At 67.3% G+C, this 55495-nt stretch carries 56 protein-coding genes and 1 pseudogene (1 of these 57 cut by a window edge); 33 read left to right on the forward strand and 24 right to left on the reverse strand.

From position 1 onward, the window contains the following. Together C563_RS21465 and C563_RS0115735 are read right to left on the reverse strand one after the other, a co-directional pair. Positions 1-243: pseudogene (locus C563_RS21465) on the reverse strand (HNH endonuclease signature motif containing protein); the annotation flags it as partial. Between the two features lie 164 nt (positions 244-407). Then, on the reverse strand, positions 408-1769 hold the full coding sequence (locus C563_RS0115735) for a DUF445 domain-containing protein (protein WP_026264944.1): 1362 nt from the start codon (positions 1767-1769) through the stop codon (positions 408-410). A 49-nt stretch (positions 1770-1818) separates the two neighbouring features. On the opposite strand from C563_RS0115735, the gene C563_RS0115740 reads away from it, so the two are divergent. The 7 genes from C563_RS0115740 to C563_RS0115770 all read left to right on the forward strand — a co-directional run bounded on the left by C563_RS0115740 (position 1819) and on the right by C563_RS0115770 (position 6553). After that, the gene (locus tag C563_RS0115740; protein WP_026264945.1) at positions 1819-2718 is read left to right on the forward strand and encodes a glycerophosphodiester phosphodiesterase; all 900 of its coding nucleotides are present in this window, start codon (positions 1819-1821) and stop codon (positions 2716-2718) included. A gap of 7 nt (positions 2719-2725) precedes the next feature. Next, complete coding sequence (locus C563_RS0115745; RefSeq protein WP_018763032.1) at positions 2726-4057, forward strand: CoA transferase; 1332 nt, start codon at positions 2726-2728, stop codon at positions 4055-4057. 89 nt (positions 4058-4146) lie between these two features. Further along, positions 4147-4686, forward strand: coding sequence for a DoxX family protein (locus tag C563_RS21470; protein ID WP_442852943.1), 540 nt, complete (start codon positions 4147-4149; stop codon positions 4684-4686). Next, complete coding sequence (locus tag C563_RS0115755; RefSeq protein WP_081624198.1) at positions 4683-5471, forward strand: AzlC family ABC transporter permease; 789 nt, start codon at positions 4683-4685, stop codon at positions 5469-5471. Before C563_RS21470 ends, C563_RS0115755 begins: the two co-directional genes overlap by 4 nt. Further along, complete coding sequence (locus tag C563_RS0115760) at positions 5468-5779, forward strand: AzlD domain-containing protein (RefSeq protein ID WP_018763036.1); 312 nt, start codon at positions 5468-5470, stop codon at positions 5777-5779. Before C563_RS0115755 ends, C563_RS0115760 begins: the two co-directional genes overlap by 4 nt. A gap of 106 nt (positions 5780-5885) precedes the next feature. Next, on the forward strand, positions 5886-6143 hold the full coding sequence (locus C563_RS0115765) for a hypothetical protein (RefSeq protein ID WP_018763037.1): 258 nt from the start codon (positions 5886-5888) through the stop codon (positions 6141-6143). 83 nt (positions 6144-6226) lie between these two features. Further along, positions 6227-6553, forward strand: coding sequence for a hypothetical protein (locus C563_RS0115770; RefSeq protein WP_018763038.1), 327 nt, complete (start codon positions 6227-6229; stop codon positions 6551-6553). Between the two features lie 96 nt (positions 6554-6649). On the opposite strand, the gene C563_RS0115775 is transcribed toward C563_RS0115770, so the two are convergent. Beyond that, positions 6650-6874, reverse strand: a complete 225-nt coding sequence (locus C563_RS0115775) for a hypothetical protein (RefSeq protein ID WP_018763039.1) — start codon at positions 6872-6874, stop codon at positions 6650-6652. Between the two features lie 205 nt (positions 6875-7079). Further along, the gene (locus C563_RS0115780) at positions 7080-7697 is read right to left on the reverse strand and encodes a TetR/AcrR family transcriptional regulator (protein WP_026264947.1); all 618 of its coding nucleotides are present in this window, start codon (positions 7695-7697) and stop codon (positions 7080-7082) included. Between the two features lie 122 nt (positions 7698-7819). On the opposite strand from C563_RS0115780, the gene C563_RS0115785 reads away from it, so the two are divergent. The 5 genes from C563_RS0115785 to C563_RS0115805 are packed head-to-tail and all read left to right on the forward strand — an operon-like array spanning position 7820 to position 12187. Further along, positions 7820-8143 (forward strand): thiamine-binding protein, encoded by a 324-nt coding sequence (locus C563_RS0115785; protein ID WP_018763041.1) that lies wholly within the window; start codon positions 7820-7822, stop codon positions 8141-8143. A gap of 59 nt (positions 8144-8202) precedes the next feature. Next, positions 8203-8895, forward strand: coding sequence for an O-methyltransferase (locus C563_RS0115790; protein WP_018763042.1), 693 nt, complete (start codon positions 8203-8205; stop codon positions 8893-8895). Between the two features lie 54 nt (positions 8896-8949). Further along, positions 8950-10032: an acyl-CoA dehydrogenase family protein gene (locus C563_RS0115795; RefSeq protein WP_018763043.1), complete on the forward strand. Its 1083-nt coding sequence runs from the start codon at positions 8950-8952 to the stop codon at positions 10030-10032. Next, on the forward strand, positions 10026-11408 hold the full coding sequence (locus C563_RS0115800) for a bifunctional PIG-L family deacetylase/class I SAM-dependent methyltransferase (RefSeq protein WP_018763044.1): 1383 nt from the start codon (positions 10026-10028) through the stop codon (positions 11406-11408). Before C563_RS0115795 ends, C563_RS0115800 begins: the two co-directional genes overlap by 7 nt. A 44-nt stretch (positions 11409-11452) precedes the next feature. Next, positions 11453-12187 (forward strand): glycosyltransferase, encoded by a 735-nt coding sequence (locus tag C563_RS0115805; protein WP_043424329.1) that lies wholly within the window; start codon positions 11453-11455, stop codon positions 12185-12187. 19 nt (positions 12188-12206) lie between these two features. Here C563_RS0115805 and C563_RS0115810 read toward each other — a convergent pair whose 3' ends face one another. The 5 genes from C563_RS0115810 to C563_RS0115830 all read right to left on the reverse strand — a co-directional run bounded on the left by C563_RS0115810 (position 12207) and on the right by C563_RS0115830 (position 16159). Then, positions 12207-12464, reverse strand: coding sequence for a hypothetical protein (locus tag C563_RS0115810; protein ID WP_018763046.1), 258 nt, complete (start codon positions 12462-12464; stop codon positions 12207-12209). A 317-nt stretch (positions 12465-12781) separates the two neighbouring features. Further along, entirely contained in the window at positions 12782-13960 is a 1179-nt protein-coding gene (locus C563_RS0115815; RefSeq protein WP_018763047.1) for a YihY/virulence factor BrkB family protein, read from the reverse strand. Positions 13961-14070: 110 nt separating this feature from the next. Then, positions 14071-14712 carry a DUF3618 domain-containing protein gene (locus C563_RS0115820; RefSeq protein WP_018763048.1) on the reverse strand — a complete coding sequence of 214 codons (642 nt, stop codon included), beginning with the start codon at positions 14710-14712 and terminating at the stop codon, positions 14071-14073. Further along, entirely contained in the window at positions 14709-15140 is a 432-nt protein-coding gene (locus tag C563_RS0115825; RefSeq protein ID WP_026264948.1) for a phage holin family protein, read from the reverse strand. Before C563_RS0115825 ends, C563_RS0115820 begins: the two co-directional genes overlap by 4 nt. Continuing rightward, positions 15140-16159 carry a hypothetical protein gene (locus C563_RS0115830; RefSeq protein ID WP_018763050.1) on the reverse strand — a complete coding sequence of 340 codons (1020 nt, stop codon included), beginning with the start codon at positions 16157-16159 and terminating at the stop codon, positions 15140-15142. The genes C563_RS0115825 and C563_RS0115830 overlap by 1 nt, the downstream gene beginning before the upstream one ends. A gap of 192 nt (positions 16160-16351) precedes the next feature. Here C563_RS0115830 and ccmD point away from each other — a divergent pair, with 192 nt between their 5' ends. From ccmD to C563_RS0115845, 3 genes are all read left to right on the forward strand, one after another. Beyond that, a complete protein-coding gene (ccmD, locus tag C563_RS21945) occupies positions 16352-17191 on the forward strand; it encodes a heme exporter protein CcmD (protein ID WP_155845202.1) in 840 nt (279 codons plus the stop codon). Positions 17192-17346: 155 nt separating this feature from the next. Further along, complete coding sequence (locus C563_RS0115840) at positions 17347-18291, forward strand: sigma-70 family RNA polymerase sigma factor (protein WP_018763052.1); 945 nt, start codon at positions 17347-17349, stop codon at positions 18289-18291. 108 nt (positions 18292-18399) lie between these two features. Continuing rightward, positions 18400-19305 carry a spermidine synthase gene (locus C563_RS0115845; RefSeq protein WP_018763053.1) on the forward strand — a complete coding sequence of 302 codons (906 nt, stop codon included), beginning with the start codon at positions 18400-18402 and terminating at the stop codon, positions 19303-19305. Position 19306: 1 nt separating this feature from the next. Here the strand turns inward: C563_RS0115845 and C563_RS0115850 are convergent, their stop codons facing one another. After that, positions 19307-20203 (reverse strand): LysR family transcriptional regulator, encoded by an 897-nt coding sequence (locus C563_RS0115850; protein ID WP_018763054.1) that lies wholly within the window; start codon positions 20201-20203, stop codon positions 19307-19309. 127 nt (positions 20204-20330) lie between these two features. Here C563_RS0115850 and C563_RS0115855 point away from each other — a divergent pair, with 127 nt between their 5' ends. Both C563_RS0115855 and C563_RS0115860 read left to right on the forward strand, forming a co-directional pair. Beyond that, positions 20331-21710, forward strand: a complete 1380-nt coding sequence (locus C563_RS0115855; protein WP_018763055.1) for an MFS transporter — start codon at positions 20331-20333, stop codon at positions 21708-21710. Positions 21711-21756: 46 nt separating this feature from the next. Beyond that, positions 21757-22506 carry a 3-hydroxybutyrate dehydrogenase gene (locus tag C563_RS0115860; RefSeq protein WP_018763056.1) on the forward strand — a complete coding sequence of 250 codons (750 nt, stop codon included), beginning with the start codon at positions 21757-21759 and terminating at the stop codon, positions 22504-22506. A 9-nt stretch (positions 22507-22515) separates the two neighbouring features. On the opposite strand, the gene C563_RS0115865 is transcribed toward C563_RS0115860, so the two are convergent. Both C563_RS0115865 and C563_RS0115870 read right to left on the reverse strand, forming a co-directional pair. Further along, positions 22516-22779, reverse strand: coding sequence for a hypothetical protein (locus tag C563_RS0115865; RefSeq protein WP_018763057.1), 264 nt, complete (start codon positions 22777-22779; stop codon positions 22516-22518). A 214-nt stretch (positions 22780-22993) separates the two neighbouring features. Then, complete coding sequence (locus C563_RS0115870; RefSeq protein ID WP_018763058.1) at positions 22994-23371, reverse strand: winged helix-turn-helix transcriptional regulator; 378 nt, start codon at positions 23369-23371, stop codon at positions 22994-22996. Between the two features lie 120 nt (positions 23372-23491). Between C563_RS0115870 and C563_RS0115875 the strand changes: the two genes are divergently transcribed. Then, complete coding sequence (locus C563_RS0115875) at positions 23492-24355, forward strand: SDR family oxidoreductase (protein ID WP_018763059.1); 864 nt, start codon at positions 23492-23494, stop codon at positions 24353-24355. 81 nt (positions 24356-24436) lie between these two features. Here the strand turns inward: C563_RS0115875 and C563_RS0115880 are convergent, their stop codons facing one another. Continuing rightward, positions 24437-25927, reverse strand: coding sequence for an amino acid permease (locus C563_RS0115880; protein ID WP_018763060.1), 1491 nt, complete (start codon positions 25925-25927; stop codon positions 24437-24439). A gap of 171 nt (positions 25928-26098) precedes the next feature. On the opposite strand from C563_RS0115880, the gene C563_RS0115885 reads away from it, so the two are divergent. After that, entirely contained in the window at positions 26099-27580 is a 1482-nt protein-coding gene (locus C563_RS0115885) for an HNH endonuclease signature motif containing protein (protein ID WP_018763061.1), read from the forward strand. A 141-nt stretch (positions 27581-27721) separates the two neighbouring features. Here C563_RS0115885 and C563_RS0115890 read toward each other — a convergent pair whose 3' ends face one another. After that, a complete protein-coding gene (locus C563_RS0115890; RefSeq protein WP_018763062.1) occupies positions 27722-28312 on the reverse strand; it encodes a DinB family protein in 591 nt (196 codons plus the stop codon). Positions 28313-28485: 173 nt separating this feature from the next. Here C563_RS0115890 and C563_RS0115895 point away from each other — a divergent pair, with 173 nt between their 5' ends. The 4 genes from C563_RS0115895 to C563_RS0115910 all read left to right on the forward strand — a co-directional run bounded on the left by C563_RS0115895 (position 28486) and on the right by C563_RS0115910 (position 33325). After that, positions 28486-29355 (forward strand): IclR family transcriptional regulator, encoded by an 870-nt coding sequence (locus C563_RS0115895; protein ID WP_026264951.1) that lies wholly within the window; start codon positions 28486-28488, stop codon positions 29353-29355. Between the two features lie 240 nt (positions 29356-29595). Continuing rightward, on the forward strand, positions 29596-31314 hold the full coding sequence (gene hutU / locus C563_RS0115900) for a urocanate hydratase (protein ID WP_018763064.1): 1719 nt from the start codon (positions 29596-29598) through the stop codon (positions 31312-31314). 9 nt (positions 31315-31323) lie between these two features. Beyond that, a complete protein-coding gene (hutH, locus tag C563_RS0115905; protein ID WP_018763065.1) occupies positions 31324-32916 on the forward strand; it encodes a histidine ammonia-lyase in 1593 nt (530 codons plus the stop codon). A gap of 163 nt (positions 32917-33079) precedes the next feature. Further along, positions 33080-33325, forward strand: coding sequence for a hypothetical protein (locus tag C563_RS0115910; protein ID WP_018763066.1), 246 nt, complete (start codon positions 33080-33082; stop codon positions 33323-33325). 112 nt (positions 33326-33437) lie between these two features. Here the strand turns inward: C563_RS0115910 and C563_RS21480 are convergent, their stop codons facing one another. Next, positions 33438-33698, reverse strand: a complete 261-nt coding sequence (locus C563_RS21480; protein ID WP_018763067.1) for a hypothetical protein — start codon at positions 33696-33698, stop codon at positions 33438-33440. 209 nt (positions 33699-33907) lie between these two features. Between C563_RS21480 and C563_RS0115925 the strand changes: the two genes are divergently transcribed. After that, entirely contained in the window at positions 33908-34789 is an 882-nt protein-coding gene (locus C563_RS0115925; protein WP_018763068.1) for a fumarylacetoacetate hydrolase family protein, read from the forward strand. Between the two features lie 2 nt (positions 34790-34791). On the opposite strand, the gene C563_RS0115930 is transcribed toward C563_RS0115925, so the two are convergent. The 4 genes from C563_RS0115930 to C563_RS0115945 are packed head-to-tail and all read right to left on the reverse strand — an operon-like array spanning position 34792 to position 38276. Next, on the reverse strand, positions 34792-35187 hold the full coding sequence (locus C563_RS0115930) for a universal stress protein (protein ID WP_018763069.1): 396 nt from the start codon (positions 35185-35187) through the stop codon (positions 34792-34794). 39 nt (positions 35188-35226) lie between these two features. Beyond that, positions 35227-36765: a tripartite tricarboxylate transporter permease gene (locus C563_RS0115935; protein WP_018763070.1), complete on the reverse strand. Its 1539-nt coding sequence runs from the start codon at positions 36763-36765 to the stop codon at positions 35227-35229. Beyond that, positions 36766-37269, reverse strand: a complete 504-nt coding sequence (locus tag C563_RS0115940; RefSeq protein ID WP_018763071.1) for a tripartite tricarboxylate transporter TctB family protein — start codon at positions 37267-37269, stop codon at positions 36766-36768. Then, positions 37266-38276, reverse strand: a complete 1011-nt coding sequence (locus C563_RS0115945) for a Bug family tripartite tricarboxylate transporter substrate binding protein (RefSeq protein ID WP_018763072.1) — start codon at positions 38274-38276, stop codon at positions 37266-37268. Before C563_RS0115945 ends, C563_RS0115940 begins: the two co-directional genes overlap by 4 nt. A 241-nt stretch (positions 38277-38517) precedes the next feature. Between C563_RS0115945 and C563_RS0115955 the strand changes: the two genes are divergently transcribed. Together C563_RS0115955 and C563_RS0115960 are read left to right on the forward strand one after the other, a co-directional pair. Next, positions 38518-40098, forward strand: coding sequence for a sensor histidine kinase (locus C563_RS0115955; protein WP_018763074.1), 1581 nt, complete (start codon positions 38518-38520; stop codon positions 40096-40098). Continuing rightward, a complete protein-coding gene (locus tag C563_RS0115960; protein ID WP_018763075.1) occupies positions 40095-40760 on the forward strand; it encodes a response regulator in 666 nt (221 codons plus the stop codon). Before C563_RS0115955 ends, C563_RS0115960 begins: the two co-directional genes overlap by 4 nt. Before the next feature lie 28 nt (positions 40761-40788). On the opposite strand, the gene hutG is transcribed toward C563_RS0115960, so the two are convergent. After that, positions 40789-41778, reverse strand: coding sequence for a formimidoylglutamase (hutG, locus tag C563_RS0115965; RefSeq protein WP_018763076.1), 990 nt, complete (start codon positions 41776-41778; stop codon positions 40789-40791). 175 nt (positions 41779-41953) lie between these two features. On the opposite strand from hutG, the gene C563_RS0115970 reads away from it, so the two are divergent. Then, on the forward strand, positions 41954-43258 hold the full coding sequence (locus C563_RS0115970) for a cation:proton antiporter (protein ID WP_018763077.1): 1305 nt from the start codon (positions 41954-41956) through the stop codon (positions 43256-43258). A 65-nt stretch (positions 43259-43323) separates the two neighbouring features. Here C563_RS0115970 and C563_RS0115975 read toward each other — a convergent pair whose 3' ends face one another. Continuing rightward, a complete protein-coding gene (locus C563_RS0115975; RefSeq protein WP_018763078.1) occupies positions 43324-44763 on the reverse strand; it encodes an NCS2 family permease in 1440 nt (479 codons plus the stop codon). Between the two features lie 107 nt (positions 44764-44870). Between C563_RS0115975 and C563_RS0115980 the strand changes: the two genes are divergently transcribed. Continuing rightward, the gene (locus C563_RS0115980) at positions 44871-45566 is read left to right on the forward strand and encodes a copper resistance CopC family protein (protein WP_018763079.1); all 696 of its coding nucleotides are present in this window, start codon (positions 44871-44873) and stop codon (positions 45564-45566) included. A 52-nt stretch (positions 45567-45618) separates the two neighbouring features. On the opposite strand, the gene C563_RS0115985 is transcribed toward C563_RS0115980, so the two are convergent. Continuing rightward, positions 45619-46257, reverse strand: coding sequence for an NAD(P)-binding protein (locus C563_RS0115985; RefSeq protein ID WP_018763080.1), 639 nt, complete (start codon positions 46255-46257; stop codon positions 45619-45621). 427 nt (positions 46258-46684) lie between these two features. Between C563_RS0115985 and C563_RS0115990 the strand changes: the two genes are divergently transcribed. The 5 genes from C563_RS0115990 to C563_RS0116010 all read left to right on the forward strand — a co-directional run bounded on the left by C563_RS0115990 (position 46685) and on the right by C563_RS0116010 (position 53746). Further along, on the forward strand, positions 46685-47725 hold the full coding sequence (locus C563_RS0115990; protein WP_026264955.1) for a universal stress protein: 1041 nt from the start codon (positions 46685-46687) through the stop codon (positions 47723-47725). 33 nt (positions 47726-47758) lie between these two features. Continuing rightward, a complete protein-coding gene (locus C563_RS0115995) occupies positions 47759-50614 on the forward strand; it encodes a PEP/pyruvate-binding domain-containing protein (protein WP_018763082.1) in 2856 nt (951 codons plus the stop codon). Between the two features lie 105 nt (positions 50615-50719). Next, positions 50720-51835, forward strand: coding sequence for a hypothetical protein (locus tag C563_RS0116000; protein ID WP_018763083.1), 1116 nt, complete (start codon positions 50720-50722; stop codon positions 51833-51835). After that, positions 51832-52842 carry an ABC transporter ATP-binding protein gene (locus tag C563_RS0116005; protein WP_018763084.1) on the forward strand — a complete coding sequence of 337 codons (1011 nt, stop codon included), beginning with the start codon at positions 51832-51834 and terminating at the stop codon, positions 52840-52842. Before C563_RS0116000 ends, C563_RS0116005 begins: the two co-directional genes overlap by 4 nt. Next, positions 52832-53746, forward strand: a complete 915-nt coding sequence (locus tag C563_RS0116010; protein ID WP_026264960.1) for an ABC transporter permease — start codon at positions 52832-52834, stop codon at positions 53744-53746. Before C563_RS0116005 ends, C563_RS0116010 begins: the two co-directional genes overlap by 11 nt. 25 nt (positions 53747-53771) lie before the next feature. Here the strand turns inward: C563_RS0116010 and C563_RS0116015 are convergent, their stop codons facing one another. Further along, positions 53772-55241, reverse strand: coding sequence for a C40 family peptidase (locus tag C563_RS0116015; protein ID WP_026264961.1), 1470 nt, complete (start codon positions 55239-55241; stop codon positions 53772-53774). Between the two features lie 208 nt (positions 55242-55449). Further along, positions 55450-55495, reverse strand: partial view of a metallopeptidase family protein gene (locus C563_RS0116020; protein ID WP_026264962.1) — the final stretch only. The gene runs 413 nt beyond the window's last position; the window shows 46 of its 459 coding nt (coding positions 414-459); its start codon lies beyond the right edge, outside the window — the gene reads right to left on this strand; it ends in the stop codon at positions 55450-55452.

Genomic DNA, 55495 nt, shown 5'->3' on the forward strand with positions numbered 1-55495 from the left:
AGCATGCTGGATGTCAACGGCATCCGCCACGTCTTGGGCTTTCACCGCCGCCAGCTGGGCCTCCAACCGTGCCACCAGCTCCAGCCGCCCCAGACATGACTCATACCGCCGCTGCAACACGTCCACTTCAGCACCAACGTCGGCGCCGGAACAAAGCGCAGCATCCTCCAGAACCAGCCCGCTGAGCGCAGCAACAGAGGCAGAAACACCCATCACCACCGCCAGATCCGCACCGATTCCCATAAACACATCATCCAACGAGGCACTGACATTTATGCCTGCCGACCAGTCCTTCCCCAGCAGCTGCCGGTGCCCCAACGTCTGGCGCAACCAAGGTGCCGTGAGCGTGCGAGCCTCATCCCGCCGTCGTACGCGCCAAACGCACCCGGGACCTGCGGGAGCGAAAGCTACCCGAAGATGAGCTGCGCCACGGTGAATATCGCAAGCCCCGCCAGGGAGCCCACCACCGTGCCGTTGATGCGGATGAACTGCAGGTCCTTGCCCACCTGCAGTTCGATCTTCTGCGAGGTCTCCTCGGCATCCCAACGGGCCACCGTGTCCGTGATGACCCCGGCGATGTCCGAGCGGTAAGTCTTTACCAAGTAGGCCGCGGCGTCCCCGATCCAGGCGTTGACCTTCCCCGCCAGTTCGGGGTCGCCCACCAGCCTGGTCCCGAAATCCCGCACGGCTGCCTTGAACTTGACGGTGAGTTCGCTGTCGGGATCGTCCACGGCACCGAGCAGCGCATTCTTGACGGTGCCCCATGTGCGGGACGCGAGTTCGCGCACCTCGGGATCACCCAGGACCTGGGCCTTGATGTCCTCGGCCCGGGCGATCATGGCCGGGTCGTGTTGAAGGTCCTGCGCGAGGTCGTTCAGGTACTTGTCGATCGACTGCCGCACCTGGTGGTTGGGGTCGGCCTGGACGGCCCGGACGAACTTCAGGATCTCGACGTACACCTTGTCGCCCACCAGCCCGTCCACGAACTGCGGCACCCAGGTGGGGGAGCGGTCGGACACCAGGCGGCTGACGGTCTCGTGGTTGTCGTCCACCCAGTCCGCGGCGCGGTCCACCATCAGGTCCACCAGGGTGTGGTGGTGCCCGTCATGGAAGATCCGCTCGGCGAGCCTGCCCACCGGCGGGCCCCACGGCGGGGTGAGCAGGTGCTTGCGAACCATGCCCTCGATGACGGCCTGGACGTCGTCGTCATTCAAAACCTTAAAGGCGCCGCGGATCACGGCGGCACCTTCCTTGGCCACCCGCTCCGCACCACCCGGCGCGGCCAGCCACTGGCCGGCACGGCCGGCGATGTTGACGCTTGCCAGCTTGTCCTGGACCACCTGTTCGGACAGGAAATTCGTCTCCACGAATTCGCCCAGGGAAGCGCCGATCTGGTCTTTCCGGCGGGGGATGATCGCGGTGTGCGGAATCTTGATGCCCATGGGGTATTTGAACAGGGCAGTGACGGCAAACCAGTCGGCGAGCGCGCCCACCATGCCCCCCTCGGCGGCTGCGCGCACGTACTGCAGCCACGGGTAGTCCTTCTGGAGGGCAAACGCGAAGACAAAGATCACGGCCATGGCAATGAGCAGGCTCAGCGCCAGCAGCTTCATTTTCCGCAGCGCTGCCGCCTTTTCGGCGTCACCGGCGCCAGGATCGCGGGCGACGACGGCGCCTGCCGCCAAGGTGCCCTGCGGCACCTGCCGCGTCGCCTCCGCTGGTGCATCCTGCGCGGCGTGCCCGGTAGTTGCCTCAGAGTTCACCTGCATGTGCCAAGCCTAGCCCCGAAGGCGGAAGCCGGTCCGCTACCGTGTGAGCATGACAACTGACGAGTCTGTGCCGCAACGGCCGTTGGTCTACGCCCACCGGGGCTCCAGCGGCACCTACGCCGAACATACCCGCGCCGCCTACCTGCAGGCCTTGGCTGACGGGGCCGACGGGGTGGAGTGCGATGTCCACCTGACCCGGGACCAGCACGTGGTACTGCTCCACGACGCCAACCTGGACCGTACCTCGGACGGCACGGGGCCGGTGGGGGACCGGACCCTGCACGAACTGCGGCAGCTGGACTTTTCGTCGTGGAAGGGGGCGCGGATTCCCGAGGCCTACGGCGCCCGTTCCGAGCAGTTCCTCACCCTTCCGGAGCTCCTGGACATCCTCCGCGGTGCGGGGCGGCCCGTGGGCCTGGCCATCGAGCTCAAGCATCCAAGCCCTTACCAGCTCAAGCTGGAGGACCGGGTACTGGAAGTGCTCCGCAGCGAAGGCTGGGATCCGGAAAGCTCCACGCTGGATAACGTGGCCGTGACCTTCATGAGTTTCAGCCCCGATTCAGTCCGCCACCTCCTGGAATCCGTCCCGCCCCGCTACATTTGCCAGCTCGTGGACGATCTCACCGTCCACGAGATACGCGGCGGACTGGGCGTGGGCCCGATTACCGGCGGAGCGATCGCCAACCTGATGAAGGCCACCCAACTTGAGGGCGAACAAATCCTGGACGACTGCCTGGTGGGCATGGCGGGCCCAGGCATCGACTATGTCCGCGAACGCCGGGACACCGTCCGCCGCTGGCTGGACTCCGGCCGGCGCTTCAGGGTCTGGACAGTCGACGCGCCGGAGGACGTTGACCTGTGCCAGGAACTGGGCATCCAGGAGATCACCACCAACGTGCCGGCCCGGGTCCTGGGCCAGCTCCGCGTGGCGTCACCGCAGGCGAAGTAGGACGGCCGTGGCGGAGGGCGGCGTCGGCGGATCCTTCCCGCGCAGGTGGTGGGCCGGTTCGCTGGACGTGGAGGGTCTGGCCCTGCAGTCGGTGGGGGCAGCGGCGGAGGCGCTGAACCGGTACACGGGTGACGCGGGCCGGTTCAGCACCACCGCTGCCTTGACGGCGGCAGCCTTCGACTCCTTCGGACACCTGCGGATCGAGGGGCGCCAGCCGCAGGGCTTCGCGCCGCTGTCGGGCTTCCGGCGCACCGCGGACGGCTGGATCCGGCTGCACGCCAACTACCCGCACCATGAGCAGCGGCTGCTGCAGGCGCTGGGGGCGTCCTCCGCCGATGACGCGGATCAGGCACTCCGCGCCATGCCGTCGCTGCAGGCGGAAGCTGCCATCCAAGGCAACGGCGGGATCGCTGCGGCCGTAAGGACCCGCACCGAATGGCTGGCGACGGACATGGGCCGGGCCGCCGGCCAAGGACCCTGGGCCGCTGTGGAGTTTGCCGATGGTGCGGCGGCGGGCCTGGGCCTGGCTGACGTCGCCGCAACAACCCCGGGTCGTCGGCACACTGTTGGCCGGCCCCTGGGTGGCGTCCGCGTCCTGGACCTGACCCGGGTTATCGCAGGGCCCGTCGCCACCCGTTTGCTGGCCGCGCTCGGAGCGGATGTCCTCCGGATCGACCCGCCGGCTTTCCCCGAGATCGCGGACCAGTTCGTGGACACGGCGTTCGGCAAGCGCAGCGCGGAAGCCGATCTTGGCCTCCCGGCAAACCAGCACAGCCTGCGGCAGCTGCTGGCCGGTGCGGATGTAGTGGTCACCGGCTACCGGCACGCCGCCCTGGACCGTTTTGGGCTCAACCCCCGGGAATTGCTGGCCGCACACCCGGGCCTGGTGGTGGTTACCCTCAACAGTTGGGGCACGACCGGGCCCTGGAGCGGCCTGCGCGGCTTCGACAGCATTGTCCAGGCCGCCTGCGGGATTGCCCGCGCATACGGGAGGAACGACGACGACGGGTGGCGCCCGGGTGCCCTCCCGGTCCAGGCACTGGACCACGCCACAGGGTACGGCGTGGCGGCGGCGGTGATCCACCTGCTGGACAGCCGCAGGCAGTCTGGGGTGGGCGCCGCTGCGCACCTGTCACTGACCCGGACGGCGGAGGAACTTTTTGCGTTGCCGGACACCGAGGCAGTCCGCGGGGAGCTGGCAGCACCGGAGTACCGCACCATGGACAGCCCCTACGGCGTGCTCCGCTACGTTGGGCCGCCCCTGCTTTCCGGCGGCCGGCCCCTGGACTATCCGTCTCCGCCCCCGGCCTACGGCAGCGCCACGCTCACCTGGGCCTGACGAAAGACGCAGCGCCGCCTCTCGTCGGCATCGCCGCAGCTGGCACGGCCGGTTGCGAGCGCCCGCTCCTGCTGTGGTTGAGTGGTTCCATGTCTTTTCCCCGGTCCGGCCCCGCTGTCCAGGGCCTGCCCTTGCACGTCCTGCCCTTGCACGTCCTGCCCTTGCACTGCCTTCCACTCCAAGGCTTGTCCGCCGCTGCCATGGGTGCCCTCCTGCTGGCCAGTGCCGGCAAGCATTTCCGCGACCCTGGTTTCTTCCGTGACGTTGTTCCGGAATACCTCTGCCGCGTGGATCCGCAACCCGGTCTGCCTCAGGTGCCCCAGCACCCGCTGGCGCTCCTTTCCCGGGACGAATGGATCGCGGTGAGCGGGCTGCTGGAACTGGCTGCCGCCGTCGGCGTCCTCCTCCCGCCTACCCGGAAGCTGACTGCCACCGCCCTCACCGGAATGTTCACCGCATTCCTGGCAGGGCACGTCGACGCCCTGGTGCGGGCGTACGGTCCGGAGGGTTCGCCCCGCCGCCGGAAGATCCACTCGCTGCGGCTCCCGCTGCAGGCGCCACTGATCCTGTGGGCCTGGAGCCTGCGGAAGCCGGCCTCGCCAGGGTGCCCGCCGGGAGGCCGGCCGTGAAACTGACGGGCTCGCCCGCGGTGAAGGTGGGAATCTCCATCAGCATCGCTACCGGCCTGTATGGAATCTCCTTTGGGGCGTTGTCAGTGACGTCCGGCCTCAACCTGTGGCAGACCATGGCGCTGAGCCTGCTCCTGTTCAGCGGCGGCTCGCAGTTCGCGTTCATCGGTGTCGTTGCCGGAGGAGGCTCGGGTATCGCCGCCATGAGCGCCGCCACCTTGTTGGGCATGCGCAACGGCATCTACGGCATGCAGTTGAACGCGCTGCTGAGGCCCAGCGGCTGGCGCAAGTACGTGGGTGCGCAGCTGACCATCGACGAGTCCACCGCCACCAGCACCGGACAGACGGATCCGGCCGAGCAGCGCCGCGGATTCTGGACCGCCGGGATTGGCATTTATGTGCTGTGGAACATCTTCACGCTCGTAGGCGCCCTGGCCGGGAGCGGCCTGGGCGATCCCAAGAGGTGGGGACTCGATGGCGCCGCCGTGGCAGCGTTCCTCGCACTGCTCTGGCCGCGGCTAAAGGGCCGGGAGCCCGTTGCGATCGCGGTGGCGTGCGCCGTAGCCACCGTGATTGCCGTGCCGTTCGTGCCGCCGGGGGTCCCTATCCTGGTGGCAGCTGTGGTGGCGGCGCTGGCGGGATGGCTAAGCCACGGCCGGCGTGACGAAGGCCTCGAACCGGACATCGAGCCATACGGGCACCCGGCCGGCCGCCACGCTCGCGGGAGTGCACCGCAGGCAGGCGCGGAGCGCGGCGACACCACTGGCCCGGCGGCCGCCCCATGAGCCTGTGGATCTGGCTGCTGATCGCGTGTGCCCTTGCCTACGCGTGGAAACTCGTGGGGTATTTCGTTCCTGCCAAGCTCCTGGCGGACCCTCGTGCCTCGCGTATTGCCGGCACCATGACCATCGGGCTGCTCGCCTCGCTGACCGTGGTCAACGCCGTGGCCTCCGGACAGGCGCTGGCCGCCGACGCACGGCTGGGTGCGCTGGCCGCGGCCGCGGTGGCCCTGGCGTTCCGGGCGCCTTTCCTGGTGGTGGTTATCGCCGGGGCAGGAACCGCGGCGCTGCTGAGGCTGCTGGGCTGGAACTGACCACCAGCATCACAGAGTGATATAGATCACGCCCTGCGTGGTTTGCCGGTTGTATCATGAAATCGGCTTATGCAGCTGGCCACGGCATTCGCGATGAACGGCACCCATGGAAAACAAGCTGCAGGTGGCAAGGGACTTGGCGGGCGGTCCCCGGCAAAAAAATGCTCGACGCCGGGCGGGACTTCCCGCCAAACGTTTCTTCAAGCGCTTTGCAGGCCTGTCGGACGTGCCGCCGGAGGACCTGGAAATCCTGTCGCAGAGGCTGCAGGCGGCACTCGACCTGGACCCGTCGTCGTCCGCCCCTGCCTTGCAAGCCCTGGTGCGCCGGGAGGTCCGCAAGCGGGCTGAGGGCGGCAGGGCCTAACGCCCCCAGCCTTCCGGGTGCCGCGTATGGTGCACTGGAACAGAGGCGGCCCTCACGGGCGCTGCCACAAAGGAGGAACCGAAATGGACGAACAGTCACGGCCCGCCGGGCCGGAAGACGGCCAGGGCACCGAGGACGCCGGGAAAGACAGGCCGGAAGATTACTCCGCCGGGAGTTCGCCAGCGGAGCAGCCTGCGAAGCAGCGGTCCGCCTATCTTGATCCCCGCGGCTCGGAAGGAACCCGGGAACTGCGGGACACTGCCAGGCGGCGCCGGGATGCGGAAGAAAAGCTGCAGCAGCACCTGATGGAAGCGAAAGAACACGTCCCCAACGAGTTCCACGAACACCACCCGCATGCCCACGACACCGAACCGGGCCGGCCCGAGGGCAAAGGCGGTGCTGCAGAATAGGCCCCGGAAGAATCCTGACTGCCGTGCCCGGTATCGAGCAGGGGCGGGTTGTATTTCCGTGCTGTCCGGGATGAGCCCCGGGCGGGGGCTCGCTGGCTAAGCCAGTCTTTGGCTGGCTCCATCGGGCGAAGCGGCCCTGCGGCAGCTTTCCTCGACTGCCATCTCGTACCACGCCTCGGCGCCGAACTCGGGCTCTGGCGTATCAAGGTTCTGGTAGAGGGCGTCCAGCAGCTCCGCGAGTTCCGCAGGCTCCAGGGCCGGGAGGACTTCCTCGGGGCCACGGGGGTCCGTGAGGTAGCGGACAAGGTGTGAACTGTTCATTGCAGTGCTGCCATTGCGCGGCGGAAGGGCGCAAAATTGCTCATGGGTCGCCTCCAGCTGAAATTCCCGCGGCTGGCTGCTTAACCTCTCCAGATTCTATGGCACTGGACAAGGCCCCCACAATGTAACCGCCCCCACAATGTATCCCGCCCGGCAATGGACCTGGCACGGCGCCGCGGCGGATGGCCAGTGGGCCAGCGCCGGTTCAGGCTGTGGGGGCCGGGACAGGCACGTGCGCGGGAAGCGGACGCGCCGGCCGGTCGGCGCGGATGGCATCCTCCACCAGCGCCAGGGGCCGCCGCCACGCATCGGAGCCGGGCTCCATGGTGTCCACCACGCCGATCAGCATGGCAAGCAGCCGGAACATGTCGGTCATGGAAATGTCGGCACGCAGCGTGCCCTGTCCTTGTCCCCGGACCAGCAGCACACTGATGGACTCCATGAGCGAACCGGTGATCCCGGTGAGGAGTTCCCGCCGCCCGGCGACGGCGCACAGCAGGTTGGCGTCGGCGCTGGCGGCTGCCATCAGTGCTTCGAGTACGCGCAGCAACCCCGCTGTGGCGTCGATATCGGCCAGGGCGCCGTCCATGACGGGGTCCACGGTAAGGCGGAGTTGCCGGTTGAGCGCAGCGAGGACCAGTTCTTCCTTGTCCGCGAAGTTCCGGAACAGGGTAGCCGGGCCCACTCCGGCCGTTGTTGCGATGGTTTGGAGCGGCACTTCGGGACCGAATTCCCGGAAACACTGGCGCGCCGCCGTGATGATCTTGTCCACGTTCCGCGCTGCGTCCGCACGGAGGGGCTTTCGGGCGACTGCGAGGCTCATGGCCAACAGGTTAGCAACGGAGGCTCCGGCCGGCATGGTTACCGCAGGGTAGGCGCTTATGTGACGGCCGCTGCCGGTGGTCCAGCCTGCGGCGGCCGGGATCCGCGTGGGACACTGGGGGCATGTTGCTTGCATTTTCCGTGGCTCCCTCAGGTGTTCCCAGCGAGGGCGCCAGGCCCGACGACGCTTCAGTGCACGACGCCGTTGCCGCCGCGGTGAAGATCGTCCGGGAGTCGGGTCTGCCCAACCAGACGGATTCGATGTTCACCACCATCGAGGGTGAATGGGACGAGGTGTTCGACGTCGTCAAGCGTGCCACCGAGGCTGTGGGACGTTACGGCAGCCGGGTGTCGCTGGTGATCAAGGCTGATATCCGGCCGGGTTACTCGGGCGAAATCACCGCGAAAGTGGACCGCCTGGAAGGCGCACTGGCCCAGGAATCCTGAGCCCGCGGGAGGACCGGACGCATCTGGACCCCCACGGCGCCCCGTGCCAAACTGTGCCCATGTTCGAGCACAAGCCCCGTCCGGAGTGGATAGCCACCGAAGAGTTCCTGTCCCGAACCGTGGTGCATCCGGATGCGGCCCTCCAGCAGGCCATCCGGGCGGCGGCGGATGCCGGGATGCCCGCCATCGAGGTGGCACCCAACGCCGGGAAGCTGCTGAAGCTGCTGGTCCAGATGTCCGGGGCCCGCCGCATCCTGGAAATAGGAACGCTGGCCGGCTACAGCACCATCTGGCTGGGCCGGGGCCTTCCGCCCAGTGGCACGCTGGTCACGTGCGAATACCTGCCCCAGCACGCCGAGGTGGCGTGGGCGAACATTGACGCCGCCGGCCTGGGGGAGAAAGTGGAGATCCGGCTGGGGCCGGCGCTCGACACCCTTGCCGCCCTTGAGGAAGAGGACCGGGAACCGTTCGACTTCATCTTCATTGACGCCGACAAGCAGAACAACAGCCACTACCTTGAGTGGGCCGTCAGGCTGTGCAGGCCGGGTGCCACCGTGGTGGTGGACAACACCATCTGGGAGGGTGCGGTCCTGGACCCGGGCATGGATCCGGTCAATGCGCCCGGAATCATTGACGCACTCACGCTCTTGGGCAACCACCCGCGCCTGGACGCCACCGTAATACAGACCGTGGGCTCCAAAGGCTGGGACGGATTCGCCGTTGCCCGCATCCTCCCGCCAAATAGTAAGTAAGCTGTGTAGATGCGTCCCGGGGGCCGGGCGCCCCCAGCGTCGATGGAGGAACGTTTGCAAGCGGTAACCACTTCTGTCTTCTTTGATTCCACCGACGCCGGCATCTCCCCATGGAGCTCATTCCTGCGCGCAGTTCCGGACGCTGCAGGCGACGTCACTGCCCTGTTGGCCCTGGCCGTGGAAGCGGGCGAAACCTGGCCGCGTCCCGGAGAAGGCCGGACGCAGCTGTTATGGGAGCTCCTGGCCTCTGTCGCCGCCATTGACGTGGCGGCAGCCCGGGTATTAGAGCCGCATATGGACGCCATTGCCATTCTTTCCCAAGCTGCCGGCACGGATACCGCTGACCAGCCGCCCGGGGAAGGCGTCGGAGCGTCATGGGGCGTCTTCGCGGCAGAGGCCCCCGGCGTCAGCCTGCGGGCCAGCCGCGACGGCGGCACGGTGGTCCTGGACGGGGCCAAACCGTGGTGCTCCTTGGCTGCAAGCCTGGACCGTGCCGTCATCACCGCCCATACGGACGACGGCGGCAGGGCGGCTTTCGCCGTCGACCTCCGCCACCCCGGGGTACGGTGCGAAGAGCCCGCCTGGGTGGCGCGCGGCCTCCGGGAGATCCCCAGTGGAACCGTGCACTTCGACCACGTTCCGGCAGTGGCCCTGGGTGGAACCGGCTGGTATCATAGCCGCCCCGGCTTCGCCTGGGGAGGCGTGGGCGTTGCCGCCTGTTGGCTGGGCGGCGCGGTGGGAGTGGCCCGCGATTTCCGCGCCGGCCTGCTAGCCGGCGCCGACGCCGGGAGGGAACCGGACCAAGTGGCGCTCGCCGCCCTCGGCGAGGTGGACCGCACCCTCACTGCCGCCATGCAATACCTCGTCCGAACCGCGGCACGCATCGATGACGGCAGCCTGGGCGCCCACGGCCAAAGTTCCTGGAGCGAAGCCCAGCGTGTCCGCGGAACCGTTGCTTCCGCCGTCGAACGCGTCCTGCACTTGGTGCTTTCCAACCGGGGCCCCGCCCCACTTGCCTTCGACGAACGCTATGCCAAACGGACGGCGGACCTGGGACTGTACGTGCGCCAGCATCACGGGTCACGGGACGACGCCCAGCTGGGCCGCCTCACGCTGAAGGGTGACTGCCCGTGGTGACCTTCTCGCACGCGGACCAAGGCACCGCCGAAGCAGCCTGGGCCGGAAGCGAACTGTCGGTCGCGCCGGAACTGCCGCTCGGCCCCGATGAACTCGCTGCGCTGCGCTTCGTGGTCCTGGCCGCCCATCCTGACGATGAGACCCTCGGCGCGGGCGGACTCATGGCGCGGCTGGCCGCGCTGGGCGCGCAAGTGGAAGTCCTCCTGTGCACGGCGGGGGAGGGATCCCACCCGGATTCCCCCACCACATCACCCGAGGAGTTGGCGCAGGCCCGGTTGGCGGAATTCGCCGCGGCACTGACCGTCCTGGGATTGGGGGACCGGTGGCGCTTCCTCGGTTTTCCGGACCGCGGCCTCGGCTCCCACGCTGACGCCATCGCCGCTGCCGTCAGGGATGCAGCGGCGCGGCTGCCCGGGCGGGCCGACCAGCTGGTCCTGGTTGCGCCCTACCGTTTCGACGGCCACTCCGACCACGACGCACTCGGTGCCGTGGCAGCGGAAACCGCCAGGAAGGATGGCCACGCACTGCTGGAGTACCCCATCTGGTACTGGCATTGGGCCACGCCCGGTGACCAGCAGTGGCGGGCGTGGCTCCGGTTCCCGCTGGACGGCGAGTCCGGCGCGGCCAAGGAACGTGCCATGGCTGCCCACGCCAGCCAAGTCATGCCGCTGTCCCCGGCCCAGGGGGACGAAACCCTGCTGAGCCGTGAGTTCCTTGGCCATTTCGCCCGAGGCTACGAAGTGTTTGCCTGGACACCGCCCCGGGACGCGTCCGGCCCGGCGCACTCCAGCCAGGACGCCGAGGAGGTCTTCGACGTCGTCCATAACGGCTCCGCCGACCCCTGGAACTACGCCTCGAGCTGGTATGAGCGGCGCAAGCGGGCGATCACCCTCGCTGCCCTCCCGGATGAGACCTATGAGCGCGGCCTGGAAGTGGGCTGCTCCATCGGTACCCTGACGGAGGACCTCGCGGGCCGCTGCCGCAGCCTGCTGGCCGTTGATGCCAGTGGGGCCGCGGTTCGCCGAGCCACGCGACGGCTCGACGGCAACCACGGAGTCCGCGTCGAGCAGCGCGTGGTCCCCGGCTCCTGGCCCCGCGGAACATTCGACCTGCTGGTGGTGTCCGAGGTCGGCTACTACCTGGCCCCCGGCGAGCTCGCTGACCTGTGGGACCGGGTGGAGGCCTCACTGGAACCGGGCGGGGTCTTGGTCCTGTGCCACTGGCGGCACCCGATCGACGGCTGGCAGCTCGACGGCGACACCGTCCACGCGCTCGCCCGCCAACGGTTGCGCTGGCCAACCACGGGGCTGTACCGGGAGCGCGACTTCGTCCTGGAAGTCCAGGTGTGCCCGGCCCGCGGGACGGGCGTGGCATGACGCTGGCGGCCTCGGGGGGACCAGCCGCAGGGTTTCGGCACGGCATGGGGGCAACGCGGATCGACAAAGTGGCCGTCGTGATCCCGGCGCACAACGAGGAACAGGCCCTGGAGCGGGCGCTCACTTCAGCCGGCACCGCCGCGGACCGGCTGGCCGTGGACAGTCCCGGAACTGAGGCGGAGGTTGTTATTGTCCTCGACGCCTGCACGGACCGGTCGCTGGAGATAGCCGCCGGCTTCGCAGCCCGTGACCTCCGCTTCCGCGTCCTGCCCGTCGGTTTCCACAGTGTGGGAAAGAGCCGCCGGGCAGGTTGCGGGGCGGTGCTGGAAAGCCTGGGCGGTTCCGGCGCGGCGGGTATTCCGGCACGTCGCCTGTGGTTGGCCAACACCGACGCCGATTCACAGGTACCGGAAGACTGGCTGCTCCGGCAGCTGGAACTGGCAGCCGCCGGAGCCGACCTTGTCCTTGGCTCCGTGGAGCCCGATGCCCATGGGACACACCACGAGCTGTTGGCCCGCTGGCACGCCCGGCATGCCTTGGCCGAGGACCACCCGCACGTCCATGGGGCCAACCTGGGTGTCCGCGCTTCGGCCTATCTCGCGGCCGGGGGCTTCCCTGGGATTGACCGCGACGAAGACAGGATTCTGGTGGAGCGGCTTCGCGCGGGCGGGGCAGCAATCGTTTCCACTGACACCACGCGCGTCCTTACCTCGGGGCGGACCAGCGGCCGCGCGCCCGGCGGGTTCGCCGCTTACCTCCTGGCGCTGGCACAACCCTGACGGCGCGTGCGTCCGGCGGTCACACGAGGTCCGGAGCGCTCGCCACGATGTAGTCCGCCGCCGCCGGTCCGGTCATGGAAAGGTTGTTGCTGTCGGGATCGATGCCTGCCTGCTGCAACGCCTCCCACAGGGAGGACGGGGTGTGGGGCTCGGCCTTATTCAGGAGGCACCAGCTGGTGTAAAGGCCATAGAGCTCGTCCCGTCCAAGGCCCAGTCCGGGCTCCCTGTCCGGGACAACTGCCTCGGCTAGGAACTGGTCAAAATGTGTAGCAGTCATGTTCGCTCATTTGGTTGGAGCTTGTATCCGCCGTCTGCTTCAGCGGCCACGCCGGTTCCCAAAAGGCCCCGGCAAGGTATTCACGAAACTATTGCAGGAGGCGCGGCTTGTCCAGTCACGCCGAAAGAGGGCAGGCCCATGGGGGGCCGACGGCGACTGGGGGGACTGGCCTCGGTCTCAGAAGAGGCCATCTCACCGCCGGCCCCGCTTCGCCCCGGACCCCACAGCCCGGGAAACTTCGACAGGACCTTCACCATGAATTTTCCTCTTTCTCGAAGGTCCTGCCTAGTCCCTTCCTCCCTGGCCGGCCCGGACCGTTACATGTTGCTGCCCGGCCGGCCCCCGCCGTCGGACTCTCCCTCTTCGGCGCGGGCCCGGACCTTCTCGCGAACCTTGTCCCGGTGCCGTTCGCCCTGGTTCTGCACGCCGTTGCCCTCCTGGCCGTGCTTCTCCCGGAGTTCCCTGCCGTGCTTGACGTCTTCCTCGATCTGCTGCTGAAGTTTCTCGCTCTTTTTGGTGTCCCGGGGCGGTAACTGAATGGTTTCCTCCGCCTTGATGCCGGCTTGAAGTTCGCGGCCGCGCTCCACTTCGGCGTCGAACTCTGCGCCGAACAACAGGGACATGTTCAGGATCCACAGCCAGAGCAGCGCGACGATGACACCGCCAATGGCGCCGTAGGTCTTGTTGTAGCTGTTGGAGTACGCCACGTAGAAGCCGAAGGCCAGCGAAGCCAGCAGGAACACCACCAAGGCGATGGCCGAACCCATGCTCATCCACCGGAATTTCGGCTGTTTCACGTTTGGTGTGGCGTAGTAGAGGATGGCGATCGCCACGGTGATCAGCACCAGCATGACTGGCCACTTGGCGATGTTCCACACCGTCAGGAAGGCTCCTCCAAGCCCGATCAGGTTCCCGACGGATTCTGCCACGGGGCCGCTCAGCACGAGCATCGCCGCGATGACGACGACGATCAGCAGGTTCACGACGGTGACGCCGAGCATGGTGCCCCGCAGCTTCACGAAGGCACGGCCTTCATCGACTTCGTAGACACGGTTCATGGCCCTGCCGAAGGCCCCGACGTAGCCGGACGCGGACCAGAGTGCCGTGAGGAGGCCCAGGACAAGGGTGAAGCCGGCGGCCGAGGAACTCGCGAGGTCCTGGACCACCGGCCGGATCGTCTCCACGGTCTGCCCGGGGGCGAAACCTTGGACGATGTCCAGCAGGGCGGAGGTGGTCTTCTGCGGGTCGCCGAAGATTCCCAGGAGGGATACCAGCGCCAGCAGCGCCGGAAAGATCGAAAGTACGGAGTAGTAGGTCAGGGCCGCTGCCAGGTCCGGGCACTGGTCTTTGCTGAATTCCCGCAGCGTCTTCCTGGCGATGTACTTCCAGGAGGGCTTCTCCAGGTCCCGGGGGCTCCCGGGTTTTCGCGAATCGTTCGGATCGGGGGCCTGGCCCGCCTTCGCGGTACTGGTCTCGGACGTGTTGTGAGTGGCCATTGGGGGAGTCCTCTCGATCTCGGGGCCAAGAGGACAGGCCGACCCCGCGGGTGGCGGTGCCGGCCTGTCGTCTTAGGTGTTGCCTTTAGGGAGCCGCGGTAAGCGGAGCGTCAGCTGCTTTGGACGGTGTCCTTCGCGTCTGCGGCACGGTCTTTGACGTCGTCGGCTGCGTGCTGGCCCTCAGCTTTGACGTTCTGGGCGGCGTCGGTTGCCGTGGCCTTGACGTTTTCCATGGCTTCCTGTGCCGGCTCCTTGAGGTCCTGGGCCATGTTTTTAGCGGCGTCAGTAAGTTCGGCGGCCAGTGGCTGGGCTGCCGTCTTGAGCTGATCGGCCGCTTCCCGCTCTTTCTGGCTTGGCGGGATCAGCGACGAGACCAGGAGTCCGGCCCCGAACGCGATGAGGCCTGCAGCCAGCGGGTTGCCAGCGGTCTTTGACTTCACCTGGCCCGGGGTTTGGGAGACGGCGTGGCCGGCATCGGAAAGCTTTGCCGAGACGGCGTCGCCAGCCTGGTGCAGGCTGTCCGCCGCTGAGTGCGCACCTGCGCCCGTGGTGTTGTGGACGTTGGTGGTGGCGGTGTCTGCTGCACCCATGATTTTCTCCTTCATCCCGGTGGCCGCATCCTTGAGCTTGTCGGTCTGCCGGTGGACGATGTTGGACGGCGTGACTTTGTCGGCCACGGCGTCCACGTTTGTTCCCAGGCGTGCCCGGGTGGCTTCGATGTCTGCGCGGATGACGTCAGGGTTTTCGCTCATCGGTTTACCTCACCTGGTTTAAGGGTTGGGGGTATCTCAGAAAGGGTTTCGCCGGTCTGGGGCATGCCCTTGATTTGCTTCAGTTCCTTGCGGCCCATGGAGGCCAGGACAGCTGCAATGATGGCCCAGACCACGGCAGTGATCAGGGCGGACCAGCCCAGCGGCATGACGGCGCCGAGGGCGAACATCAGGGCCAAGGACAGGAACAGCAGGACGAAGTGTCCGCCAACCCCGGCGCCGGCCAGCATGCCGGATCCTTTGCCTGCGCGGGTGGCGGTCTGCTTCAGTTCAGCCTTGGCCAGATCGACTTCCTGGCGCATGAGGGTGGACAAGTCCCGCGTTACGTCGCCGAGCAACTCCCCTAGGGAGGCGTTGTCCGCTTTCACATGCGCCGCGCTTGGCGGCGGCTCAGGTATGTGGCTGCTCATCAGAGTCCGCCAGCCTGGCCGCCCCTGGCGCGGTCCCGGGTGAAGGGGTCAGCCGCCATCGGGTCATCGGCCAGTTCGCGGTCGCGCAGGGGGTCGTCGGAAACCTGGTTTCCGGACCACGGTTCCTCCACCAATTGCGGGCTGTCGAGGCCGCTGGCAGTCGACGTGGACTCGGGGTAGCTGCTGCCCGGCGCGCCGCCGTCGTATCCGGCCGTGGTGGTGGCCGGACCGGGCAGCTGGACGGGCGGCGGAGGCACTACACCACCGGCGGCCGGCGGCTGGCCGTATTGGTCCGGGTATGTCGTGCCTGCGTGCTGGCCGGAAAGGCCTGCGGCAGCTGATGCGGTTGAGCCGGTAGACTCCGGGGCGCCTGCCGTAAGGCCACGGGTCAAGCGTCCGGCGAGGACACCGGCTCCGGCAGCGAGGAGCAGGAACGTTCCGGGCCGGTTGCGGGCAAACCGCTGGACCTCGTTCAGGAGGTCTCCGGGTTCCCGGTTCTCCAACCAGGTGGCGATCGATGATGTCCGCTCGGCCGCCTGCCGGACCAGGTCGCTGGCCATGCCGTGCTGGTCCGGGGCGCTGGCCATGCTGTGCAGCTGGCCGGAAATGTTGCGGATGCCTTCTGCAGCCTTCTGCTGCTGCGTTGCGGCCTCGCTCGTGAGGCCTGACTTGGCCTGGTGCAGCAGGTCCTGCGCGTTGGACTTTGCCTCCGAGGCTACGTTGGCTGCCTCTTCTTTGGCCGTCTGTGCCACGTTCTGTGCGGAACCCGCTGCTGTCTTGGCTACGCCTGCTGCCTCGTCCTTGGCAGCTTCGGTGCGTGAGGACGCAGAACCGGTGCCGGCACTCTCCGGCATGGTTTGGGTTTGTTCGTAATCGGCGGGTGCGTACCCGTTTCCGCTCTCAGCGCCATAGCTGGCTGCCGGAGACGGAAAGTTTGCGGGCCGGCGCTCGCCGGGGATTCCTGTATGTGCCTGAGGGGCCGTGTTTGCGGTGTCCTCGGGCCATTGGTTCTCTGTCATCTTCGCTCTTCCTTTCAGAAAGAAGGCTGGTTGCTGATCAAGAACCAGCGGTACTGGCCGTAAAATAGTAAGCATGTTTACTAATGAAAGGTAAGTACCCTTGCTAATTGGGTTCTAACCGTTCGAGTAAAAATGTCAGCCGGAATGGCTCTGGCCTGCCCGGTCACAACGAAGTGGGAAGTGGTGGGAAACATGGATACAGCTCCATGGGTATGGGTAGTGGTTGCGGTTGTCGTCGTGGCACTGATTGTTGTGCTGCTCCTCTCCGGCGGACGGCGCCGCAAGGCGATGCAGGAGAAGCGGGACCAGGAGAATCGGGAAAAAGCGGCCGAGATCCGCCGCAAGGCTGAAAACATGGAACTCGACGCCCGCGAACGGGAAGCCAAGGCCATCCGTGCACGCGCCGACGCCGAGCAGGCCCAAGTGGACGCGGCCCGGCTGCGGCAGGAAGCCGAGGAACGCAGCCGGGAAGCGCAGTCCCTCCGCAGCGACGTTGCCGGCCATGCCCGCGAGGCGGACGAGTTGGATCCCGACGTCGGTCGTGACGGCACCCGCCGCGACGTACACGGGGCGGCCCGGGACGGGCAGGCGCAGGCCGAGGCTTCCAACCATGGCGGCAATGCGGCCGACGTCGGGCATGACCCGGCTGTGCATCGCGAAACCGGGCGCCATGGCAGCGCGGGCAGCGACCTGCCGCAGGCTGAGGCTGAGCGCCGTGACGCTGCTGGCACCGACCTGCCGCACTCTGATGCAGGGCGCCATGGCAGTGCGGGCAACGACCTGCCGCAGGCTGAGGCTGAGCACCGTGACGCTGTGGGCACCGACCTGCCGCACTCTGATACTCGGCACCATGACTCTGTGGTCAGCGACGCTGCGGGCGGTGACGCGGAGTCCAGTGATGCGCGGCCCATCGACGCAGAGCGCCCTGATTCTCCGGCTGCGGATCCGCGGACTGAGGCCGGTCGGCGGATCAATAACAGCGACGCGGAGCGCGATGTGCGCGACGCGAAGAACCCGCACGCGGGCCTCTAGGCTGGATTGCTCCGGGTGGGAGCGGAAGGAGGTTCCTTCTTCCGTTCCCACGCCCGCGCGGGCGGACAAGGATTGTTTTATAAGCAGCCTTATGATTTCCTGCTTCTAAGTCTTGCCGCAGGCTTTCGGAACCAGACCGAGGGAAAACAGCACCCATGCCCGAATCCTTTGCCGCCTTGGCCGCAAACACCGTCCCGGTCCATCAACAGGCCGAAACATCTGATCCGCCATCTCCGCGGGCCGCCTCGGAGCGTTCGCAGGGGGCATTCGAAAATGACATGGTTTTGAGGTACCTGGATCTTGCCGAGGCCTTGGCCGCACGGTTTGAAGCACGCGGCAGGGAACGGGCGGACCTGAACCAGGTCGCCTACCTGGGACTGGTGAAAGCCGCCCGCGGGTTCAACGAGGCCAAGGGTGACAGTTTCCCGGCCTATGCCGCGCCTACCATCACCGGTGAGCTCAAGAGGTATCTCCGCGACCGGACATGGGTGGTCCGCCCGCCACGCCAGGTCCAGGACTTGAGGACCCGCCTGTTCAGGGCGGAACCCGAACTCACCCAGTCCTTGGGCCGGATCCCCAGTGTGGCCGAATTGGCCGGAGAGCTGGGTGCGGATCCCGTGGACGTGTTGGAAGCCATGTCGGCGTCCAGCAGCATGCACCCCGATTCCCTCGACGCGGTGAGTCCGCACTCGGATGCCCCGTCCATTGGTGAGATGCTGGCCAGTCCTGAAACGCCGCTGGAGAGGCTTGAGGAGCTCGCCGGCCTGCGCGCCGCCATGAAGGACCTGGCTGACGTGGATCGGGAACTGCTGTACCGCCGCTATTTCTGCGAGGAAACGCAGGTGCAGTTGGGCAAGCGGCTGGGTATGTCCCAAATGCAGGTTTCCCGACGCCTGGCGAAGGTGCTGATGGAATTGCAGCGCCGGCTGGAAGAAGGCGCCGGCGTGGACGGTCCGGTCGGGGACCGCAAGGCGAGGACGGAACGGGAAGCGCGGACGGCCCAGCCGGCCAACCAGGTGGTGCCGTTCCGGCGGCCCAGGAAGACCGGCCGTCCAGGCGTCGCGGGCCGGGGCCGCCTCGACTGCACAGGCACCAGTTGAACGGATCCGGCGTGGCCACGGGACAGCGTTCACGCCATGAGGCCCGCTGACCGGGGGGTTCGATGGCTTCAACTAGGGTTGAACCATGAGTGAAGGCGGGCCCCAATAATGGCCAAACGCGGAAAGTCGGGAGGCCGGGGCCGGTCCGCAGGCGTGGTGGAGGTGCCCAAGGGCACGGCGCCGGACGGTCCGGTGGAGGGTGTCTACTACATTGACACCGGCGACTGCGAGCTGGTGGCGGACCAGGACAACTCCACGGGCTGGCTCCTGAAGATCAACGGCGTCATGAGCTCGCATATCGACCTCGCCGACCCCTTGTTCCTGGACTTTGAGTACATGCGGTGGATGGCGGCGCTCATTGAGTCCCGCTGGCCGCCGTCGGACGCATCGTCGGCTAAGCTCCGCGGCCTGCACCTGGGCGGCGGTGCGTGCTCCATGGCACGCTACTTCGCCGCCGCCTACCCCGATGCCCGGCAAGTGGTGGTGGAACTGGACGGCAAGCTCGCTGAATACGTGCGCGGCTGGTTCGACCTCCCGAAGGCGCCGCTGCTCCGCATCCGCGTGGGGGAGGCCCGGGCGGTGACCGAAACCCTCACGGAGCACACCAGGGACTTCATTATCCGCGATGTCTTTGCCGGGGCCTTCACCCCGCGGCCGCTTACCACCGCCGAATTCACCACCCACGCCAAGCGGGTCCTGGCGCCGGGCGGCTTGTTCGTGGCCAACTCGGGGGACGCCCCGGACCTCAAGAACGCGCGTGAGGACGCCGCCACCATCGCCGCTGCCTTCAAGCACACGGTGATCATCGCCGACCCCGCCATGCTGAAGGGCAGGCGCTACGGCAACATGGTGATGGCCGGCAGCGACGTCCCGTTCGGCGACGATCCCCAACTTCGGCGCCGGCTCCTTGGCGGCGCCGTCCCCGCCCATCTATGGGACGATGCCCAGGTCCGGGCCTTCGCGGCCGGTGCGCTGGTCCGGCATGACGAGCCGGTTGAGCCAATCATCCGGTAATTTACCCCCGGCCCAGGAGCGCGCCGCGGTGCTCGGCCATCCGTTCCCGCAGGGCCTGCACGACGGCGGCCACCGCGGGGCGGCGGAGCGAGTCCGGGCGCAGCACCATCCAGTAGGGGAGCAGCTCACCGATTTCGCCGGGCAGCAACCGGACCAGGTCGTCATGGAGATCGCCCATGAAGCATGGCAGGAAGCCGACCCCGGCACCTGCCCGGGTGGCCTCCACATGGACGAACACGTTGGTTGACGTCAGGCCCTCGCGCATGGCCGGCACCAGCCGCCGCGGCGCATCGAGATCGTCCACCTGGAGCATCGAATCCACGAAGTAGACCAAGGGATGCTCATTGAGTTCGGCCACGGTGGCCGGAGTTCCGTGCTCGGCGAGGTAGGTGCGGGAGGCGTACATTCCCAGCCGGTATTCGCCCAGCCGGATGGCCTCCGCACGGTGCACCTGCGGCTCGCCCACCACCACCTCGATGTCCAGCCCGGAGCGCTGCTGCAGTGCCCGCCGGGTCATGGTCACCACCTCAACACTCAGGCCGGGATGGTGCCGGCGCAGTCGCGCCACGGCGGGGGCTGCGATGTAGGCGCTGAAGCCGTCGGTCGCCGTCATGCGTACGACGCCGTTAATCGGGTCGGGTGCCTGGCCGGCCGGTCCCAGCGTGCCCAGCACCGCTTCGACCTGTTCGGCCACCTGCACGGCACGCTCGCCCAGCTCCGTGAGTTCCCAGCCGCCGGCGGCCCGGGACAGTACCCGGCCACCAAGCGCCTTCTCGAGCGCGGCGATCCTGCGCGAGACGGTGGTGTGGTTCAAGCCCAGGGCTTGGGCCGCCGTCGTGAATTTTGCCGAGCGGGACACCGCCAGGAGGACCAGCAGGTCGTCAGGATTGGCGTTCATATCTGCAATTGTGCACATGCCAGGTGCCTCTTTGGGCATTGAACTGCAAAGTTTGTGCAGCAATACTCATCTGAGTCACTTGTGCTGGAGATCACAGCACGTGTCAATGTGGACACTGAGGAGAACCATGAGCGTTGAGCACAGCCAGGCAAACGAAGCCAGGTATGCACCCAAAGGAACCGGACTGAAGAAGATCGTTACCGCCTCCATGGTGGGCACGGTGGTGGAATGGTACGAGTTCTTCTTGTACGCCACCGCCGCCACCCTGGTCTTTGGCAAGTACTTCTTTCCGTCCACCGGCAATGACCTGGACGGAATCATCCAAGCCTTCCTGACCTACGCGGTGGGCTTCATTGCCCGGCCGCTGGGTGGCATCGTCTTCGGCCAGATCGGCGACAAGCTCGGCCGCAAGCCCACGCTGCAGTTGACCATCGTCATCATCGGCGTGTCCACCTTCCTGATGGGCTGCCTCCCCGGCTTCGCCGACATCGGATATTTGGCTCCAGCCCTGCTGGTGGCGCTGCGGTTCATCCAGGGCTTCGCGCTCGGCGGTGAATGGGGCGGTGCCGTCCTGCTGGTGGCTGAACACAGCCCGAACAAGACCCGCGCCTTCTGGTCCAGCTGGCCCCAGGCGGCCGTCCCCGTGGGCAACCTGCTGGCCACCCTGGTCCTCTACATCATGTCCACCACCCTCAGCAGCGAGGCATTCCTCGGCTGGGGCTGGCGCGTGGCCTTCTGGCTCTCCGCGGTGATCGTGTTCGTGGGCTACTACATCCGCACCAACGTCAGCGAATCACCCATCTTCCTCGAAGCCAAGGAACTGGTGGAGAAGGAACAGGCCGTCAGCTACGGCGTGTTCGAGGTTGTCCGCAAGTACCCCAAGGGCATCTTCCAGGCCATGGGCCTGCGGTTCGCCGAAAACATCATGTACTACCTGGTGGTCAGCTTCGCGATCGTCTACCTCAAGAGCGTGCACAAGTACGACACCTCTTCGCTGCTGCTGGCACTGCTGATCGCACACGTCATCCACTTCGCGATCATCCCGCAGTACGGCCGCCTGGCGGACCGGATCGGACGCAAACCCGTGTACCTGGCCGGCGCCATCCTCGGTGCCACCTGGCCGTTCTTCGCTTTCCCCATGTTCGATACCCGCAACGCCGTGGTCATCGTCCTCGCCGTCACCATCGGCCTGTGCCTGCACGGCCTGATGTACGCCGGACAGCCTGCCATCATGGCCGAAATGTTCCCCACCCGCATGCGGTACTCCGGTGCATCCCTCGGCTCGCAGGTAACGTCGATCTTCGCCGGCTCGCTGGCGCCGCTCCTGGCCACCCAGTGGCTGAAGGACACCGGCTCGTGGGTGCCGACGGCCATCTACCTGCTCGTCGCCTGTGCCATTACCGCGGTGGCCGTGCTGAGCCTGAAGGAAACCAAGGGCATCGCCCTGGAGGACGTGGACAAGGAAGACGCCGCCCGCGAAGGACTGCTCCCAGCCGGCCAACGCTAGGCTGCCGGAGCCGTTGGACCGTTTGGGCGCATGAAGGAGAAATGCAATGGATAACACGTTGAATGGACGCAAGGCACTGGTCACCGGCGGTGCCAGCGGAATCGGTGCCGCCTGCGTGCGCGCACTCGCGGCCCAGGGCGCGAAAGTGGTGGTGGCCGACGTCGACTCCGCCGCGGCTGCCAGGCTCGCCGACGAGGTGGGCGGCACCGCCTGGGCCGTGGACCTCCTGGACGTGGACGCCCTGGCCACCCTCAGCCTGGATGTGGACATCCTGGTGAACAACGCGGGAATCCAGCGCATCAGCCCCATTGAGGACTTTGATCCGGCGGACTTCCGCAGGATCATCAGCCTGATGCTGGAGGCGCCGTTCCTGCTGGTCCGGGCCGCCCTGCCGCACATGTACGCCAACCAGTTTGGCCGCATCATCAACGTGTCGTCGGTGCACGGTATCCGTGCTTCCCCGTTCAAGAGCGCGTACGTATCCGCCAAGCACGGCCTTGAGGGTTTGAGCAAGGTGACGGCGCTGGAGGGCGGGGAGCACGGTGTTACCTCCAACTGCGTGAACCCGGGCTACGTCCGCACGCCCCTGGTGGAGAAGCAGATCGCGGACCAGGCCCAGGTGCACGGGATCGACGAGTCTGAGGTCCTGGCCAAGGTGATGCTCACCGAATCGGCCATCAAACGCTTGGTGGAACCGGAGGAAGTGGCGTCCCTGGTTGCGTGGCTGGCCTCCGACAGCGCCGCTATGGTCACGGGGGCCAGCTACACCATGGACGGCGGCTGGTCTGCCCGGTAGGTTACCCCGCTAGTCCATCGGTTTGACCACGCGGTGATCGTAGAAGAAGACGCCATGGGTGGTCTTCAGCCCTACTGACCGGCGATCATGCCATACGACGACCCCTTCGCGCCTGCCGCTGAAGGGGTCGTCGCCAATCACGGTGTCGCCCACCCGGTAGGGGCATCGTGGGCTGACGGCCCCCTTGGCCCGGCGCCATACTGTCACCAGGGCATCGCGCAGGCTGACGGGCCGGCCCATGCCGGAAAGGTCCTGTGCGTAGCCCTTGGCCATGTGAGCCTCCCCTTCAGGCGGCAGCCGGCCGCCTGCTAACGGTGTTGGTCGGCGGAACGCTCCCAGCGGAGGATGGTCCTCCCATTCCGGCCGGCACCGTACGCCTACGCTATGCGCTATTCACATCAGCAACACCAGTAACAAGTACTTGTTTTGTCCAGTGGAACTACTTGCCTGTTGGGCGCGGTACATCCCCCAGCGGTCCGGCGGAGCATCAGCGGCTGCTGTTAATGATGTCCTCCGCGTTCTCGAAGGCCCACGCCACCAGGGGCACCAGCAGCCCGCTCAGCTCGTAGCCACGCTCGGTGAGGCTGTAGTCCACCCGGGGTGGAATGACCGGTTGGGCATTCCTGCTGACAAGGCCGTCCCGCTCGAGGGTCTTCAGGGTCTGGGCCAGCATCTTCTCGCTGATGCCCTCGGCCCGGCGCCGCAAATCACTCCATCGCTGCTCGCCTTCGGACAGGGCGATCAGGATCAGCACTCCCCACTTGCTGGTGATGTGGTCCAGCAGGGTCCTGCTGGGGCATCCGGCGGGGAACACGCCGTCGGCGAAGGCGAGGGGCAGTGGTACGGCCTGCGGAACAGCTTCCATGTCACTAGCTTACCTAAAGGTCAGTACCTTACTTCAAAGTGCGTACTCTCTTTGAGGAAGTATTCTCCATGGCTCGCGGTTGTGCCCTTCGACAGATCAAATTCCTCGAAAGGATCCATCGTGAGCATTGTTGTTACAGGCGCCACCGGACAGCTGGGCCAGCACGTCATCGAAGCCCTTCTTGAACGTGGGGTGCCCGCAGCCGGAATTGTGGCCGCCGGACGTTCCGTGGAAAAGCTGGCCGGCTTCGCCGCGCGCGGAGTCAACGTCAAGGCCATGGACTACGCCGACGCAGGCTCAGTTGCCGCCGCGCTCAAGGGGGCAACCCGGGTGCTGCTCATCTCCGGCAGCGAAGTGGGCCGTCGCGTCGAACAGCACCGCACCGTCATCGAAGCAGCCCGGGCCGAAGGCGTGGAACTGCTGGCCTACACCAGCATCGCCAACGCGGACACCACCGGCATGCTGCTGGCTGGGGAGCACAAGGCCACGGAGGCCCTGCTGCGGGAGTCAGGTGTTCCCTTCGCCTTGCTCCGCAATGGCTGGTACCTGGAAAACTACACCGAGCAGTTGCCCGGTACCCTCGCCCAGGGTGCGGTCGCAGGCAGCGCCGGGGACGGCAAAGTCAGTGGCGCTGCACGGGTGGACTACGCCCACGCCGCCGCCGCGGTCCTGGTGGCCGAGGACCAGGCCGGTAAGGTGTACGAGCTGGGCGGCGATGAAGCCTTCAGCATGGCGGACCTCGCTGCTGAGATCAGCGCCGCCACTGGCAAGGCCATCACCTACAACGACCTCCCCGCCAAGGACTACGCCGGCCTGCTCACCTCCGTGGGGGTGCCGGAGGCATTCGCCGAGGTCCTGGCGGACTCGGATCTCGGCATCGCCCGCGGTGACCTCCTGGTCAGCACCGGAGACCTCCGGCGCCTCATTGGACGCCCGACGACGTCCCTCGCCCAGGCCGTCCGGTCCGCCGCGGCTGCGGCGTAAGGCAGCGGAAGACAGTACGGCGCCGGACGACGACAGGTGCCCGGCCCCGGCGGGGCCGGGCATCTTTCGCCGATGACGGGCCTACCCGCTGTGGCGGGCGGTCCCGACCACGGGCAGCGGCGAGGTTTCGTCCTCAAGGTGGGCTCGGCGTCGTCCGTCACCTCTCACCCACAGCCGGTATGCCAGGACCAGCAGGCCCAGCCAGGCGGCGCCCACGTAGAGGGCCACCCGGGTGTCCTCGAAAGCGCCCAGGATGGCGATCACCAGCGCCATGAAGGCAATGGTGAGGACTGACGCGGCCGGCCACCACGGTGAGGGAAATTCCGACGCCGGCAGGCCCTTCCGGGCGATTTCCCGCTTCATTGCCACGTGGGAGGCCAGGATCATCACCCACACCCACACCGTGGCGAAGGTGGCGATCGAGGCGATGACCAGGAACACGTCCTCCGGGATGACCGCGTTGAGGACCACGCCCACCAGCAGGATCCCGGCCATCATGACCACCGTCATCCAAGGGACGCCGTGGCGGGAGACTTTGCCGAACGCCGCCGGTGCGTGGCCCTGGTTGGAGAGTCCGAAGAGGATGCGCCCGGCGCCGAAGATATCGCTGTTGATCGCGGAGAGCGCGGCGGTGATCACGACGGCGTTGAGGATGTGGGGCGCCGCGGGAATGCCCAGGCCGCTGAAGATCTGGACGAAGGGGCTGCCGTCACTGCCCACCTGGTCCCACGGGAAAAGGCTCATCAGGACGCCCAGCGTCAGGACGTAGAAGAGCAGTACGCGGACCGGGACGGTGTTGACGGCCTTGGGGATGACCTTCTTGGGGTCGGCCGCTTCACCGGCGGTGATGCCAAGGGTCTCGATCCCGCCGAAGGCGAACATCACCACGGCAAAGGATGCCAGCAGGCCTTCGAAGCCGTTCGGGAACAGTCCGCCGTGGTCAACGAGGTTGCCAAGGCCCGGTGCCACGGTTGAACCGGCGGCCTGGAACCCGAACGTGATGATCGCGGCACCGCCTGCAATCATGGAGATGATGGCGGCGACCTTGATCAGCGAGAACCAGAATTCGAGTTCGCCGAAGACCTTGACGCTGAGCAGGTTCAACGCCGCCAGGAAGCAGATGACGGCAAGGACCCAGATCCAGCGGTCCACCTGCGGGAACCAGAACCCCATGTAGATACTGAAGGCAGTGACGTCGGCGATGGCCACGATGGCCATCTCGAACACGTACGTCCAGCCGGTCACGAAGCCGGCCAGTGGGCCAAGGTACCGTCCGGCGTACTGGCTGAAGGAACCGGACACAGGGTGCCTCACCGCCATCTCACCGAGGGCGCGCATCATCATGAACACCGCGGCGCCGCCGATGATGTAGGCGAGCAGGACGGCTGGTCCGGCTTTCTGGATGGCGGAAGCGGAGCCGTAGAAGAGGCCCGTGCCGATCGCCGATCCCAGGGCCATGAAGCGGATGTGCCGCACGTTCAAGCCGCGGTTGAGGACGTGTCCGACGACCGCAGCCGGCTTGTGCGTTTCCGCCGCGGTTTCGGTCCGGGTTGGGGTTGAAGCTGGTTGCATGCAAATACCTTCTCGTCATTGGGAGGGGAGCCGCTAACCAGCAGACCATTTTCGCAGGCATCGTGATGAGGCTCACGGCTGGTTGCTGTCTTCGGTTCCAGACTGTCCGGGAGGTGATCAGTCGAAACCTGGCCGGGTTTGAATGTCGTACCCCCTTGCCATAGTTGGGTCATGGGGAAAGCGGCGGCGGTGAGGGCATTCGAGGAGATCAGGGCTGCCCTTGCCGCGCTGGACACCGACGTGGACAGAGCTGGACGCGGATCGGTTGCCGCCACGAAGGAGTGTGCTGACCCGTTGGCCACCCTTGTTGATGGGTGCCTCGACATCCTGGCGGGCGTCAGGGCCGTGGAGGCCATGATCGCAGGGCTGAAAGCGAAGGCCGCGGTCGCCTATGCGGAAAGTGCTTCTGCTGTTGCGGGGCCCGACGTGCCGGTGCAGGCCCATGAGATGGCGGTCGCGGCGGAAGTTGGCTGCGTCCTGGCGGTTGGACCGAGGGCGGCATCGACATTCCTGGCTACCTCGCACGCCGTTGTTACCTCGTTGCCGCGGACCCTTGCGGGGCTGCAGGCAGGGACCCTGTCCTGGGGCCACGCGGTGGTGATGGCGGATGAGACGGCGAGCCTGGATGTGAACGGGGCTGCGGCGTTGGAGGCGCATTTCCTGGACCCGGATGCCCCCGATCCGGCGCGGGGCTGTCCCCCCGGGGAGATGCCGGCGCACCGGTTCAGGGTGAAGGCCCGCACGTGGCGGGAGCGTCACCATGCCGGGAGTATCGAAGCCCGTCACTCCAAGGGAGTGGCAGAACGGCGGGTGGAGTACAGGCCGGACCGGGACGGCATGGCCTGGCTGTCCGCATACCTGCCCGCCGGCCAAGCCTCGGCAGTCTGGGACCGGCTCACCTCCGAGGCTCGCAGCATGCAGGGTACTGAGGAAGGTCGCACGCTATCCCAGTTGCGGGCTGACAACTACGCCTCGTCGCTGCTGGCTACCTTCCCCGCAGGCAGCGGGGGATGCCAGGCCGCTGAGCGCCCTTTCTCCGGGATCCGCGCTCAGGTGCTGGTCACTGTCCCGGTGTTCTCGCTGATGGGCTTCACCGATGAACCGGCGGTCCTGGACGGGTACGGTCCCATTCCACCGTCGATGTCACGGGCCCTGGTGGCCGAGGGGGCGGGGTCGTTCTACCGGGTGCTGGTGGATCCGAGGGACGGTGCACCGCTGGAAATCGGGCGGACCAGCTATCGGCTGACCAAGGCCATGCGGGCTTGGCTGCGGATGCGGGACGGAAAATGCCCGTTTCCCGGGTGCAGCAACCATTCCCTCGACAACGACGCCGACCATCTCCTCAGCTGGGCCAAGGGCGGTGCCACCGGGATCAGCAACCTCGGTCAGCCCTGCCCCAAACACCACAGGCTCCGGCATACCACGGCCTGGAAACCCACGACTGCCGGCAAAAACAAACCACCCGGCTGGATTTCACCCTCCGGTCGCCGCTACAGCAGCGAGCACCAGGACTGGGAACCACCCCACTGGTCAACCCATTGTCCGCCCTCACAGGGAACGTCGTTGGCGCGGGCGGGAACCATCGATATAGTGCGCCACCACGGATCTCCCTGGGAAAACGCGTTGTCCCGCTACCTCGAGGCTCCACCCTGACCAGGCTGGAACCGGCCCCGTGCCTTGCCTCCTCCGAGATCAGTGCGCTCCTCCGTGACCGCAGATTCGGGACCCGTTGCGGTCAGACCCTGCACTTTTCGGGCGCTTCCTCTTCAATACCCTGTGCTCTTCACGCTGGCATCAATTCCGCCAGGTACCGGCTGCGTCCCGCGCTGCACCTTCGATTTCGGCGCGGTGCGCCGCCCACTCTTCGGGTGTCCTGGACGTCAGGTTCGGGTCCCCTGGACGCTGGCCGACGGTCGCGTCAATCAGTTCACGGAGTATGTCCGCGTGGCCCAGATGGTGGGCACGTTCAGCAACCATATGGACGAGAATCTGCTGCAGGGTAACCTGGCGGCGCTCCTCCGGCCACCACGGCACGGAGCCTGGAGCGTCGAGCGGCAGAGCCTCGATGGTCGCGTCGCTGTGCGTTCCTGCGAAGCGGTGGAGTTCGACGATGTCTTCGAATGACTCGCCAGCCGTTACCCACATGTCTGCGTCCGGGCGGCCGCCGTCCTCGAGCCACGGCAGGTGGCGCCCACTGGGCCGGCCGAAGACCACGCCGAAGTAGTCCAACTCCACGCTGGCAACGTGTTTGACCAGTCCCAACAGGTTGGTGCCCGTTGGCGTGAGGGGCCGGCGCATGTCGTAATCGCCCAGTCCGTCCAGCTTGCCCAACAGGTTGTCCCGCCGGATCCGGAGGTACGTGTGCAGGGTTTCTTTCCCGTCCATGGTCCGGACTCTACCGAAACGTGGATGATTCGGCACCGTAAGCTGCGCTGGGCAGGCCAGCGTCTGGTATACCGGACACATTGAATTGCGGCGGTGCCGTAAGCGGAAAGGGCAGCCGTCACACTGAAGTACGGGATACCGGACAGAGCTAGCCAGAAAGACCATTTGAGCCCATGAGCACTGCACTAAGCGCCGCATCACGGGGCGCCGAAAGACCGGGCGCCGAAACACGAGCCGAAGCCCACGCGCCCCGCGCTGCGGTCAAAGCATCCTCAAAAGTCCCTGCTGCGGAAAATACCCTCCGCATCCTCAAGTTGCTGGCCTCCCGGCGCGGGCCAATGGCGGCCTCCCAGATCGCGTCCAGCCTGAACCTTCCCCGGTCGAGTGTTTACCACTTGCTGGGCGTCATGGAGGCGAACGGCTTCGTCCTCCATTTGCATGAGGAGCAACGCTACGGGCTGGGCATCAGCGCCTTCGAACTCAGTTCCGCCTATTCACGGCAGGAACCTTTGTCGCGGCTGGGCCGCCCCCTCCTCGCGAGCCTCGTGGATGCCATCGGTGAGAGCGCCCACCTGGCAGTGCTGCACGGCCGCGATGTCCTGTACATCGTGGAGGAACGGGCCAAGAACCGTCCGTCGCTGGTGACCGACGTCGGCGTCCGCCTTCCCAGCCACCTCACCGCCAGCGGACGCGCCATCCTTGCCGCGCTGCCCAAATCGCAAGTACGCGCGCTCTACCCGAACGCCGCCGCCTTCACCGCCCGGCATGAGGTGGTGGGGGCCATCATGAAATACTCCGCGTTGTCCTCGCACCTGGACCACGTTCGCCAGCGGGGGTACGCCACCGAACACGGAGAGGTTACGCCGGGTTTCGGCTCCATTGCCGCTGCCGTGACAGACCACTTGGGATGGCCAACTGCGGCCGTGGCAGTGACCTTCCTCGAGGACAAGCTGCCTGCGCAGGAGTGGCCGGTACTGGCCGCCCGCGTCCGGAAGGTGGCTGACGAACTGTCGGTCCGGCTCCACGGCCGGCCCGGCAAGTAGTCCGCCCTGCTGCCGCCCGGCAGGCCGGCCAGGCAGCCGCCGCCCGGCAATCCCCAGGCGTTCCCGGGGCCCCGGAGCGCCCCTGTTTGTTCCGCTCCGCAAACCCTTGCAACTGGATGCCGCGCATGTCTGGAATACCGGACAGCACCCCAACGAAACCCCTGTGAAGCCCGTCCACCAAGGGCTTTAGTTGATACAGAACTTCTTTCCTCCAACAGACACCACCCGAAGGAGCCCATCATGGCACCCGCCGATTTCACCACCGGTGCCCGCCCGGTCAAAGCAGCCCGCGGCACCGAGCTCACCGCAAAGTCATGGCAGACCGAAGCGCCGCTGCGCATGCTCATGAACAACCTGGACCCCGAGGTCGCCGAGCGCCCGGACGACCTGGTGGTCTACGGCGGCACCGGCCGCGCCGTCCGCTCCTGGGCCGCGTTCGACGCCATCACCCGCACGCTGGAAACCATGGAAAAGGATGAGACCCTCCTGGTCCAGTCCGGCAAGCCGGTCGGCGTCTTCCGCACCCACGAATGGGCCCCGCGAGTGCTGCTGGCCAACTCCAACCTCGTCGGCGACTGGGCCAACTGGCCCGAGTTCCGCCGGCTCGAGGCCGAGGGCCTGATGATGTACGGCCAGATGACCGCCGGGTCCTGGATCTACATCGGCACCCAAGGCATCCTGCAGGGCACGTTCGAAACGTTCGCCGCGATTGCCCGCAAGCTCACCGGGGACGAAAACGGAACTCTCGCCGGCACGCTGACCCTCACCGGCGGCTGCGGCGGCATGGGTGGCGCCCAGCCGCTCGCCGTCACCCTGAACGACGGCGCCTGCCTGATTGTCGACGTCGACGAAACCCGCCTGCGCCGGCGGGCCGGCAAGCGCTACCTCGACGAGGTCGAAACCGACCTCGATACCGCCATCGCCAAGGTCCTCAAGGCCAAGGAGGAACGCCGCGGCTGGTCCGTGGGCCATGTTGGCAACGCCGCCGAGGTTTTCCCCGAGATCCTGCGCCGCCACAAGGCCGGCGAGCTCACCGTCGATATCGTCACCGACCAGACCTCCGCGCACGATCCCCTGAGCTACCTGCCCGAAGGAATCACGGTCGAGGAATGGCACCGCGAGGCAGCCGCGGACCCGGAAGGCTTCACCAAGAAGGCCCAGGCCTCCATGGCCCGCCACGTCCAGGCCATGGTCGAATTCCAGGACGCCGGCGCCGAGGTCTTTGACTACGGCAACTCCATCCGTGACGAGGCCCGCAAGGGCGGCTACGCGCGGGCCTTCGAGTTCCCCGGCTTCGTTCCGGCCTATATCCGGCCCCTGTTCTGCGAGGGCCTGGGCCCGTTCCGCTGGGTGGCCCTCTCGGGCGACCCTGAGGACATCCGCGTTACGGATGAGGCCATCAAGGAACTCTTCCCCGAGAACAAGCACCTGCACCGCTGGATCGACGCCGCCCAGGAGCGGGTGGAATTCGAGGGCCTCCCCGCCCGCATCTGCTGGCTCGGCTACGGCGAACGCGCCAAGGCCGGCCTGCTGTTCAACCAGCTGGTCAAGGAGGGCAAGGTCAAGGCGCCCATCGTGATCGGCCGCGACCACCTGGATTCCGGCTCCGTTGCCTCCCCGTACCGCGAGACCGAGGCCATGGCTGACGGCTCGGACGCGATCGCGGACTGGCCGCTGTTGAACGCCCTGCTCAACACTGCCTCCGGAGCCACCTGGGTGTCACTGCACCACGGCGGCGGAGTGGGCATCGGCCGCTCCATCCACGCCGGGCAGGTGTCCGTTGCCGACGGCACCGACCTCGCAGCCGAAAAGCTTGAGCGCCTCCTCACCAACGATCCCGGCATGGGCGTGATCCGCCACGCCGACGCCGGCTACGAACGAGCCCTTGACGTCGCCAAGGAACGCGGCGTCCGAATCCCCATGCAAGAGTCCGCCGACTCCGCAGCAGCAACGAACTAGGACTATCCGATGACCCTAACGACCCACTCACCGCTGACCGTCACCCTCGGCTCCAACGGCGTCACTGCCCAGGACGTGCTCGCCGTCGCCCGCCATGACGCCAAAGTGGCCATCGCTCCGGATGCCCTGGAGGCCGTGGCCCAGGTCCGCGCCCACATCGACAGCCTCGCGTCCAGCGACGTCCCGGCTTACGGGATCTCCACAGGCTTCGGTGCCCTGGCCAACCGCCACATCCCCAATGACCTGCGCACCCAACTGCAGAAGTCCCTGATCCGCAGCCACGCCGCCGGCATGGGCCCGGCCGTGGAACGCGAAGTGGTCCGTGGCATCATGTTCCTGCGCGCCAAGACCCTCGCCTCCGGCCGAACCGGCGTCCGCCCCGTGGTGCTGCAAACCATGGTGGACGTGCTGAACGCCGGGATCACCCCGGTGGTCCGCGAGTTCGGCTCGCTCGGCTGCTCCGGCGACCTCGCTCCGCTGTCCCACTGCGCCCTGGTGCTGATGGGTGAAGGCGAAGCGGAAGGGCCCGACGGCGTCACATACGGCGGGCGCGGAGAGCGGACTGTCGCCGAGCTGCTTGCAGACCACGGCATCGAGCCGGTCACCCTGGCCGAGAAGGAAGGGCTGGCGCTGGTCAACGGCACCGAGGGCATGCTGGGCATGCTCCTGATGGCCATTGCCGACCTCCGCCAGCTGCTGGCGACGGCGGACATTACCGCCGCGCTCAGCGTTGAGGCGCTGCTGGGCACCGACCAGGTGTTCGTTCCCGAACTGCACGCCGCGCTGCGCCCGCATCCCGGCCAGGCTGCCAGTGCCGACAACATGCTGCGCGTGCTCTCGGACTCGCCGATTGTTGCGTCCCACAAGGAGGGTGACTCCCGTGTGCAGGATGCCTACTCGCTGCGCTGCGCCCCGCAGGTTGCCGGTGCCGTCCGTGACACCGTCGACCATGCGGAACTCGTGGCAACCCGCGAACTGGCCGCGGCTATCGACAACCCGGTGGTCCTGCCCGACGGCCGCGTGAGCTCAAACGGCAATTTCCACGGCGCCCCGGTGGCTTATGTCCTGGACTACCTTGCCATTGCCGTCGCGGACCTCAGCTCCATCGCCGAACGCCGGACCGACCGGATGCTTGATCCCGCCCGATCGCACGGCCTTCCCGCGTTCCTGGCCTCCGATCCCGGCGTGGACTCGGGGCTGATGATTGCCCAGTACACCCAGGCAGGCCTGGTGTCGGACAACAAGCGGCTGGCTGTGCCGGCGTCGGTGGATTCCATTCCAAGCTCCGCCATGCAGGAGGACCACGTCTCCATGGGCTGGCACGCGGCGCGGAAGCTGCGCAAGGCAGTGGAGAACCTCCGGCGGGTCCTGGCCATCGAGCTGGTGACGTCTGCGCGGGCCTTGGATATCCGCACGCAGCTTTCCGGTGGGGAGCTCACGCCGGGCCCGGCGGGCACCGCCGTCGTGGCCGCCCTTCGCGCCGTGGTGGAGGGCCCGGGGACGGACCGTTTCCTGTCTCCGGAATTGGAGGCGGCGGACCGGCTGGTTGCCTCCGGGGAAGTGCGACGGGCGGCCGAATCCGCCGTCGGCTTCCTGGCCTGAAAACCGAAGGATCTTCAGTACCTGCTGCACTCCGGTCCGAAGTGCGGAATATCCGGCGACACTGCCAGTAGCGGGGTCCGGAGTGTAGTAGAACTGATGGTGTAGCGAAAGTCACATCAACGACGCTGTGGCAGCAGAACAATACAAAGGGGTAGAAGTTCACATGAAAGCACGTGGGGCAGTCCTGTCCAGGCGCAACGCCCATTCCGCCGCGGTATCCAACTGGAAGGCCCTCAAGGCCGGGGACCGCGTCGAAATCATCAAGCATGCGCATGTGGTGGCAGCCGGGGAAGTGGAAGAGGTGTCGCAGAGCGGCAACGTCCTCTGGCTGGTGCCGGCCGGACCGTCAGACCTGTCGGAAAAGCAGCTCTTCCTTAAGTCCGACGGCGTCCAGGTCCGCCTCGCCTGAAGGCCGCACCCGCTAGACAAAAGAATCCCCGCAGCGCCTTACGGCACTGCGGGGATTCTTTCTTTGGCTCCAAGCGTTCGTCCGGTGGCCCGGGGGCCGCGCAGCCGGGAAATCAGGCCGCGACGGATTCGTAGGTCTCGCCAAAGGGGACGGATTCGTCCAGGGCCACCGTGTAGCGTCCCGGGTGCAGCCTGGTCACCAGGATGCCGCAGGCGGCGTCCTTCGCTGCCACCTCAATCAACTCGGCTACCGCCTCTTCCAGCCCGGAGTGGACCTCGCTGGCGCTGGAGAACTCGAGGCTGATGGACCGGAGTTCCGGGCCTTCGGCGGTTTTGGCAGCGGCGGGGACGCGCTCCAAAGTGCTTGTGATCATGTACTGAACTTTCTGTGTTTCGTGCCGGGTGGCTCCGCTATTCTAACGATCAGTATCCATATATGTCAGATGACTGCCCTCCTGAACCACTAGAGAGGCAGTCACAAAGCGTTCGTTCCGCGGCGCCGGACGGAATCAACGACCATGGAAGCGGGCACCGCCAGGGCCCCATCCAGCAGTCCCGCCCCCACACCTTGAGGAGATTCGGTATGAAGATCATGCGCCTGGGCAACAGCGGCAGCGAACAGCCCGCAGTGCTCGTTCCCTCAGCGGACGGCACCGGCCGGTACTTCAGCCTGCTGCCCCTGACGGATGACGTCGACGGCGGGTTCCTCGCTGCCGGCGGCCTGGACAAGGTCCGGAAAGCCTTGGCCGCAGGTGACCTGCCGGTCCTTGAGGGTGCGGAAGCGCTGCGGGTCGGACCGCCAGTGGCCAGGTCCGGCTCAGTGGTGGGCATCGGGATGAACTATGCCGCCCACGCGGCCGAGTCGGGAGCCGAACCGCCCACGGTTCCGGTGGTCTTCCTCAAGCCAAGCAATACGGTCGCCGGCCCCTTCGACCCGGCCCCGATCCCTCCGCATTCCGCAAAGTACGACTGGGAGGTGGAGCTGGGCATCGTGATCGGCAGGGAGGCCTGCTACCTGGGCTCCCCGGAAGAAGCAGCCGCGTGTATCGCCGGCTACGTCACGGCCAACGACCTCTCCGAACGGGAATACCAGTTGCCGGGAGCCGCGGGCCAGTGGACCAAAGGCAAGTCGCTTCCCGGGTCAACGCCCCTTGGCCCGTGGCTGGTTCCGGCCGAGGATATCGACGGCGGCAACCTCCCGCTGCGCAGTTGGGTCAATGGTGAACCACGCCAGGACTCCTCGACCTCAGAGCTCATCTTTGACGCAGCCACCCTGGTCCATCATTGCAGCCAGTACATGCGGCTGGAACCAGGCGACGTGATCCTCACCGGGACGCCGCAGGGTGTTGCCCTCAGCGGCCGTTTCCCCTACCTCCAGCCGGGCGACGTGGTGGAGGTGGAAGTGGCAGGCCTGGGCCGCCAGCGCCAGGAGTTGTTCCGGGCCCCGGCGGCCGCAACGGCCTAGGTTTACCGGCCCGCTTTTACGGCCAGCACAGGGCAGTCCGCCTCCAGCAGGATGCGCTGGGACGTGCTGCCCATGATCAGCTTGCCCACCGGCGTGCGGCGGCGCAGGCCGATCACGATCAGGTCGGCGTTGTGCTCCTCCGCGGCGTCCAGCACCTCGGCTGCGGCATCATGGCCGCGGACGGGCCGTTTGATCAGGTACTCGATGCCCTGGCCGGCCAGCCGCTGCTCGATGTCCTGGATGTCGCCTTCTTGCGCAAACCGGCTGTCCACTGCCGCTTCACCCTTGGAGGAGTTGATCAGCACCAAGGTGCTGTTGGCCTTTCGGGCCTCGGTGATGGCCTGCGTCAGGGCAGCTTCGCCCTCCGGGGTCGGGACGTATCCCACAACGACGGTCATGTTGTTTCCTGTTCTGCTGGGCGTGGGTGGGGGAGCTGTTCAGTCACTGTAGTCCGCTGCGCCCGAATTGGCTGGAACCAGGGGCTTGTGCGCCGGACGGTTCCGGCGGAACAGCTTGTAGGCAAACGGCCAGAGCAGGATGATGCCGATAATCACGTAGATGCCGACCGCGATCGGCTCGCTGAGGAGACCCGCGGGGTCGCCCGCACTCAGCTGCAGGGTCTTGCGGAGCTGCCCTTCAATGCGAGGGCCCAGGATCACGCCAAGGATCAGCGGCAGGACGGGAAGCCCGAAGCGCCGCATCATGAAGCCGAGTGCGCCCAGGACCAGCAGGATCACCAGGTCGAACGCCTGCAGGTTCACCGAGTAGGCGCCCAGCGTGGCGAAGAACAGAATGCCGGCATACAGGTAGGGGCGGGGCAGCTGCAGGAGTTTCGCCCACATCGGTGCCAGCGGCAGGTTGATCAGCAGGAGCAGCAGGTTGCCAATGAAGAGGCTGGCGATCAGCGCCCACACAAGGGCCCCTTGGCTTTCGAAGAGCTGCGGGCCCGGCTGGATGCCATAGGACGTGAAGGCGGCGAGCATGACGGCAGCGGTGGCGTTGGTGGGCAGGCCCAGGGCCAGCATGGGGGTCAGGGTGCCGGCGGCCGCCGCGTTGTTGGCTGCTTCCGGGCCGGCAACGCCCTCGATAGCACCCTTGCCGAACTCTTCGGGGTGTTTACTGAGGCGCTTTTCGGTGACGTAGGAGAGGAAGGTCGGGATCTCGGCGCCGCCTGCCGGCAGTGCGCCGAACGGGAAGCCAAAGGCAGTCCCGCGCAGCCAGGGCTTCCATGAGCGCTTCCAGTCGGACTTGCCCATCCAGGGCTGGCCCACGGGAATGGCATGCAGGGGGGTGCGGCGCAGGTGCGCGGCCACCCAGAGGGCCTCTCCCACGGCGAAGATGGCCACGGCCACGACCACGATGTCCAGGCCGTCGGCCAGGAGCGGCTGGCCGAAGGTGAGTCGCCGCTGGCCGGTCACGGAGTCCATGCCCACCAGGCCAATGGCCAGGCCGAGGCCCAGGGAAGCAAAACCGCGCAGGCGGGACGAACCGAGTACGGCCGTGACCGCCAACAGCGCCAAGACCATGATGGCGAAGTAGCTGGGTGCACCAAGGCTCACGGCGAACTTCACCACGATCGGCGCGCAGACGGCCAGCAGCGCCGTGCCGATGGTGCCGGCGACGAACGAGCCGATGGCCGCCGTTGCAAGCGCCTGCGCCGCCCTGCCCGCCTTGGCCATCTTGTTGCCCTCGATGGCGGTGACCACGGAGGACGATTCGCCGGGGGTGTTGAGGAGGATCGAGGTGGTGGAACCGCCGTACATGCCGCCGTAGTAGATGCCGGCGAACATGATGAAGGCGCTGGTGGGTTCCAGGGCGTACGTGACGGGAAGCAGCAGGGCAACGGTCATGGCCGGGCCCAGGCCGGGGAGGACACCGACGGCGGTGCCCAGGACGACGCCGATGACGGCGTACAGGAAATTCATGGGGGTCAGGGCGGTGGCGAAGCCGTCCATCAGGGAGGACCAGACGTCCATTTAGAGGATTCCTTCCAGGAGGCCGGCCGGCAGCGCGATGCCCAAGCCGAGGTAGAAGCCGTAGAAGGTCAACAGGGACAGGGCCACGGAGATCAGGCCGTCCCGGACGTAGCGGCGGCTGCCGAGGGCCAGCACGCTGCCCCAGAACAGGACCGTTCCGGAGATCACCCAGCCGGCCCAGTCGATCAGCAGGATGTTCAGGATGAAGGCGCCGGCCAGCGGCAGGACGGTCTTCCAGTCGGCGGGGTGCGTGAGGTCGACATCCTCGCCGCCCTCAGCCTCGCCCTTGCCGCCGCGCAGGACGTTGACGGCCAGCAGCACGGCGCAGACCACCAGCATTCCGGCCACGATGAACGGAACGGTCTTGGGGCCTACCGGGTCGGACTTCGAATATGGGGTGACCAGGCCGTTGGCATCCAGGAAGACCAGGACGCCGGCCGCCCCGAGCAGGAGTGCAACTCCCAGCTCGGAGCGGCCTTTGAGGCCTGTGGTCAGGGAGGTCACGCCAACCCAAGCTTGGTGAGGACGTCCGCCACCCGCTTGTCCTGTTCGGTGAGGAAGGTCTTGAACTGGTCACCGGTGATGAAGGCATCGGTCCAGCTGTGGGTCTTCAGCGCTTCCTTCCAACCGGCCGTGCCGTGCATCTTTTCGAGGGCTGCGATCAGCGATGCCTTGTCCTTGTCGCTGATGCCCGGAGGGGCCACCACGCCGCGCCAGTTTGTGAACACCAGGTCGATGTTGGATTCCTTGAGCGTGGGTGAGTCCACGCCGTCCAGGCGCTTCTCGCCGCTGGTGGCCAGGACCCGGACCTCGCCGGATTCGATCTGCTTGAGGTACTCGCCGGCACCGGAGGCGGCGAAGCCGAGCTTGTTGCCCAGGATTGCGGGCAGGAGGTCGCCGCCGCCGTCGTAGGCAACGTAGTTGACCTTGGTGGCGTCGATGCCCACGGCCCCTGCCAGCTGCATGGGCAGCAGGTGGTCGGGGCCGCCGGGCGAGGAGCCGCCGCCCACGGCGATGGAGCCGGGATCGGCTTTCCAGGCCTTCACCAGGTCATCGATGGTCTTGTACGGGGAGTCCTTGCTGACCATGATGGCGCCGGGCTCTTCGATCAGCCGGGCCAGCGGGGTGGTGTCGGTCAGCTTGGACTCTGACTTGTTGGTGTAGCTGGCGCCCACCACACCCAGGCCCATGAGCATGGCAAGATCTCCGTTGCCCTTCTCGTTGACCACGCGGGCCAGGCCCACTGTGCCGCCGGCCCCGGCGAGGTTGAAGACTTCGGTGTTGGTGGAGATCTTCTCGTCGTCGAGGACCTTCGCGGCGGCGCGGGCGGTGGTGTCGTAACCGCCGCCGGGGGTGTTGGGGACCATGATCTGCAGGCCGGTGATGGGTCCGGCGGCGGCGCCGGAGCTTTCCGAACCGGTGGAGCTCTTGCTGGTGGCACCGCAACCGGTGGCCATCAGGGCGATGCCGGCGGCAACGGCGGCAATTCGCAATGCGCGGATCTGGCGCATGTGTTCCTCTTCTCTCGAACAAATCTTGATCGGCGCCGGATGCCTTGCAGTTCCGGTGCCTTGTGGTTCCGATGCTAGGGGCGGCCGTGACGGCGATCACTCTTGTGTACGCAGAGAAAGTTGTGTTCATTGCGTTCACGTTTCCAAACCCCCACGACGGCCCGGCCGCGGGCTTTGGGATATAGTTCCCGGGTATCGCCCCCGGAACACCAGGAAGACCATTGTGACTCGACGACGAGGAATGTCCCTTGCGGGGCAGTACCTTCTGCTGCAGTTGCTCATTGTCCTGGCGGTGCTGGTGGGCGTGGTGGCCATTTCCCTGGCCCAGTCCGCGGCGGCCTTCGAACGGACCGAGGGCAGGCGTGCCCTGTCGGCAGCGGAAGCGCTCGGCGGCAACCCGGTGGTGCGTGAGCTGCTTCCGGACACAGAGCCGCGTGGCGGTGCCGTGCTTCCCGCTGTGGCGGAGTCCGTGCGCATTGTCTCGGGCTCATCCCGGGTGGCGCTGGCGAAACTGGACCGTACCGTGGTGGCATCCTCGGATCCCAGCCTGCTGGGCCGGCCGCTGGAGCTCGGCGCGAGCCGGGTGATGGAAGGCCGGGCGTGGACCGGAGTGGTGGGCGGCACGCCAGCACCGCTCCTGTCCGCCCATGTGCCGGTCCTGGACGATTCCGGCCGCATGATCGGGATCGCCTCCATCAGCCGCAACTATCCCACCGTCCTGGAACGGCTGGGCGACGCCGTCCCCAATCTCCTTACCTACCTTGGGGTTGCCAGTGTCCTGGGCATCGCCGGGTCCCTCCTGCTTTCGCGCAGGGTCAAGCGGCAGACCCTCGGCATGGAACCCAGCGAAATCACCAGCCTGGTGGAAAACCGGGAAGCCATGCTGCACGGCCTCAAGGAGGGCGTGGTGGCTCTCGACCTGCACGAACGGATCACGGTGGCCAACCACAGTGCACGGGCGCTGCTGGGCCTCCCTCCGGATTGCGTGGGCAAGCGGGTGTCCGGCCTGGCTGTCGAGCCGGCCCTCAAGCAAGTCCTCACCCAGGACCAGCCCGGACCGGACCAGCTGGTGCTCGTCGGGGACCGCCTGGTGGTGATGAACCGGGTGCCCATCCGGTCCCGCGGCAAGGTGATCGGATCGGTGGCCACGCTCCGCGACCGGACGGAACTCTCTGAACTTGAGCAGGAGCTGGGCGCCACCCGCACCGCCACGGACACCCTTCGGGCCCAGGCCCATGAGTTCGCCAACCAGCTCCATGTCATTTCCGGCCTGATCCAGATCGGCGAGTACGAGTCCGTGGTCCAGTTCGTCAACGGCGCCACGGTGGACCGGACCCGGCTCAACGACGAGGTGACCGGCCGGATTGCCGATCCCGCGCTCGCCGCCCTGCTGATCGCCAAATCCAGCCTGGCCGCCGAGCGTGGCGTGGCACTGCAGCTGGACCCGGGTTCAGGGCTGGACAAGGTGGATGACGCGCTGTCCCGGGACCTCACCACGGTGGTGGGGAACCTCGTCGACAACGCGTTCGACGCCGTCACCGGGCTTCCACAGGCAGCCGTCACGGTGCTGGTGGAGGGCAGAGCCGGGGAGGACGTGGTGGTCACAGTCCGGGATAACGGGCCCGGCGTCCCGGGCGGCTCGGCCGACCACATTTTCCGCCAGGGCTTTACCACCAAAGAACCAGGGCCGGCGGGCAGCCGCGGCTTTGGCCTGGCGATGTCCCGGGTTGTCTGCCGCCGCGGCGGCGGGGACCTGACGGTGGCCAATGACCACGGGGCGGTCTTTAGGGCCGTGCTGAAACGAGGGAGTACCCAGGCATGATCAAAGTCCTGATCGTCGACGACGACTTCATGGTGGCCAAAGTGCATGCCGGATTCATCCAGCGCACGCCTGGCTTTACCGTGGTGGGGGCGGCCCACACCGGGGCACAGGCAGTTGCCGAGACCCAACGGCTCCGGCCCGACCTGGTGTTGCTGGACATCCACCTGCCCGACGTCAACGGCCTGGACCTCATGCACCGGCTGCGCAGCGTGGCCCCCGAACTGGACGTCCTCGTGATCAGTGCCGCCCGCGAGGTCGAAACGGTACGGAAGGCGCTCCGGGGCGGCATCGTGCATTACCTGATCAAGCCGTTTTCCCAATCGGACCTGCAGGAGCGGCTGGAACATTACCGCAGCGCGTACCAGGGCCTGGATGCCGCCAAGGACGTGGCCGAGCAATCGGACGTCAACCGGGTATTCGGCCTGGACCGCGGCGAACGGCCGCTGCCCAAGGGATGCAGCATCGAGACCCTGAAACTGGTGGAGGCCGCCCTCAACGCTGCCGCCGGCGACGTGTCCGCCGCGGAGGTTGCCCAGGAGCTCGGAACGTCCCGCGTCAGCGCCCGCCGCTACCTGGAATACCTGCATGACGCAGGCGCCCTGGACGTACGGCTCAAGTACGGCGTGGGGCGGCCGGAACGGCGTTATGTCTTGAAGGCGTGACCCGGCCTGACCCGGCCGCCAAGGACTGTCAGCGCAGCAGCGTGTCAACCAATCGGGCGGCCGTTCGCGCGGTCCGTCCGTCAATGTCGAATGCGGGGTTCAGTTCCGCCACGTCCAGGTGCAGCAGCTTCCCGCTCGCGGCCACCTGCCGGCATACGGCCGTGATCACGGGAAGTGGCACGCCGTAGGCTGCGGGGGCGCTGACGCCCGGGGCCACCGAGGCGGGAAGTACGTCCAGGTCGATCGTCAGGTACAGGATGTCGGTTTCCGCCAGGAAGTCCGCCACGAACGCCTGGACGCGTATTGCCCCGCAGTCTTCGTCCAGCAGGTAGCGGACGCCGAGTTTTCCCGCGGTGTCGAACAGGGCCCGGGTGTTGTTTGGCTCCGAAATGCCGACGACGGCGTAACGGAAGTCGCGTCCGGCGTCCGTTTCCGCACGGGCCATTTGCAGGAACGGCGTACCCGAACTTGGAACCGCTTCGTCGCGGAGGTCGAAGTGGGCGTCGAGGTTCAGCACGCCCAGCCGCTGCCCGCTCCGGACCGCGGCCGACGCACTGACGCCAAGGTAGCTGGCGTAGGCGGTTTCGTGGCCGCCGCCCAGGACGACAGTCTGGTGGCCGGCGTCGAGCAGGGCTGCCAGGGCATGGCCCAGCCGTTCCTGGCCGGCCTCAAGCCGGTCTCCGGACACCACCACGTCACCGCAATCGGAAACGGAGCGGTCCAGATGGAAGGCCAGGGGTCCGAGCGCTGTCCGCAGCGCTGCGGGGGCGGCGGCAGCCCCGGTCCGGCCCTTGTTTCGGCGTACTCCCTCGTCGCTGGCGAAACCCAGCAAGGCCACCGGCTTCCGGCCCGAGGCCACTGGGTGCCCGGCACCCTGGCCGCCCTCCGCGTCCGACGGACCGGGCTCAAGCGCCCGGTTCACTGCCTGCCACCAGCGGCGGTGGGCCGGGCCGTCGCCGTCGTACCTCCCTGTCCAGGGCTGCGGCGGGACGTCGACGGCTGGGGACTGGAAAGGCATGCATCAAGCTCACCGTACGCCGGGCAGAAAAACCAGCAACGCCGCCGTCGTCCTGTCCGGGATCCAAGAACCAACCCCGCGGGGCGGGGCAGGGGTAGGGTGGGATCGGTCGGCCAGATCCAAGCGTGACGTGCCTGTGCCGGAACCACGCATCTTTCCAAGCCGGAGGCCGCTCATGTTCGACGCCGCTAACATCATCTTTGCGGCCGCCGGCGCGGCCGTCTTCGTCGCCGCCGTCTTGCCAAAACTGCTGCGCAACATGCCCTTGTCCATGCCCATGGTCTTCCTCGGTGCCGGCATGGGGGCCTTTGCGCTGATTCCCTCGCTCCCGGATCCCAACCCGGTGGAGCACAGTGGTTTCGTGATGCACCTGGCGGAAATCTGCGTCATCATTTCGCTGATGGGCGCCGGGCTTGCCTTGGACCGGCCGGTAGGGCGCAAGCGGTGGTCCACCACCTGGCGGCTGCTGGGCATCGCGATGCCACTGTGCATTGCCGCCCTGACGCTGCTGGGCATGTGGTTCCTGGGCCTGGGCCTTGGCGCGGCACTGCTGGTGGCCGCCAGCCTGGCCCCCACGGATCCGGTCCTTGCCTCGGAAGTGCAGGTGGGCGAACCGGCGGACGAGGAAGAAGGTGTCGAAAAGGAAGATGAGGTGCGTTTTGGCCTTACCTCGGAGGCCGGCCTCAACGACGGGCTGGCCTTCCCGTTCGTCTACCTGGCCATCGCCATCAGCGTGGCAGGCGCCTCGCCGTCGGCCTGGTTTCCCGAATGGTTCGGGGTGGACGTGCTGTGGCGGCTGGCGTTGGGCCTGCTGGTGGGTTTCCTCACCGGAAAACTCCTGGCGAAGCTGTTCTTTTCAGCGCGCCGCGACAGCCTGCGGCTTTCCAACCACTCGGAGGGCTTCGTGGCGCTGGCAGCCACCTTCCTGGCGTACGGGCTGACGCAGTTGGCGGAGGGCTACGGGTTCATCGCGGTCTTCGTGTGTGCCGTGACCATCCGCGCGGCCGAGCGCAGCCATGGCTACCACCGGGTGCTGCACTCATACGTGGAGCAGCTCGAACGGCTCCTGACCGTGGTGATCCTGGTCCTGCTCGGCGGCGCCATAGCCCGTGGACTCCTCGCCGGCATCGGGCCGGCGGAGGTGCTGGTCGCGTTGGCGTTCCTGCTGGTGGTCAGGCCCGTGGCGGGTTGGCTGGGGCTGTTGGGCGGCAAGACCGGGCCGCGCGAACGGGTGGCGCTGTCCTTCTTCGGCATCCGCGGTATCGGGTCGCTGTACTACTTGGCCTTTGCCCTGGGGGAGGACCATTTCGCGGACCAGGCGCACTGGCTCTGGTCGTTTGTCGGGCTGGTGGTGGCGTTGTCCATAGTGATCCACGGGGCCACCACCTCGCCGCTGATGAACCGGCTGGACCGGCTGCGCGAGAAACGGGCGCTGGCCGTCTCCGGGGACGAAGGACTCGCGCCCAACACGCCGGTATAGCCAGCCGTAAAGACAAAGGGCTGGTACGGCAGGCGCCGCACCAGCCCTTCCCGTCCAGCGGGTGGCTACATGCTGAGGGCGGCCTCGATCGGGCCGATGGCGAAGAACAGCAGGAATGCCGCGGCAACGGCCCACATCAGCGGGTGGATGTCCTTGACCTTGCCCTGGACCGTGCGGATCAGGACGTAGGCGATAAAGCCGGCGCCCAGGCCGTTGGCGATCGAGTAGGTGAACGGCATGAGGGTGAAGGTCAGGAACGCCGGGATGGCAATGCCCCAGTCCTGCCAGTCAATCTTGCCCACCTGGGACACCATCATGAAGCCCACCACCACCAGGGCCGGGGCTACGGCCTCGAACGGGACCAGGTTGATCAGCGGGGTGAAGAACATGGCCACCAGGAACAGCAGGCCGGTGACGATCGAGGCGATGCCGGTCCGGGCGCCTTCGCCAATGCCGGCGCCGGCTTCGACGTAGATCTGGTTGGAGGAGACGGACGCGCCGCCGCCGATGATGGCACCGAGGGCGTCCACCTGGAGCACGCGGTCCACGTCGGGAATGTTGCCGTGTTCGTCGACCGTGCCGGCTTCGTTGGCCAGGCCCACCATGGTGCCCATCGCGTCGAAGAAGATGCTGAGCAGGATCACGAAGGCCAGCAGGGTGGCGGCCACGAAGCCGAGGTCGGAGAAGGCGCCGAACGGGTTGGCCTTGCCGATCAGGGAGAGGTCCGGGGCGGCCCAGCCGCTGAATGTGGGGGCCACCAGGGACCACCCCTGCGGGTTGGAGGTCTTGCCGTCAAAGCTGGGGCCGATGTGGAGGGTCATCTCAAGGATGACGGACAGTACGGTCGAGGTGATGATGCCGATCAGGATGGCGCCCTTGACCTTCCGGACCACCAAGGCGATGGTGAGGATCAGGCCGAAGACGAACACGGCGGTGGGCCAGCCCAGCAGTTTGCCATCGAAGCCCAGGCCCACGGGCACGGTGGTTCCTGCCACGTCCGGGATTCGCCGCACGAACCCGGCATTGACCAGGCCGATCAGGGCGATGAACAGGCCGATGCCCACCACGATTGCTGTCTTGAGCCCCTCGGGTACGGCCTTGAAGACGGCGGTGCGGAAACCGGTGAGGACCAGGATCAGCATGGTGATGCCGGAGAGGACCACCAGGCCCATCATGTCCGGCCAGGTGAGGCCCGGATTCCTGGCGACCGTCACGGCTACGAAGGCGTTGACGCCCAGGCCGGTGGCCAGTGCGAAGGGGTGCCGTCCCCATGCGCCCATGAGGATGGTCAGGACCCCGGCCACGAGCGCAGTTACGGCGGCAACGGCGGTGAAACCGAGCGTTGCCCCGGTGGAGTCGGGACCGGACAGGATCAGGGGGTTCAGCACCACGATGTAGCTCATGGCGAAGAAGGTGGCGAACCCGCCGCGGATCTCGCGGGAAAAGTTGGAGCCTCGCTCCGTGACCATGAAATACCGGTCCAGGGCAGAGCCTTGCTTAAGCATTAGTCCTCCGGGGGAATGTGTGGGGATACCTGCATCCTAAGGGTGCTGCACGGTGGGGGCGGCCAAATTCGCCTAGTCTGTAAGGAAGCCAACATGAGGAGCAGCCCATGCGCCCGGTCCACCGGCAGTTGCTGAGCATAATGCTCGGTTTGTTCGTCCTTGCAACCGCCACCCTTGGCCTGGTGGGGCCGGCCTCCGCGCATGATGCCGCGGAATCCACCACCCCGGCGCAGGGAGCCGCGTTGGCGGCCCCGCCTGAAGAAGTTTCGGTGACCTTCAGCAACCCGCCGCTGGGCATTGGTTCCTCGTTCTCGGTCAAGGATGCGTCCGGGAAGGAGTGGGCTGACGGTTCCGTCCGCATCGTCGACAACGTCGCCACCCAAAAGCTTCGATCGGGTGGCCCGGCGGGGGCGTACACGGTGGCGTGGCGCGTGGTCAGCTCAGATTCACACCCGATCGAGGGGACGTTCACGTTCACCGCGGCGTCGGGATCCGCCCCAGCGGGAGCCGCGGCCTCAGTCCCTGCCCCGTCGGAAAGTTCGACGGCGGCCAGCGCCGTCCCCGGCATGGGCACCGCGAGGCCGGGGGTGACGGAGGAACCGTCAGCACCTGCCGGCGCAGCCGAACCCTTCCAATGGAGCATCGTGCTGTTTGCGGCTGTGGCCGTTGGATTGCTCGTCAGCCTGGGCGTCCTGGCCCGGCGCAGGCTATCCGGTGACGGTGACACGCTTGACGACGGGCACCAGCCCGACGAGGAGGACCGGCCCGACGACGGGGACACAGTTGGAGAGGGCCAGCGGTAGCGGGCGCTTGGCTGAGCAGGCAGATCAAGGCCGGCGGTCAAAAGGATTGCCGTCAGCAGGTCAGCGCCGCAAAGCTGCCCGTTGCAGGGAAGGCGCCGGCCGACGGCTGGACAGTGCCAACGTTGACCTTGGCGGAGATCGCCTGGCCTACGGTCTTGGCCTGGCGCAGCACCTCCTTGGGTGACGGCGTGATCAGCTCGCCGACGCCCACCAGGTAGATGCCGATCGCCCGCATGGCTGCTGCCACGTTCTTGCCTACGGCAATGCCGAAGTCGCTGAGCATGCGCCGCAGTTGGCTGTGGGCGCAACGCGTCAGGACAATGTGGTCTGCCACCAGGATGCCTGTGGGCGTGTGGACCTGCCACTGGGGCGCTGCGGTGTCCTCCGGACCCTCAAGCATGGTCAGCTGCACAGCCCGGGTGGTATTCCGCACGTCGACGCTGTGGCTTGCGGCGTAGTTGCGCAGGTGCCGCAGGATCTCGTTCCGCTCCCTCAGGGTGTCACTGTCAGCGGCGTCGCAGCGCTGCAGCGACGACGTGTTCGCCGGCTGCGCCGCGCCCAGGATATCCAGGCCGTCCACCACGATGGAGTCCACTCCGTGCCGGCGCAGTTCAGCGGCCACGGCCAGCCCGGACAGTCCGGTGCCAATGATCACAGTGGTGGTCTGTTCGGTCCCGGCACTCCCAGACATGCTTGACACTACAGTTTCCCTCCTTCGAAGCTTCGGCAGGTTGCCGGCGACCTCGCCGGCTCGCGTCCCGATGCCCCCAAGCACGGTCGCAGCGCATGGCCGGGCCGCCCCCAACAGGAAGTTGCAGCTGGCGTCCCGGACCAACAATGTCCTGAAGACTACAGAACAATTGCGGCCGTGAATAGCCCATGGGAGAAAACATTCGCCCGGTGGTGAAGGCGCTTTCCGGGAGCGCAGGGAAAGCCTGTGGATAACCCTCGTTCGCGCCCCTGAACAGGCTTGCTAAGCCGCGGGGGACGGAGAATAGTGGGAAATGGAAGCGGCCTGTTCCCTGCCGTTGCAGCAGCGGGACGGGGTGCACGGACCCGGGGCCGTTTTCTGGCAGAATAGCCGCAACATCAGGCAGTATCGCGAGGAGGCGGCCCCCATGGGCTCACAAGAGTTGCATCCGGACCCCGCTCGGGACGGCGGTGGTTCTCCGGCCGCTCCCGAAGGCATCGTGGTGGGGGTCGATGGCTCCGAGCACGGCCAGTGCGCCCTGGTGTGGGCCGCGCGGGAGGCCCAGCGCCGTCGTCGTCCCCTCCACATCGTCACCGCCTACTCGGTGCCGATCTTCGCCGCGTCCGGCCTGGACGGCGGCTACGCCACCGTGGACGACTCGGTCATCCGGGAGGGGGCCGAGGCCATCGCCAAACAGGCCCTCGAGAAGGTTTCGACGTACGACGTCGAGGCCAGCTCCTCGGTGGAGAACGGTGACGCCGCCGGTGTGCTGCTGGAGATCTCCGAAACCGCCGAGCTCCTGGTGGTGGGAACCCGCGGCCGCGGCGGCTTCGTGGGCCGGCTCCTGGGTTCGGTCAGCAGCGCGCTGCCCGCCCACGCGAAATGCCCCACGGTGACCGTGCCGCTGTTCTGCTCGGAGCGGCTCGGTGAGACCACCGAAGACCGGCGCATCAAGGCAGAGCAGGCCAAATCCGGCCACCGGCCGGTGGAGAACGTGGTGGTGGTCGGCGTCGACGGTTCCGAGCAGGCCAGGGTGGCCGTGCTGGAAGCAGCTGACCAGGCCGAACGGCTCGGCGCCGCGCTCCGTGTGGTCTGTGCCGTGCCGCAGTACAGCGGTTCCTTGGCGTGGGTTCCCGCCCCGATGGACCGGAAGGCCTTGTTTGAGGACATCCGCGTCACCCTGGACGCGGGCATGGCCTGGCTTCGCAGCCACTATCCCCACTTGCGGGCCGATTACGAGCTCAAGGACGGTTCGCCTGTCGACGTCCTCGTGGAGGAGAGCAGGCACGTGGAACTGGTGGTGGTGGGCACCCGCGGCCGCGGTGGCTTCACCGGCATGCTCCTCGGCTCAACATCGGACGGCGTACTCCATCATGCCAGGGGACCGGTCATGGTGGTGCCGGACCGGGAAGACCCGCGCCTGGCAGACCGGGCACGGTTCGGGCCCATCCTGGGCGACGCAGCGTAGGCACACCAGGTCCGCCGGCAGGCCAGCCACGCCATGGGGCAGCAGGGGATACCGTCATCGGGCACCAGCGCAGGCGCCGGTCCCGTCCTGCCGCTGGAGGCCCTCGACGCCGGAATGCTGGCCCTCGTGGGCGGCAAGGCGGCGAACCTCGGCGAGTTGATGTCCGCCGGGCTGCCCGTCCCGGAAGGTTTCTGCCTGACAACAGAGGCATATTGGCAGGTGGTCGGCACCCCTGAGCCCGTCCTTCCCGGACTTGCCGATGCCTTTGCGGCCCTGCAGGGAGCAGCACGGGCCACAAGCCATGATTTTGCCGCCAGCGGGTCAATCGACCTGGCCGGACCGGCCGGAACCGCGCGTGCCGCAATCCTGGCGGCGCCGCTTCCGGCAGCAGTATCCGACGCCGTCGGGCAGGCGTACGCCGCGATGGGACCGGACGTTCCGGTGGCGGTACGGTCCTCCGCTACCGCCGAGGACCTGCCGTTTGCGAGTTTCGCCGGCCAGCAGGACACCTACCTCAACGTCATCGGAGGGGACGCGGTCCTTGAGGCAGTGCGCAATTGCTGGGCATCGCTCTGGACCGACCGTGCAACTGCCTACCGGGCAAGCCTGGGCATCGACCCTGCCGGAGTGGCCATCGCCGTAGTGGTGCAGCGGATGGTGGATGCAGACACGGCGGGAGTCATGTTCACGGCGAACCCACTCACCGGGCGGCGCCGGCAGCTCGTCATCGATGCCGGCCGGGGCCTCGGCGAAGCAGTGGTCTCCGGCGCGGTCAACCCGGACCACTTTGTGGTGGATGGCCTGACCGGCAGGGCAGTGGAGCAGCGGCTTGGCGGGGAAGGCGTCGAGGTCAGGTCCCTTCCCGGCGGCGGCACGGAGACGAGGAAGTTGCCGGGCAGCACCGGAACGCCCTGCCTGACGGAACCCCAGCTGGCCGCCCTGGCGAGGCTTGGGCTGCAGGCCGAAGACCACTTCGGCGCCCCGCAGGACACCGAGTGGGCCATCGACAACGCCGGGGCCTTGTGGCTGACCCAATCCCGGCCCATCACCACCCTCTACCCGGTCCCGGAAAGCAACGGGGCCGCCCACGTCCGCCACGGCGGGCCCGGCGCCGGCGGCACCAGGGCGTACCTGTGCTTCAGCCTGGCGCAGGGACTCACCCGGCCGCTTACCCCCATGGGGCTGGCCGCCTTGCGCCTTGTCGCCTCGTCCGTGGCCACGGCCGCACGGTTCCCTGTTCCCGAACCCCGGCGGGGGCCGTCCCCGTACGCCGAGGCAGGGCAGCGGATATACATCGACTTCACCACGCCCCTTCGCAGCGCCGTGGGCCGCCGCATCGTTCCCCGGGTCTTTGACGTCATGGAGGCACGGACCGCAGCGGTCATGCGTCAACTGTTCGAGGACCCTGCCTTTTCGGTGACCGGCAGGACGCCCCTCGGGCTCCTCCGGCACGCAGGCCCGGCAGCAGTGCACGCCAAGGTTCCGCAGGCAGTACTTCGGGCCCTGCTCCGGCCCGGGGCGGCGCTCCGCCGGCTGGACCGCTTTACCCGGGACTTCGAGGGATCCTTGGCCCCCACCGATGGTCCCGGGGCCCTGGCCAGGCTGGACCATGTCGAGGCCCTCCTGGGAGCCCGCCTTTTTCCGATTGTTCCGGCCATACTTCCCCTCCCCTTGGTGGGCTTTGCGATGCTGGGCCTCGCCGGAAAGCTCCTTGGCGACGACGCGTGGGACGAACTCCAGCCCGTGATCCGGGGCCTGCCGAACAACGTCACCACCGAGATGGACCTTGATTTGTGGCGCCTCGCCTCGGCCATCAAGGATGATGGCGAATCGGCAGCCGCCCTGATGGGATCGGATCCAGCGGCGCTGGCGGAAGACTTCAGGGCCGGGCGGCTGCCCGCGCGCCTGGACGCCGGGCTGGGGCGGTTCCTGGAGCGGTACGGGCACCGGGCGGTGGCTGAGATCGACATCGGGCTGCCGCGGTGGTCGGAAGAGCCCGCACATATCCTGGGCATCCTGGCCAATTACCTCCGGTTGGAAGATCCCGCCCTAGCGCCGGACCGGCAGTTCAGCACAGCAGCCGAGGACGCTGAAGCCCAGGTCGAGCGGCTCGTAGCCCGCGCAGCCGGGCGCGGCAGGACCAGGGGAGTGTTGGTGCGGGCCGCCCTGCGCAGGGCACGGCTCTTCGCCGGCCTGCGTGAACTGCCCAAGTACCAGCTTGTGCTTGGCCTTGGAGAAGTCCGCAGGCAACTGCTCCTGGTGGGCGCCGAACTCGCGGAGGCAGGAGCCCTCGACCGCCCGGACGACGTCTTCTTCCTGGACTTCGCCGAGGTGCGGCAGGCCCTTTCCGGTGTAACAGCGGACCCGGGAGCAACGTTGCCGGACGTCCGGCAGCTTGTCGCCGGCCGGCGGGCGGACTACCGCCGGGAGCTTGATCGCCGGCATATACCCCGGGTGCTCCTCTCGGACGGCACCGAACCCGAAGCGGTCCGTACCGCCACCGGCATGGCGGACGGAACGCTGGCTGGAAGTCCTGCCTCGGCAGGGACGGTGACGGCAGCGGCACGGGTGGTCCTGGACCCCGTCGGCGCCCGCCTCGAACCGGGCGAGATCCTGGTTGCCCCGTCAACTGACCCCGGGTGGACGCCGTTGTTCCTTACTGCCGGAGGGCTCGTGATGGAAATGGGCGGCGCCAACTCCCACGGCGCTGTGGTGGCCAGGGAATACGGGATCCCCGCGGTCGTCGGGGTGGCGGATGCCACCAGGCTGATAACCACCGGCCAAAGAGTAACGGTCGACGGCGGTCAGGGAACCGTCGTGCCCGACCGTCCTGCCGGTACCGAAGTTTTAGGGACCCATGCCGGCACGGACCCGGCCGCGCGGGCGTAACCTTGATCTATGGGTTCCAACACGCTGGATTCCAGCGGAGAGTTGCAGCAGCGCAGCACATTGCAACAGCGCAGCACACTGCGCCGACGGACATGGCTTCGGTGGATGCCGGCCGCCGCAGCCCCGGTGGTGATCGCTGTGGGCGCGCTCACCGGGTCCCTGCCCGCCAGCGCCGGAGACCCGCTGCCCGCGAAAACCCCCGCACAAGTCCTGGAACTGGTGGGCACCCATCAGGTGCACTCTTTCTCGGGAACCTTGGAGCAGGTGTCGGAGTTGGGCCTGCCCGAGCTTCCGGCCGCCGGCAAGACCTCCGCCCCTGCATCAGCCGGGAGCGCAGCCGCCGTTATCGAGCTCCTGTCCGGCCGGCACAGCGCCCGCATCTACGTTGACGGCAAGGACAACGCCCGCGTGCAGGTCGTGGACCAGTTGGCAGAACGGGACGTGGTCCGGGATGGCAATGATGTCTGGTTCTACTCGTCGAAGGACAACACCGCTGAGCACCTGACGCTGCCCGCAAAAACCCAGGATTCGATGCCCTCGAGGGACATGCAGGGCACACCCGGCGTCCCCGCGCCGGACGACCTGGCGCAGCAGCTCCTGTCCAAGGTCGATCCCACCACCGCCGTCACCGTGGGACCGGACGTCGTTGTTGCCGGCCGCAGCGCTTACAACCTGGTGATTGAGCCCCGCACCGATGCAACGCTGGTGGGCAAGGTGGCCATCGCGGTCGATGGCCAAACGGGCATGCCGCTGTCCGTCCAGGTGACCGCGCGCGGAGCCGACAAACCGGCATTTCGTTCCGGTTTCACCGCCTTTTCCCTGGACACGCCGGATCAGTCCCTGTTCAGCTTCACGCCACCGCCGGGCAGCACGGTGAAGGACGTTCCGGTTCCGGACAAGTCCCATGAGCCGGCAGATGCTCCACATCCGGGGCCCATGGCCAACCCGGACCAGCTGCTTCCCCAGCTCGAAGCGAAGGCGCACCTCTCCGTGGCCGGAACCGGCTGGGAAACGGTAGTGGGCACGGCAGCGGGCGCTTCCGGTTCAGCTGCAGCGTCCCTGCTGGCCGATCCGCTGCTGGCACAGGCCGCAGTCCCCGTCCCGGGCGGCCGGCTTCTCTCCACAGCCCTGGTGAACGTACTGGTCACTGACGACGGCCGGATGTTCGCTGGCATGGTGCCGCCGGAGGCACTGCAGGCCGCAGCGGCAGCGGCTCGGTGAGTACGGGCCTGGCGGGCGCTGGTCCGGCGGCTGCCGGGCTTGCGATCGAGACCCATGGCCTGAGTAAGCGGTTCGGCCAGCAGACCGCCGTCGATGCTGTGGACCTCGCCGTCCCGCACGGGGCGGTGTTCGGTTTCCTTGGGCCCAACGGGTCCGGCAAGACCACCACCATCCGCATGCTGCTTGGCCTGGCGGCCGCCTCCGCCGGAACCGTGAACCTGCTCGGCAGGCAGATGCCGGATGAGTTCCACGACGTGCTTCCGCGGGTCGGTGCCTTGGTGGAAGGACCGGCGTTCTATCCCTTTCTCTCCGGGGCCGCCAACCTCCACCGGCTTGATGCCGCCGGCCGGCACACCGTGCCGGCCACCCGCAAGGCCAGGGTGGAACGGGCCCTGGAGCGCGTGGGATTGGAACACGCGGCCCGGAAGCGGGTCCACGCGTACTCACTGGGGATGAAGCAGCGGCTGGGCATTGCCAACGCGCTGCTGTCTCCCCGGGACCTGCTGGTGCTGGATGAGCCCACCAATGGATTGGATCCTCAAGGTACGCGTGAGGTGCGCAACCTGGTCCGGTCCCTGGCCCACGAGGGCACCACCGTGTTCGTCTCCAGCCACCTGCTGGCCGAGGTGGACCAGATGTGTACCCACGCCGCAGTAATGAGCGCCGGCAAGCTCGTGGCGCAAGGGCCGCTGGCTGAACTCCGGCAAGCCGGCAGCACCCGCCTCCGGCTGGTCACCCCGGACGGCGGCGCGGCGCGGCGGGTCCTCGCGCGGCTGGGGCTGCCACCCGCACCTGTGGACGGGGAATCCGGCAAGCCGTCGCCGGACGGCGAGACCATCGTGGCGGCCTTGGTTACCTCAGTGCAGCCACCCGCCCCGCTCCCGGAAGAAGTCGTTGCGCACCTGGTCCAGGCCGGGGTGCGTGTCCGGGGCTTCGCCGTCGAACGCGAAAGCCTCGAAGACCGCTTCGTTGCCCTTACCGGGGAAGGATTCGACGTTGCCCAGTAGCGTGCCTGCCGACATCCCACAGCCTGCGGGAACCGCCCGGGCCGCGACCCCGCAGAGCACGTCCAGGCGGTCCGGTTCCAGGACGCCGGGTTCCGGGTTTTCCTTGCTGGCCTCTGAACTGAGGGTCCTGTTCACCCGGCGGCGCACCTGGGCGCTGTTGCTGGCCCTGGCCGCCATTCCGGTGCTCATCGCCGTCGCGGTCAAGGTCTCGTCCGCCGTCCCGCCCGGTCGCGGCCCTGCCTTCCTGGACCGGATTACCCAAAACGGACTGTTCGTGGCCTTCACCGCCATGCTGGTGTCCGTCCCGCTGTTCATGCCGCTCGCCGTGGGCGTGGTGGCCGGCGACACCATCGCCGGGGAAGCGAGCCTGGGAACCCTCCGCTATTTGCTGGTGGCCCCGGCGGGCAGGGTGCGCCTGCTCCTGGTCAAATATGCGGGCGCCGTGGCCTTCTGCATCGTGGCACCGTTGACCATCGGCCTGGTGGGGGCAGCCATCGGCGCGGCGCTCTTTCCAGTAGGGCCGGTGACCCTGCTGTCCGGCGGGGTCATCCAGCCTGCTGAGGCCGCCGTGCGGATAGTGCTCATCGCCGCCTACATTGCCGTATCCCTGGCGGGCCTCTCAGCGATTGGGCTGTTCCTGTCAACCATGACCGTGGTCCCCGTCGGTGCGATGGCGGCCACCGTGGTGGTCTCGGTCGTTTCCGAGGTCCTGGACCAGCTTGCCCAGCTGGAATGGCTGCATCCATGGTTGTTCAGCCATTACTGGCTTGGTTTCGGTGACATGTTGCGCCAGCCGGTGCTGTGGGACTCGTTCGCCGCGAATGGACTGCTCCAAGCAGGCTACGTGGCGGTGTTCGGGGCGCTGGCGTACGGCCGTTTCGTCACCAAGGACGTCTTGAGCTGACTGGTGGGCGGACCCGCAGTACGGCTCAGTAGCGGGCGGCGTACGGGTAGAGGTCCATCCCCACCATGGAACTGATGCTGGACACGGTGATCCCTTCCTGCGGATTCAGCGCCTGCACCACCTGGCCGTTTCCCAGGTAGATGGCCACGTGGTAGAAGTTCGGAGCCGAGCCCCACACCAGGAGATCGCCGCGGCGCGCCTGTGAGATCGGGACGTGGACAGGGGCGGCAGCGTACTGCTGGGACGCGGTGCGCGGGAGGTACTTTCCAGCGGCGGCGAACGCGTTCTGCACCAGGCCGGAGCAGTCAAAGCCGTACACGCCGGTACCGCCCCACTGATAGTAGTACGGCGCGCCAACCTTCCCCAAAGCGACGGCGATCGCCGTCTCGTAGGTCCCAGCGCCGGTTGACGGGGGCGCGGGAGCGGGCGCCGGCGCCGGCGCCGGCGCGGGGTTGGCAGGAGCAGGGGCCGGTGCGGGCGCAGCGGGGGCCGGGGCCGCGGGAGCGGGTGCGGCGGGTGCCGGAGCTGCAGGCGGCTGGGCTGGAACCGGGGCCGGGGCCGCCGGGGCCGGAGCGGCGGGAGCAGGTGCCGTGTCCTGGGCCGGCGAGTTCCGGGCCGGGGCGTTCTGCGCAGCGGACTGGTCCTGTGACGCTTGGTCCTGGGCTGCCTTGTCCTGTGCCGCTTTGTCGGCAGCGGCAGACAAAGCCGCAAGCCGCGCTTCTTCACGCTGCTTGTCCAGGGCATCAACCCGGGCCGATTCCAGCGCAACGGTGGTGTTCCGGAGCTGCGCCAGCTGGTCCACCAGGATGCTCCGCTGCGCCTTCGCGTCGGACACGGCTTTGGCCTGCGCGGCGTTGGCCTCTTCGGCCTGGGACTTCCGCTGCTCGGCGGTTTTCGCAGCATCGTCAGCGGCCTTGGTGGCATCGTCGGCGGATGCCGTCAGGGAGCGGTACGCGGTGGCCGCGGCATCCGCAGCTTCAAAAGCGCGGCTCCGGCTGGCGGACAGGGCTTCGAGCGTGGCGGCCTGCTGCAGGCTGTCCCCACCGCTGGCCAGGGTTCCGAGCGTGGGGTTCAGTCCGCCGTTGCGGTAAAGGTCTCCGGCGAGTTGCCCCACCTGTTTCCGGGATTTGTCCAGCTGCTCCTTCGCGGACGAGGCACGGGCGGAGGCCGCGGACGCAGCCTGGGTCCGTTGCTGCAACTCAACCAGCGCTTCGCTGTAGGAGTTGTTTGCCTGCATCGCCACGGCGAAGGCCGCCTGCTGGGCCGTGGATGCGTCGGCGAGAATGCGTTCGATCGCGGTGACCTGGTCCGCCGTCGCGGTTTCGCTGGCTTTTGCCGCGGCAATATCTTCCGGGGACGGGATGTCCGGCGATGCCGGAACGGACAGCGGCGCGGAAGGCGCCGGTACGGCTGCTGCGGGTGTGGCAACGGAGGCAAAGAGTACGACGGCGGCGCACAGCACGGCCGTTGTACGGCCGGATCCGGGTAAAGCCATGTGCAGAGACCTCGCAACAATTGGGCTGGGAGTGAGGTTCTGGATGCGGCACGACGGTGCCCCTCAGCTGCTCGCCAGCAGTCCGAGGTTACGTGACTCGATGCACATTGGCAACAGCAGTCACAGCAATAACATAAACCACAAGAATGTCATTCGTGGTGCTGGCCGATAGGGCGTGTCGCGGAATCGGTCGCAGGCCGGAGCCTGCTCAGCCCCAACCCAGCTCGTGCAGCCGGGCATCGGAGATGCCGAAG

Origin of the sequence: Arthrobacter sp. 135MFCol5.1, from assembly GCF_000374865.1 — a bacterium.
In the GTDB taxonomy this organism is placed as follows: Bacteria; Actinomycetota; Actinomycetes; order Actinomycetales; family Micrococcaceae; genus Arthrobacter.

Bases quoted from the DNA above. Each gene is read 5' to 3' on its own strand.
- C563_RS0116000 (WP_018763083.1), top strand. From the start codon at position 50,720: ATGCCGGCCGCCGCAGCCCCGGTGGTGATCGCTGTGGGCGCGCTCACC.
- C563_RS21480 (WP_018763067.1), bottom strand. From the start codon at position 33,698: ATGATCACAAGCACTTTGGAGCGCGTCCCCGCCGCTGCCAAAACCGCC.
- C563_RS0115865 (WP_018763057.1), bottom strand. From the start codon at position 22,779: ATGGCCAAGGGCTACGCACAGGACCTTTCCGGCATGGGCCGGCCCGTC.
- ccmD (WP_155845202.1), top strand. From the start codon at position 16,352: ATGGATACAGCTCCATGGGTATGGGTAGTGGTTGCGGTTGTCGTCGTG.
- C563_RS0115765 (WP_018763037.1), top strand. From the start codon at position 5,886: ATGGAAAACAAGCTGCAGGTGGCAAGGGACTTGGCGGGCGGTCCCCGG.
- C563_RS0115780 (WP_026264947.1), bottom strand. From the start codon at position 7,697: ATGAGCCTCGCAGTCGCCCGAAAGCCCCTCCGTGCGGACGCAGCGCGG.
- C563_RS0115895 (WP_026264951.1), top strand. From the start codon at position 28,486: ATGAGCACTGCACTAAGCGCCGCATCACGGGGCGCCGAAAGACCGGGC.
- C563_RS0115855 (WP_018763055.1), top strand. From the start codon at position 20,331: ATGAGCGTTGAGCACAGCCAGGCAAACGAAGCCAGGTATGCACCCAAA.
- C563_RS0115815 (WP_018763047.1), bottom strand. From the start codon at position 13,960: ATGGCCACTCACAACACGTCCGAGACCAGTACCGCGAAGGCGGGCCAG.
- C563_RS0115910 (WP_018763066.1), top strand. From the start codon at position 33,080: ATGAAAGCACGTGGGGCAGTCCTGTCCAGGCGCAACGCCCATTCCGCC.
- C563_RS0115980 (WP_018763079.1), top strand. From the start codon at position 44,871: ATGCGCCCGGTCCACCGGCAGTTGCTGAGCATAATGCTCGGTTTGTTC.
- C563_RS0115990 (WP_026264955.1), top strand. From the start codon at position 46,685: ATGGGCTCACAAGAGTTGCATCCGGACCCCGCTCGGGACGGCGGTGGT.
- C563_RS0115935 (WP_018763070.1), bottom strand. From the start codon at position 36,765: ATGGACGTCTGGTCCTCCCTGATGGACGGCTTCGCCACCGCCCTGACC.
- C563_RS0115960 (WP_018763075.1), top strand. From the start codon at position 40,095: ATGATCAAAGTCCTGATCGTCGACGACGACTTCATGGTGGCCAAAGTG.
- C563_RS21470 (WP_442852943.1), top strand. From the start codon at position 4,147: ATGTCTTTTCCCCGGTCCGGCCCCGCTGTCCAGGGCCTGCCCTTGCAC.
- C563_RS0115735 (WP_026264944.1), bottom strand. From the start codon at position 1,769: ATGCAGGTGAACTCTGAGGCAACTACCGGGCACGCCGCGCAGGATGCA.
- C563_RS0115840 (WP_018763052.1), top strand. From the start codon at position 17,347: ATGCCCGAATCCTTTGCCGCCTTGGCCGCAAACACCGTCCCGGTCCAT.
- C563_RS0115945 (WP_018763072.1), bottom strand. From the start codon at position 38,276: ATGCGCCAGATCCGCGCATTGCGAATTGCCGCCGTTGCCGCCGGCATC.
- C563_RS0115760 (WP_018763036.1), top strand. From the start codon at position 5,468: ATGAGCCTGTGGATCTGGCTGCTGATCGCGTGTGCCCTTGCCTACGCG.
- hutG (WP_018763076.1), bottom strand. From the start codon at position 41,778: ATGCCTTTCCAGTCCCCAGCCGTCGACGTCCCGCCGCAGCCCTGGACA.
- C563_RS0115790 (WP_018763042.1), top strand. From the start codon at position 8,203: ATGTTCGAGCACAAGCCCCGTCCGGAGTGGATAGCCACCGAAGAGTTC.
- C563_RS0115890 (WP_018763062.1), bottom strand. From the start codon at position 28,312: ATGGACGGGAAAGAAACCCTGCACACGTACCTCCGGATCCGGCGGGAC.
- C563_RS0115985 (WP_018763080.1), bottom strand. From the start codon at position 46,257: ATGTCTGGGAGTGCCGGGACCGAACAGACCACCACTGTGATCATTGGC.
- C563_RS0115785 (WP_018763041.1), top strand. From the start codon at position 7,820: ATGTTGCTTGCATTTTCCGTGGCTCCCTCAGGTGTTCCCAGCGAGGGC.
- C563_RS0115770 (WP_018763038.1), top strand. From the start codon at position 6,227: ATGGACGAACAGTCACGGCCCGCCGGGCCGGAAGACGGCCAGGGCACC.
- C563_RS0115740 (WP_026264945.1), top strand. From the start codon at position 1,819: ATGACAACTGACGAGTCTGTGCCGCAACGGCCGTTGGTCTACGCCCAC.
- hutU (WP_018763064.1), top strand. From the start codon at position 29,596: ATGGCACCCGCCGATTTCACCACCGGTGCCCGCCCGGTCAAAGCAGCC.
- C563_RS0115870 (WP_018763058.1), bottom strand. From the start codon at position 23,371: ATGGAAGCTGTTCCGCAGGCCGTACCACTGCCCCTCGCCTTCGCCGAC.
- C563_RS0116015 (WP_026264961.1), bottom strand. From the start codon at position 55,241: ATGGCTTTACCCGGATCCGGCCGTACAACGGCCGTGCTGTGCGCCGCC.
- C563_RS0115810 (WP_018763046.1), bottom strand. From the start codon at position 12,464: ATGACTGCTACACATTTTGACCAGTTCCTAGCCGAGGCAGTTGTCCCG.
- C563_RS0115775 (WP_018763039.1), bottom strand. From the start codon at position 6,874: ATGAACAGTTCACACCTTGTCCGCTACCTCACGGACCCCCGTGGCCCC.
- C563_RS0115860 (WP_018763056.1), top strand. From the start codon at position 21,757: ATGGATAACACGTTGAATGGACGCAAGGCACTGGTCACCGGCGGTGCC.
- C563_RS0115930 (WP_018763069.1), bottom strand. From the start codon at position 35,187: ATGACCGTCGTTGTGGGATACGTCCCGACCCCGGAGGGCGAAGCTGCC.
- C563_RS0115820 (WP_018763048.1), bottom strand. From the start codon at position 14,712: ATGAGCGAAAACCCTGACGTCATCCGCGCAGACATCGAAGCCACCCGG.
- C563_RS0115925 (WP_018763068.1), top strand. From the start codon at position 33,908: ATGAAGATCATGCGCCTGGGCAACAGCGGCAGCGAACAGCCCGCAGTG.
- hutH (WP_018763065.1), top strand. From the start codon at position 31,324: ATGACCCTAACGACCCACTCACCGCTGACCGTCACCCTCGGCTCCAAC.
- C563_RS0115830 (WP_018763050.1), bottom strand. From the start codon at position 16,159: ATGACAGAGAACCAATGGCCCGAGGACACCGCAAACACGGCCCCTCAG.
- C563_RS0115970 (WP_018763077.1), top strand. From the start codon at position 41,954: ATGTTCGACGCCGCTAACATCATCTTTGCGGCCGCCGGCGCGGCCGTC.
- C563_RS0115885 (WP_018763061.1), top strand. From the start codon at position 26,099: ATGGGGAAAGCGGCGGCGGTGAGGGCATTCGAGGAGATCAGGGCTGCC.
- C563_RS0115975 (WP_018763078.1), bottom strand. From the start codon at position 44,763: ATGCTTAAGCAAGGCTCTGCCCTGGACCGGTATTTCATGGTCACGGAG.
- C563_RS0115955 (WP_018763074.1), top strand. From the start codon at position 38,518: ATGTCCCTTGCGGGGCAGTACCTTCTGCTGCAGTTGCTCATTGTCCTG.
- C563_RS0115880 (WP_018763060.1), bottom strand. From the start codon at position 25,927: ATGCAACCAGCTTCAACCCCAACCCGGACCGAAACCGCGGCGGAAACG.
- C563_RS0115995 (WP_018763082.1), top strand. From the start codon at position 47,759: ATGGGGCAGCAGGGGATACCGTCATCGGGCACCAGCGCAGGCGCCGGT.
- C563_RS0115805 (WP_043424329.1), top strand. From the start codon at position 11,453: ATGGGGGCAACGCGGATCGACAAAGTGGCCGTCGTGATCCCGGCGCAC.
- C563_RS0115845 (WP_018763053.1), top strand. From the start codon at position 18,400: ATGGCCAAACGCGGAAAGTCGGGAGGCCGGGGCCGGTCCGCAGGCGTG.
- C563_RS0115850 (WP_018763054.1), bottom strand. From the start codon at position 20,203: ATGAACGCCAATCCTGACGACCTGCTGGTCCTCCTGGCGGTGTCCCGC.
- C563_RS0115825 (WP_026264948.1), bottom strand. From the start codon at position 15,140: ATGAGCAGCCACATACCTGAGCCGCCGCCAAGCGCGGCGCATGTGAAA.